This window comes from Labrys sp. LIt4, assembly GCF_017813775.1.
GTDB lineage: Bacteria > Pseudomonadota > Alphaproteobacteria > Rhizobiales > Labraceae > Labrys > Labrys okinawensis_A.
Map to the genome: position 1 here is coordinate 1 of NZ_JAGIPY010000024.1, position 57,154 is coordinate 57,154.

Genomic DNA, 57,154 nt, shown 5'->3' on the forward strand with positions numbered 1-57,154 from the left:
CCCGGCCTCGACATCCGCCAGATGTTCGGCCAGGTCCGGGCCGATGTCGACCAGTCGACCCAGGGCGGCCAGACCCCCTGGGTGAACGAAGCCATCATCGGCTCCTTCGCCATGGCCGGAAAAGTGGAAACGCCGCAGCCGGTCAAGGCAATAGAGGTCGAACCTCAAGCTGCTGCTCAGCCAGCGCCCCAGCCGGTCGTGGAGCCCCAGGCGCAGCCCGAGCTACAGCAGCAGGCGGCGGTCGAGCCGGTAGAACCCACGCCTGCGCCCCGCAACAACCAGGTTGAATTCATTTTGCCGGATTCAGGCACCAGGCGATTGAACTGGAACGATATTTCGGGCCTGTCCGGACAGCAATTGCGCCTGGCCCGCAACGAAATCTATGCGCGCCGCGGCCGCTATATGAAGGACACGCAATTGCGCGCCTATTTTTCCCAATTCTCCTGGTACCGCCCCTGGACCTGGAATGTCGAACTCAGCGCCGTCGAGAAAGCCAATGTCGCTCTGATCCAGCGCGCCGAGGCTGGTCAATGAGAAGTGTCATGCGTGCCGGAATGCTGGCCTTCGGGCTGTCGACAACGCTCGTGTCGACGGCGATGGCCGACCCGGCCTTGGATGTCCTCGTGGCGGCCTATCCCGACTTCATTGCGGGCTACGACGCCAAGGATCTCATCCTTAAGAATGGCCAGCACATCGCGCTTTCCGACGGCGCCGCCGACAAGACGCCGCAACAGCGCATCGAGAAGGCGGATATCCGGGACATGTTCGTCATGCCCTATACGCTCGGGGCCGGTTACAAGCGGCCGGCCACGCCGGCAGACGATCCCGGCCGCGCGCGCAACCAGGCGCTGTTCGATGCCATGTACGGGGATTGCACGAAAGGCCAGGTCAAGCTCAAGACCATCCAGTGGCTTCCCCGCTTGGGCGGCGGTTCGCTGCGGGTAACCACCGCCAACGGCGTTGCCGATCGGCTGGAAGCCGTCTCGCGCGACCTCGAAGCCCTGCCGGCCAAATTTCATGTCTATCTCAAGCCTTCGGCTGGTACTTTCAACTGCCGCGTGATCGCCGGCACGTCACGCATGAGCATGCATGCCTATGCTGCGGCGATCGACATCAATGTGAAGTTCACCGATTATTGGCGCTGGGGCGGGGCCAAGAAAGAGACGGACAAGGTTTCCTACAAGAACCGCATCCCGATGGAGATTGTCGAGGTTTTCGAAAAGCACGGTTTCATCTGGGGTGGGAAATGGTACCACTACGACACCATGCATTTCGAATACAGGCCTGAAATCATATCGTTGGCAAAGAATTCCAAGTGATTGATTGATGAAGCGTCTGATGTTGTTGCGGCACGCTAAGTCGGACTATCCCGCCGGCGTTTCCGATCACGAGCGCCCCCTTGCGCCGCGGGGGCAGCGTGACGCCCCACGCATGGGACGGGAGATCGCACGCCGCGGCCTGTTGCCCGATCATGTGGTCGTCTCGACTGCTCGCCGCACACGCGAGACGCTAGCCTTGATCGAAGGTAGCCTGCGGCCGCATACGCTGCATTTCGAACGGGCGATCTACGAGGCGCCGCCGGAAACGATATTGCGCGTGATCCGGGCGGTGACGCCCGACGTGCAGACGCTACTGGTCGTCGGGCATAATCCCGGCTTGGAACAGATCGCGGCCTTCCTCACGCGGGGCGCGGGGACGGCAGCCGACCCGCTCAGCGGCAAATTTCCTACGGCCGCGCTTGCCGTTCTCGACTTCGAGCTCGATGATTGGGCCGGGATTGCCGGCCACCAGGCCACGCTGGCCTTGTTCCTTTCGCCGAAGATGCTGGATCGCTAGAGCGGTTGCGATTTGACGGAACATAGAGTTGGAGAAAGTGCGGTCTGGAGAAGCTGCGCTTTGCTCTAGAGCAAATTCTCGCCTGATTTTCTTGCAAATGCAGGAGATTGGAAGGAGAAGCTTATGCGATTGATCGGGAACCTGATCTGGTTCGTCTTCGGGGGCGTCGTTCTTGGCATCGCCTGGTTTCTGCTCGGCCTGCTTGCCTTCATCACCATCGTCGGCATTCCGTGGGGACGGGCTTGCCTAACGATCTCGAATTTCTGCTTCTTTCCGTTCGGGCGCGAGGCGATCAGCCGGCGCGAACTCTATCAGAGGGACGATATCGGTACCGGCGGCCTCGGCCTGATCGGCAATGTGATCTGGTTCGTCTTCGCCGGCCTTTGGCTGGCGATCGGCCATGTCTGCTCGGCGCTTTTCTGCTTCATCACCATCATTGGCATTCCCTTCGGCATCCAGCATCTCAAGCTTGCCGGCATCGCCATTGCCCCGATCGGGCAGACCATCGTCTCCAGGGAGGTGGCCGAGGCAGCTCGGCAAAACAGCGCGCAAGCGCGCGTCGAGACACTGAGACGCCGATAAACAGGCAATGCCGATAATGCGCTGGATGACAGCGTGTTAGTCGAACTCTTTCAGGAATTGGCTCACGCGTGCCAAGCCCTCGCGCAGGACGGTGCTGGCATTGGCATAGCCGATGCGCAGATATCCCTCCATGTCCATGGCGCTGCCAGGCGTGAACAGCACGCCGGTGCGCTCCAGCAGGCGGATGCAGAAGGCTTCCGAAGCGATGGGGAGGTCGTATTTCAGGAGGGCCGTGGTGCCTGAGCGAGGCTTGATATAGCTGATCCGCGGCTCGTCCCTGATCCAGGCATCGAGAATGGCGAGATTGCCGCGCACGATCGAGCGGCTGCGTGCCAGGACCTTGTCGCGATTTTCCAGCGCCATGGTGGCGAAATGATCGTCGATCATGCCGACGCTGATGGTGTTGTAGTCGCGATGGACGGAAACGGCGTGGATCAGATCCATGGGCCCTGCGATCCAGCCCAGGCGCAGGCCCGCGAGCGAATAAGCCTTGGACATGCTGGCGGTGCTGATGCCCTTTTCGTAGAGATCGGCCATGGAGGCGGTGAAGCCCTCGCCCTCCTGGTCGATGCCGCGATAGACCTCGTCGCACAGCACATAGGCGCCGCAGGCGCGGGCGATGGCGGCGATCTCTCTCAAAAAGGCTTCGTCCATCAGAGCGCCGGTGGGATTGTTGGGGTTGTTGATGGCGATCAGCTTGGTGCCGGGGAGGGCGAGGCGGCGCAATTCTTCGAGATCGGGAAGGAAGCCGTTCTCCTCGCGCAGTTTCAGGATCTGTACGTCGGCGCCGTAACTGGCGGGGATCGAGTAATGCTGCTGATAGGTCGGCAGCACCGAAATTACGCGGTCGCCCGGGTCGACCAGGGTCTCATGCACCAGGGCATTGGCCCCAATGGCGCCATGGGCCACCACGATGTTCTCGATCTTCTGCCTGGCATAGGTCGCCGCGATGGCGGCACGCAGCCGATCGCTCCCCTCGATGGCACCATAGGTCATCTTCATCGCGAGCAGGTCTTCGAGGGCGCTGCGGGGCTTGCCTGCGATCTCGAGCAATTGCGCGATTGTCAGCGACTCGACGCAGGTCTCCGCCAGATTGTGTGAACAATGGTTCTCATACCCGTTCATCCAAATCTCGACGCCGAAATTGCGAATTTTCATGCCGATTGCCGTCCTGCCTGTTGCGCATTATATTGCTCATTCATATGTGCATTATATTGCGCAGTCAAGGAACGAGATGAAATGGCGGATGTGCTCGTCCATGTCGGGGCCAATGTCAGACGCCTGCGCGCGGCGGCAGGATTGAGCCAGGCGGCTCTCGCGGAAGCCAGCGGCCTCAGCCGGCGGCTGATCGTGGCTGTGGAGGCCGGGGACGCCAATATCTCCCTGGCCAATCTCGACCGGCTGGCCGGTGTCCTCGGCGTGGATTTTGGAACCATTGTCCGCGATCCGGGCCAGGCCGGCAATCAGCGCGTCGACCAGCTCGGCTGGCGTGGGATGCATCCCGACAGCCGCGCCGCTTTCCTGGGGGCTGCTCCGGCGCGAAACACTGCGGAGCTCTGGATCTGGAGCCTCGGCGCCGGCGATCGCTATGACGCGCTACCGGACGCCGAAGGCTGGCGCGAAATACTCTACGTCGTCGAAGGCGTGCTGATCGTCGAGACGGCCGGCGGCGGCAAGGTCGTCACGACAGGCGATTTCCTGATCTTCGACAGTTCGCAATCCTACAGCTACGTCAATGCGGGGCAGGGCGTCGTGCGCTTCGTGCGTAATGTGGTGTCGTGACGGAAGCGAAGAGGCGGACGAGACGTCGGCGGTCCCAGCCGCGGAGGTTCCTGCGCAAACCTTGTTCGGTTCACGAGGGTAGCGCCGAGACGGGGACCGCGGACGTCTCGTCGGCCTCTTCGCCTCTGACGGTTGTCGTCGCGGGTTTCAGGACGAGTGCTGGAATTTTGCCGCGCTTGCCCTTAAGTGATGCGGACCATGCCGCCACAAGCCTCCTCCTGGATGTCCGTGTTCGACGAAGCGCTGATCGCGGCCAAGAGCCTGGCGGGCTTCGCGGCGTCGAGCTTCAATCCGACCGTCCGGCTTGGCGTCACCGGCCTTTCGCGCGCCGGCAAGACCGTGTTCATCACCGCTCTGGTGCAGGCCCTGGTCGAGGGAGGCCGCCTGCCGGTGTTCCGTGCGCAGGCCGAGGGACGCATTGCCGGCTCCTCCCTGTCGCCGCAGCCGGACGACACCGTGCCGCGTTTCGACTACGAAGCCCATCTGGCGGATCTGGCTGGCCCGGCGCGGCGCTGGCCCGATTCGACGCGCCAGATCTCGGAACTGCGTCTGGTCATCGATTTCCAGTCCAACCGGCGCTTTGCCGCCGGCATGTCGCGTCTCACCCTCGACATCGTCGACTATCCCGGCGAATGGCTGCTCGATCTGCCGTTGCTCAATATGAGCTATGCCGAATGGTCGGCGCAGACGATTGCCGCCAGCCGCGAGGGATCGCGCCTGGCCATTGCCGGCCCTTGGCACGAAATACTGGCCAGGCTCGATCCGGCGGCCCCGGAGAACGAGACTTTGGCGCGCGAGGCGGCGGCCTTGTTCACCGCCTATCTCAAAGCCGGGCGCGACGAGCGCTTCGCGCTCTCGACCCTGCCGCCGGGGCGCTTCCTGCTGCCGGGCGATCTAGACGGTTCGCCGGCCCTGACCTTCGCGCCGCTTGATCTCTCCAGGGCCGGGGAGGTCAAGGCCGGCTCTCTCCATGCCATGATGGAGCGACGTTTCGAGGCCTATAAGCACAAGATCGTGCGCCCCTTCTTCACGCATCATTTCGCCCGGCTCGACCGCCAGATCGTGCTGGTCGACGCGTTGTCCGCCCTCAATGCCGGCCCCCAGGCCGTGCATGATCTCGAGACTGCCCTGACGTCGGTGCTGTCGGCCTTCCGGGTGGGCGCGAACAACTGGTGGTCGGCGATCTTCCGGCCGCGCATCCAGAAGATCCTGTTCGCCGCGACCAAGGCCGACCATCTCCATCACACCAGCCATGACCGGCTCGAGGCGATCCTGCGCAAGATGGCGGATGGCGCCATCGGCCGGGCCGCCTTTTCGGGGGCCAGCGTGGATGTGGTGGCACTCGCCTCCATTCGCGCCACCAGGGAGGCCAGCGTCAAGCAGGGGCGCGAGAACCTGCCCTGCATCATCGGTACGCCCATGGCCGGCGAGCGCTCGGCCGACGAGGTTTTCGATGGCGAGGCCGAGATCGCCGTGTTCCCGGGCGAACTGCCCGAAGACCCCAATGCCGTGTTCTCGGGGGGCGGCTTCAACGGTCTCGAAAACCTCCGGGAAGGCGGGGTCGACTACCGTTTCATCCGCTTCCGGCCGCCGAGGCTGGAAGACGGCCAGATCTTTCCCCATATTCGCCTGGACCGGGCACTCGAATTCCTGATCGGTGACAAACTGGCGTGAGTGAATAATGACGGAACCCCGCAAGCCGCGCGCCTTCCGCCTCGACGACCCCAATGTGGTGATGGCCGACACGCCGGTTGCGGCTGCGATGCGGCGCGGCCATGTCGTGGTGACGCCCGAACCGGAAATTTTCGAGGAGGTGGCTGCCGAACCCGTCCCGCAACGGCCGCACCGTTCGCGCTGGGGCACCTTGTTCTGGTCGGCGGTGGGCGGGCTCGTGTCCCTGACTATCGGCCTTTCTCTTACCAAGCTGATCGACGACCTCTTTTCCTATGCCGGCTGGCTCGGCTGGCTCGGCGCTGGCCTCGCCGGGCTGGCGGCGTTGGCTTTCGCGGTCATCGCCATCCGCGAGATCACCGGCTTGATGCGGCTGTCGCGCATCGAGCATCTGCACGACAGGGCGCTGCTGGCCATTGCCAAGGATGACCGCGACGCGGCACGCGGGCTGTCGCGCGATCTCGTCAAGCTCTATGCCGCCAATCCGCGCATGGCCAGGGCCCGCGCGGCAGTGGAGGCGGCGGCCGGCGATATCGTCGACGGTGCGGACCTGATCAGGGTCACAGAGCGCGAACTGATGGGACCGCTCGATGCGGAGGCCCAGCGGATCATTGCCGATGCGGCCAAGCGGGTGTCGCTGGTCACCGCTGTCAGCCCGCGCGCCGTGGTCGACATGTTTTTCGTGGGGGCGGAGACGCTACGCGTGATCCGGCGGCTCGCGACCCTCTATGGGGGGCGGCCGGGCGGGCTGGGCATGATGCGCCTCCTGCGCCATGCCCTCGGCAATCTTGCCGTCACCGGCGGGATGGCCGCCGGCGATTCCCTGATCAGCCAAGCTCTCGGCCATGGCCTGGCCTCGCGCATATCGGCCAAGCTTGGGGAAGGCGTCCTGAACGGCATCCTGACGGCACGCCTCGGGCTTGCGGCCATGATGGCCTCCCGGCCGATGCCCTTCGATGCCTTGCCGAGGCCGGGTGTGACGGACGTCGCCGGAGGCCTCATTCTAAAGAGCAAGGAGGACGCGGCCGGCTAAGCCATGTGCACAACTTTATCGTTTTCAACGAATCGGTGACAACGAAGAGCATTGTCGTAACGCGTCACTGCGACTATAGACCTCTCGCCCAGTAGCGGAGTGTTGGGATTCTTACATGACTTCATTGAGTGTAGATACCAATTATCGGCCGACTGACGACGAGCCTTTCATGAACGAGCGTCAGCGGGACTATTTCCGGCGCAAGCTCAATGCCTGGAAGCTCGACATCCTGCGCGAAGCGCAGGATACCATCGCCAATCTGCAGGCCGAGAACGAGAACCACCCCGATCTAGCCGATCGTGCCTCTTCGGAAACGGATCGTGCCATCGAACTGCGAGCCCGGGATCGCCAGCGCAAGCTGATCTCGAAGATCGATGCGGCTCTTGCCCGTATCGATGACGGCTCCTACGGTTATTGCGAAGAAACGGGCGAACCGATCTCGCTCAAACGTCTTGACGCCAGGCCGATCGCGACCTTGTCCCTGGAGGCCCAGGAACGGCATGAGCGCCGCGAGCGTGTCTATCGCGACGACTAGAGCGCCCGACGATCGCCGGGTCATTCCGGAATCGCGTGGACGCATCGAAACAGGCGAGTGAGGCAAGCGCGCGTTCAGGCATGAATGCGTTGAGCTCAAGAGATTTGTCGACTGCCGGTCTTCTCAGCTTCATCGGGCGATGGAGCTGAGAAGACCGGCATTTTTGTTTTCGGGGATGCCTGATGGCCCGCCTTGGCCCGGGCTGTTCATGCGCCATGGCGCCGCCTTGACTTTCGGCGATGGCTTAGCTGCATATGCGGCCATGGTTCTGTCCCGCCACCTCCCATTGCTGCGGCAATGCCTGGCCGCCTTGCTTGCCCTTGGGCTGCTGCTCAATGGCATGGGTGGTTCGCTGGCAAGCGAGGAGAACCGGGGAGGCACCGCGACCGTCGTCATCGCCGGCACGATCGTGACGGTCTGCCAGTTGGGTGATGCAGACGCTGGCGGCAAGGTCCATGGCGGCCACTCCTGTGACCAATGCGCACTCCGTCTGGCGCCGGTGCTGCCGCAGGCCCTTGCGGTCGCCAGCATCATCCGCTTCCCGCAGATCGTCAGGCGCCGCCCCCCACAGGGCTTTTTCGCGGCAATCCGGCAGGACCACAGGCCTGTCTGGCCACGCGGACCGCCGATAGGCTGAACGGTTCATCGCTTTCGCCCGCCCTTCTCTGCAGCCTGTGCAGGGCTGCTCGATTCCGTTCAGGTATTCCCCATGAAACTCGCTCCATTTTTCGGCGCTCTCGCGCTTTCCTCCGCGCTCGCTTTTCCCGCGCTCGCCCATGACTACAAGGCCGGCACGCTCCAGATCGCCCATCCCTGGACCCGGGCCACGCCGCAGGGGGCTCCGGTGGCAGGCGGCTACACCATCATCGAGAATACGGGCGATCAGCCCGACAAGCTGATCGGCGGCAGTTTCTCGGTATCCTCCGGTTTTTCGATCCACCAGATGTCGAACCAGGACGGCGTCATGAAGATGGCGCCCGTCGAAGGTGGACTGGAAATTCCTGCTCACGGCAAGGTTGAACTCAGCCCGTCATCCTTCCATCTGATGTTCACGGGGCTCAAGCAGCAGCTCAAGCCCAACCAGTCCATCGACGGCACGCTCGTATTCGAGAAAGCCGGGGCGGTGCCGGTGAAATTCAAGGTCGAGGCCATCGGCGCCAAGCAGCCTGCGCAGGCTGACCACAGCAACCATTGAGATGGGAGGCGTCCATGGCCCTCAAATCCAATCGTCTGCAACTGGTGGTTCTCGTTGCGTTGCTCGCCGTGCTGGCGGCGGCCGGCGTGCTCGCCCTGCAGAGCATGGGCGGCAAGCCGACGGCCCAGTCCAGCTTTATCGGCGGTGATTTCAGCCTGACCAATCAGGATGGCAAGCCGGTGACCCAGGCCACTTTCCTGGGCAAGCCGACGGCCTATTTCTTCGGCTACACCAATTGTCCGGATGCCTGCCCGACCACGCTGACCGACATGACCGACCGCCTCAAGGCGCTCGGGCCTGACGGAGACAAGTTCAACGTCGTGTTCGTCTCGGTGGACCCGGCACGCGATACGCCGCAACTGCTCAAGACCTATCTGGAAAGCTTCGATCCGCGCATCACCGCCGCCACCGGCACGCCCGAGCAGGTGGCCGACATCATCAAGAAATTCCGCGTCTACGCCAAGAAGGTCGGGGAGGGGGACGGCTACACCTTCGATCATTCCACGGCGGTCTACATGATGAACGCCAAGGGCGAACTGGTGACGCTGATCGACTACCAGGCGCCCCGTGAGGAGGCGCTGGAAAAGATGCGCCGCGCGCTCACCTCGTGAACAGGCTCGTCTGGTTCGGTCTGGCCGCGGCACTCGGTGGTGTTGCGGTCGGGACTTTCATTGCCTTGCGTTCCGTCGGCGAGGTCGCGCCGCCTCCACCGCCTGCGCAAGCCGTTGCCGACATCCGCCCACCGGACGCAACCTTCGACCCGGTGTTCGAACCTTGCGCCCACTGCCACCAGATCGGGCGCGGCGCGCGCTCGGCGACGGGGCCGATCCTGCAGGGGCTTGCAGGCCGCAAGGCCGGCACGCTGCAGGGCTATCCTTTCTCGCCGGCCATGCGGGCGAGCGGGTTGACCTGGGACGCCGCAACGCTCGACCGCTTCATCGCCGCGCCGCAGGCCGTGGTGCCGGGCACCCGCATGATCTATCCCGGAATGGAGGATGCCGACCGGCGCAAGGCCCTGGTCGAGTTCATTCTGAAAGCCGGCTCGGGCTCCTGAGGGCTCGATCCGTAAATCGATTCACCAAATGGTTGCATTCGAACCAGCCCCTTGCGCGATGGGCGTGCAGACGCCATCATCATGGACGGGGCTGGTCGTCCCTCGTCGGGATTCTCCCCCAAGATCAAGACGCTGCAGGCGCACGTTCAGTCTGAGGAGAGTACCCATGACCGTTGCACAGATCCTGAAGGGCAAGGGCCGCGACATCGTCACTCTGTCGCCGGACGCCACCATTGCCGACGCTTCGCGGACGCTCGCCGAAAAGCGCATCGGCGCGGTGTTGATCACCAACAAGAACGGCAGCATCGCCGGCATCCTGTCGGAGCGCGATATCGTTCGCGCGTTGGCCAAGGCTTCGGCCGAAGGGTTCGAACATCCTGTCTCCAAGCATATGACGGCCAAGGTCGAGACCGTTCACGAGCAGGACACCATTCCCCACATCATGGAAAGGATGACTTCCGGCAAGTTCCGCCACATGCCGGTGGTCGAAAATGGCCTGCCGGTCGGCATCGTCTCGATCGGCGACGTGGTGAAGTTCCGCCTGGCCGAAATGGAGGCGGAGGCCAAGGCGATGCGAGAATATATTACGGCCTGACCTTAAAGTATTTTGTGATCCGGCGGAGGTGGCTTGCCCCGGCATCGCTCACGCGACCTTTTTCGGAAGGAGAGGCTGGCTCAGGCTCTCCCTCATGATTTCGCTCAGTCGATCCGTGGCGGCGTTGTGCTGCGCCTGCGTGCGGTGCAGCAGCAGCGGCAGCATCGGCAGCCGCGTCGGCAGCCCGCTTTCCTCGCCGAGCGCGGCAAGATGGCCCGGCAGCCCGATCTCGGTGCGCAGGGTCACGCCCAGCCCACTCGAAATGGCCGCCCATAGACCGGCCAGACTGGTGCTCGTCACCGCGATACGCCAGGCAATGCCGGCACGGTCCAGCGTTTCGGTCGCGACGCTGCGGAAGAGGCATGGGGCTTCGAACATCACCAGCGGCAATGGTTCATCCGGCTGTGGCTGCCGATCGCCGGGGCGCTGCCCGGGCAGGCCGCCGCGGGGGCCGATCCAACGCATGGCGATATCGGCGAGATGCTCGCCGGCCATGGCCGCCGGAGCCTCTCTTGTTTGGTCTCCCCAGGCGATGGCGAGGTCGAGCTCGGCACTGGCGATCCGTTTCAGCAGGTCGGCGTTGCGGGCAAGCCGGGTTTCGATGCGTGTCTTCGGGTGGGCGCGTGCGAAGCGCCCGAGGATTTGCGGCAGCAGCGTTTCTCCCAGATCCTCCTGCACGCCGAAGCGGACATGGCCGGCAAGATCGGCCCCGCTCAGAGCGGATACCGCTTCGTCGTTGAGAGCCAGCAGGCGGCGCGCATAGGTCAGCAGCGTTTCGCCCGCCTCGGTCAGGGCCAGGCCGCGACCGGCCCGGCGGAACAGGGCGGTTCCAGCCTGTTCTTCCAGCTTCTTGAGCTGGGCGCTCACGGCGGAGGTCGAGCGGCCGAGATGGTCCGCGGCGCGGGCATAGCTGCCCAGTTCCATGCCGGTGACGAAGCTGCGCAGGACGTCGATATCGAAATTGACCAGACGCATGAGAATTATCCCGTTTTTCAGGATTATATATCAAATATTTCCTGATTTTCAGGATGAATATGCGGTGACATGATGATCTGGTCAAGGCAGCAGGCCTTGCAGTCGAGGACATCACTCATGCCTTTCGCCCGCATTTCGCTCCGCAAGGGAAAATCTCCCGATTATCTCCGCGCCCTGTCGGACAATCTGCATCGCGCCCTGGTCGAAGCCTTCGAGGTTCCCCCGGCCGACCGTTTCCAGGTCATCGAACAGCTCGATCCGGAGGCGCTGGTCTACGACCGCGGCTATTTCAGCGGCGAGCGTTCCGATGATTTCGTGCTCATCGCCATCACGGCCGGGCGTCCGCGTAGCACGGCGGTGAAGCAGCAATTCTACCGGCGCGTGGTGGAACTGCTCGGGCAGGCGCCGGGCCTTCGCCCCGACGATGTCATGGTCGTCGTCACCACCACCGAACGCGACGGCTGGTCCTTCAGCAATGGCCTCACCCAGATGGCGGTGGAAGAGGTACCGGCATGACCGGGCCGGGCCTTCCCCGCGAGATGGCCGTAATCCGGGCCGGCGGGGCGATAGAGATGGCACCTGAGGGTATCGCATCCGCGCCTTTCCGGGTGGAACATCTGATCGCGGGAGCGCGGGATGGCGAGCCCACGGCGATGCGCGCCATGCTGGATCCGGGCGTGCGCACGCATTGGCACAGCCATCCCCTCGGACAATTGCTGCTGGCGGTGAGCGGCAGCGGCCTGGCGCAGCGGCGCAACGGCCCGCTCGTCGAACTCGATCCGGGCGACGCGGTCTGGTTCGCGCCCGGGGAGTTGCATTGGCACGGAGCTGGCCAGGTCGATGCCTTCGTCTATGTCAGCGTCCAGGCCCTGCAGAACGACCGGGCCGTCGATTGGCACGAGCCGGTATGAGGAGAGCCCCGATGGAAGCGATGCACTATGCCATCACCCTGCCGGCCGATTACGACATGGGGATCATCCGTGCCCGGGTCGCCAGCAAGGGTCCCTTGCTCGACGATTTTCCGGGGCTGGGGCTCAAGGCCTATCTGATCCGGGAAAGGGGCGTGCGCGGCTCCACAGTCAACCTCTATGCCCCCTTCTATCTCTGGGTTTCGCCCGAGGGCATGGGCCGGTTTCTCTGGGAGGGCGGAGGCTTTGCCGGCCTCGTCGCCTCTTTCGGCCGGCCGTCGGTGCGGCGCGGGGCTGGAATTTCCTGCCTGCCCGGCCCGTCATCGCTGTCCCAAGCCCGCTTCGCGACACTGCGGGAGCAGTCGATCGCGGCCGACAGCGATCCGGCGAGTGCCATCGCCGAGGCACGCGAGCAACTGGCCCTTGAAGCTGCCGGGGATGGTAGCTGCCTGTCGGCCTTGGCGGTCGATCCGACCGACTGGAAGCTGACGGTGTTTCGCCTGTGGGATCGCGAGCCGCCCGGCGAGGTGGGGACGGTTTATCAGGTGCTGCATCTGTCGAGGCCCGGCGGCGCCGGTCTGTTCGCCGCCCAATGATGCGGCTGCCGGTCCTCCGCGCCGTTGGAGGCGGGAGGCTTGCGCCGCGTGAACGGAGCTAGGCCAGCGCCGCCATGGTTTCCTTGATGTCGTCGAGGGACTTCAAGGCGGCCTCGGCGCCCATGTCGATCGCCTCGGCGGCACGATGGAAATCGAAGGGCGAGATTCGTCCGAGGCGCGGCCCGATCGAGACATCGGGGGGATCGCCGGCCAGCCGCGAGCGCGAGATGCGATCCTGGGTGATGTTGAAGGCTTCCATCATCACCGTATGGATGCCGGGGGAGTTGCGCCGCTGGCGTGCCTCGCTTGGCCGGGCGAAGCCGAAGCCGCGGCGGACCATCGAAGTGGCGGCGCCGAGGCCATTGCGCTTGCGCACGGGCACCGGCGGATCGTCCATTTCGTTCGAGGTGGCGCCGAACGTATGGATGACGCCTCCGCGGCCGGTCAACTCGCCATTGAGATTGACAGCGATCACCGCCCGGGCGCCGAGGGCGCGCGCGGCCGAGACGGGCACGGGGTTGACCAGTGCGCCGTCCATCAGCCAGCGTCCGCCGATGCGCACGGGCTCGAAAATGCCCGGCAGGGCATAGGAAGCCCGCATGGCGGTGACCAGATTGCCGCGCGTCAGCCAGATTTCATGGCCCGGGCCGATTTCGGTGGCGATCGCCACGAAGGGAATGCGCAAATTCTCGATCTGCATGCCATCGAGCCCGTTCTGCAGGAGGAGGGCCAGCTTGGTGCCGGACATCAGCCCGCTGCCCCCGAAATTGAGATCGAGAAAATTGAGAACACGGCGCTTGGTGAGACTGCGGGCCCACTCCTCGATGTCGTCGAGCCTGCCGGCAATATAGCAGCCGCCGACCACCGCTCCGATCGAGGTGCCCGCGATGACGTCGACGTCGTAGCCTGCTTCGACCAGCACGCGGATCACGCCGATATGGGCAAATCCCCGCGCGGCGCCCCCGCCCAGAGCAAGACCCAGAACTGGGCGCGGCGGCTTGACAACTTCGTCCTGCGGAGGCGGAGGCAATTCCGCCACGTTACCCTGACCTCGCCACGGCAAACTCTGAAACATGATGCATTCCTGACCCGAGAAATACGCCACTGGACCCAATAAGAAAATATGGGCAATCCATCCGGATAGAACAGGGATGGAACCCTCAATGGCGCTACAATAGCACGTGATCGGACGATTTGCCCTGTATCATAAGGTCTACGACTTGCTCCGAATCAGGCACTTTCGGTAAGTCAACCGCATGGATGAGATGGACGATCCGCCGGAAGGCGATGGAGTCAGGACGGTCAATCTGCGCGAGGAGCTCGAGCAGCGCTACCTTGCCTATGCGCTCTCGACGATCACGCAACGAGCCTTGCCGGATGCGCGCGATGGCTTGAAGCCGGTGCATCGGCGCATCCTGCACGCCATGCGCCTGCTGCGCCTGGATCCCGACCAGGCCTTCAAGAAGTGCGCCCGCGTGGTCGGCGACGTCATCGGTAAGTTTCACCCGCATGGCGACCAGGCGGTCTACGACGCGCTGGTGCGCCTGGCGCAGGATTTCGCCCAGCGCTATCCGCTGGTGGATGGGCAGGGCAATTTCGGCAATATCGACGGCGACAATGCCGCGGCCTACCGCTACACCGAGGCGCGGCTGACCGAGGTGGCCACGCTGATCCTGGAAGGGATCAACGAGGACGCTGTCGATTTCCGCCCGACCTATAATGGCGAGGACGAGGAGCCGGTGGTAATGCCCGGCGCCTTCCCGAATCTGCTCGCCAATGGCGTGCAGGGCATCGCAGTCGGCATGGCGACCTCGATTCCCCCGCACAATGCCTATGAGCTCTGCCAGGCAGCCTTGCATCTGATCGAGAACCCCAAGGCCTCGACGTCGGATCTGCTGCAATTCGTCAAAGGCCCCGATTTTCCCACCGGCGGTATCTGCGTGGAGAGCGCCGGCTCGATCGAGGAAAGCTACCGCACCGGCCGCGGCGGTTTCCGGGTGCGGGCGCGCTGGCACAAGGAAGATCTCGGGCGCGGCACCTGGGTGATCGTGATCACCGAGATTCCGTGGGCGGTGCAGAAGGGTCGCCTGATCGAGAAGCTGGCCGAGCTTCTTGAAGAGCGCAAGCTGCCGCTGGTGGGCGACGTCCGCGACGAATCGGCCGAGGACGTGCGCATCGTCATCGAGCCGAAGTCGCGCAATGTCGACGAGGCCGTGCTGATGGAATCGCTGTTCAAGCTCTCGGAGCTCGAAAGCCGCATTCCGCTCAACATGAACGTGCTGGTCGACGGCCAAGTGCCGCGCGTTCTCTCCCTCGGCGAGGCGCTGCAGCAATGGCTTGGGCATCGCCGCGTCGTGCTGGTCCGCCGCTCAAAATACCGCCTCGCGGCCGTCGAGAAGCGCATGGAGGTGCTGGCCGGCTATATCGTCGCCTATCTCAATCTCGACGAGGTCATCCGCATCATCCGCTACGAGGATGAACCGAAGGACGAGTTGATCAAGGCCTTCGATCTGTCGGATGTGCAGGCCGAGGCGATCCTCAACATGCGCCTGCGCAATCTGCGCAAGCTCGAGGAGATGGAGCTTCGGCGCGAGCACGACGATCTCGCCAAGGAGAAGGTCGGCATCGAGAAACTGCTGGCCTCCGAGGCGCTGCAGTGGAAGACGGTGGGCTGGCAGGTCAGCGAAGTCGCCAAGAAGTTCGGCCCGGACACCCCGCTCGGAAAGCGCCGCACCGACATCGATGCGTCCAAGGCGGGCACCATCGATCTGTCGGTGGTGGCCGAGGCGATGGTCGAGCGCGAGCCGATCACCGTGATCGTGTCGGAAAAGGGCTGGATCCGCGCCCAGAAGGGGCATCTCAGCGATCTTTCGGGGCTCAGCTTCAAGGCTGACGACCGGCTCAAGCTCGGCTTCCAGACCGAGACGACGGCCAAGCTTCTCATCCTCGCCACCAATGGCAAGGTCTACACGCTGGAGGCCTCGAAGCTCCCGGGCGGCCGCAGCATGGGCGAGCCGATCCGCCTGATGGTCGATATCGACGAGGGCGCCGACGTCGTCGACGTGTTCGCCTATCAGGGCGGACGCCGGCTGCTGATCGCGGCGACCGACGGACGCGGCTTCCTGGTGCCCGAGGACGATATCCTGGCCAATACCCGCAAGGGCAAGTCGGTCCTGAATGTCGATGCGCCGACGGAAGCCAAGCTGATCGTGCCCGCCATCGGCGACACGGTCGCCGTGATCGGCGAGAACCGCAAAATGCTGATCTTCCCGCTGCACCAGATCACCGAGATGGCGCGGGGCAGGGGCGTAAGGCTGCAGAAATACAAGGATGGAGGCCTCTCCGATGCGCGCGTTTTCGACAAGGCGCAGGGATTGACCTGGAGCGATTCCTCCGACCGGACCTGGACCGTGACCGATCTGGTAGAATGGACCGGAAATCGTGCCGATGCCGGGCGTTTGCCCCCCAAGGGCTTTCCCAAGAACAACAGGTTCACGGGCAAATAAAGCTGCGCGGCTGCTCTCAAGTACTTTGCGGTTTGATTGAAGCCTGTTGGGTCGCAAAGCCTGGCATTGGAGCGCCGGATTGCCTCAGTCCAGCAGAGAGGTCACGCGATCGAGGAAACTCTCGATGTCCTCGAGGCTCGCGTCGATGGACATCGGCCTGCCTGCGGCCGGCCAGAGGCATCCGCGCGTCAGGTAGACCCCTTGCTGCTCGAACGCTTCGCCCAAACGCATCTGGATGGCATTCCAATGCCCGATGCAGCCGATCACGGTTCCCGGCCCGGCAAACACGGAACCATGCAGCGCCGAGCCATATTCGCCGATGAGAGCACAAGCCTGCGACAGCGTTGCGATCTGGTCGACCAGGCTCAGTTCCTCGGGGCGGATGATCTCGAAACCACGCCGCCTGGCTTCCTGCTCGAAGAAATCGCGCTGCGCGAAGGGGCGATTGGCCGAGAGGGCGGGACCGCCGCGTGAAAGGCACAGACGCCGGCGGGCCGCCCCCAAGGCCGGGGCCAGCGACCCGTAGAACTCACGCATATAGGGATGGAAGGTATACTCGCCGGAAAAGCAGAAGGTCGGTATCACCGCGCGCTCGAAGAGCAATCGCTCCTGCCCCGGTGCATAGCGCAGGATGGCGTCCCGGCGGACATTGCAGGCCGCCAGCAGCAACTCTTCGACCCAGACGGGCGTATCATGCGGCAGCGGGATGACCCACTCCTCGCGCAACGGCGGAAGCAACCGGCTGGCGATGGCAACACGCGGCAGGAATTCAACGAGCCAATGGCCCCAGATGGCGTGACCGGGCCCGGCCACGATAAGGGCGGGGCGGTCGACACGCCTTGCCTGAGCCCGCTCCGCGAAGCGCGATGGAAAGCCTGCATCGGCACGGGTCATGGATAAAGCGACATCGGTGGACAGATTGGCGTCGTCGACAACCTGTCCATCCTGGACGAGGATGCCGGGGCGCCAGACCTCGATGTCGCGCAGCAGGAAGCAGCCGATCGGATCGACCGTCGTTCTCGGTTTCTTCCAATGGAGATCGTAAACCCAGCCTGGCTTGCCGCCTTCACCCAGCAGATGGGCGGGGCGGGCCTTCGCTGCCTCCTGGGACGGACGAAATTCGAGAAAACCACGCCACTCCCGCGCCGCTGCTTCGGCGGAAGGCGAGGCGGCCAGGGCGGATATCGGAACCGTTGCAATACTCATGCTGGCTGCCCTCAAGGCATGGAAGGTGCTTTCGATAAGCAACTCGCGGCCAGTGATCAACATCACGTTCCGCAAGGACGAGCGATCCCATGTGAATACACACTGAACAAAGGGTTAAAAAATAGCGACTTTCTGCCGCTGCCATTGCCACAATTACGCCCGCCGTTTCCGAGATTGTCACAGCCATCTTGCCTTGCATTGCCCTGCAGGGCGCAACCCCGGGCGTTCTTCCGGGACGTGTGGTTCTCGACATGACGATTGCAAGAAAAGCACTCTTATCCGTTTTTGCCCTGTTGACGATCGCAGGGACGGCCCAGGCCCAGGAGTGGGGCTATCCTCCGGAGGACGGCTATTATCAGGACGACGGCTTCTCCCGTCCGCGCCAGTGGCGGGAACCTCAGCCAACCTATCGGGCGGATCGCAATTTCGAGGAGCCCTATGACTATCAGGAGGATCCCTATGGCTATTATGGCGACCAAGATGGCGATGTGACGCCGGGCCGGCGTCCGCAGCGCCAGGCCTCGATCGATCCCAACAGCATCTCCCCTAATCTCGACCCCGGTGTTAAGGATGACGAGCAGGCCATGCTGGCGCAGTCTCCGATCCCGCGCACGGTGGTGCCCTTCTCCGGCTACAGCCCCGGTACCATCGTCATCTCGACCAAGGAGAAGCGGCTCTATCTGGTGCAGGACGACGGCACGGCGCTTCGATATGGCATCGGCGTCGGCAAGCAGGGTTTCACCTGGAAGGGCACGGAAACCATCAGCCGCAAGGCCGAATGGCCGAGCTGGACGCCGCCCAAGGAGATGATCGCCCGTCGTCCCGAACTGCCCGATCACATGGAAGGCGGCCTCAACAATCCGCTGGGCGCTCGGGCGCTCTATCTGGGTTCCACGCTCTATCGGATTCACGGCACCAACGAGCCGAACACGATCGGCCGGGCGGTCTCCTCCGGCTGTATTCGCATGGCCAACCCGGATGTGATGGACCTCTACCAGCGGGTCGGGGTCGGCACCAAGGTGGTGGTGCTCTAGAGCAAAGCGCGTTCAAGCGTGAACGCTAATTTGCTCTAACTCATTGTTCTGACGCGTCTTTGCGATTCTAGGTGACTCCGTCTGATCGCAAAACGCTCTAGCACATTGTCTGGACGCGTCGTTTCGGTACCTGACATCACCGTCAAGCCACCGGCGCTCCAGACGGGTACCAAGGATGCTGGTTGGCCCGGGGATGGCAGCCCCTGGACGTGCCTGCGCTCTCGCGGTTTGCTACGATCCGACCATGACGATACCGAATCTGATCACCATCCTGCGCTTTTGCCTGGTACCGCTGGCGGTGCTGTGCATCACCTCGGGGGCGTGGGGCTGGGCTTTCGTCACTTTCCTGGTCGCCGGCATTTCCGACGGCGTCGATGGCTTCATCGCCAAGCGTTTCGACATGCGCAGTGAATTGGGGGCCGTGCTCGATCCCCTGGCGGACAAGGCCCTGCTGGTCTCGATTTTCGTCACGCTGGGGATCGTCGGCGTGGTGCCCGTCTGGCTGGTGATCCTCACCGTCTTCCGCGATTTCATGATCATCGGCGCCGTGTTGGTGTCCTGGGTCATGAGCCAGCCGGTGCAGATCGCTCCACTGATGCTTTCCAAGCTCAACACCGCGGTGCAGATCGCTTTCGTCGCGTTGGTGCTGTTCGCCAGGGGCACGGGCTGGCCCTTTCCATTCCTGATCGAAGTGGGATCCATCCTGGTCACGCTCTTGACCATTGCCTCGGCTGCCGCCTATCTGCGGCAGTGGCTCAACCATATGGCCGGATGACACTCCCGGCATCGGAAAGCCATCCGCCATCCCAGCCGTTTCGGTCGAGGCTTGTTGGGCCGGGGGAGGACGGTGTGGATCGAGCTTCAGGAGCGAATGGATGAGCCTTCAACGGCAGGTATTCTTCTGGCTCGGTGCGCTGGCCTTGCTCATCGCGCTGATCTGGCTGCTACAGGGTATGATATGGCCCTTCGTCGGCGGCTTGGTGATCGCCTATTTCCTCGATCCCGTCGCCGACAGGCTGGAGAAACTGGGATTGCCGCGCTGGGCCGCAGCCTCCCTGATCCTGCTCGGCTTCATCTTTCTCATCGTGCTGGCAATCCTCCTGCTGGTGCCGATGCTGGGTGAGCAGTTCAACGGCTTGCGCGAGAGGCTGCCGAGCATCGTGGCTTCCATGCAGCGCATTCTGGAGGAGCTCAACCAAAGCTGGCTCGGCGGTCTGCTCAGCGAAAGGCTGCGCGACATCCAGAAATCGCTCGGCGACTATGTCGGGCAGGGCGCCCAGGTCCTTGCCACCTTCGTCTCCTCCCTCTGGTCGGGCAGCCAGGCGGTCATCGGGGTGATCAGCATCCTGATCGTCACGCCGGTGGTGGCGTTCTACATCCTGCTCGACTGGGACCATATGGTGGCGCGTGTCGACAGCTGGTTGCCGCGTGACCATGCCGACGCCATCCGCGGCATTTTCCGTGACATCGATGCCGCCATCGCCGGCTTCGTGCGGGGGCAGGCGACGGTCTGCTTCCTGCTCGGCCTGTTCTACGGCTCCTGCCTGACCTTTCTCGGCGTCAGCTTCGGCTTTCTCATCGGCCTGTGCACGGGCCTCGCCTCCTTCATCCCCTATGTCGGGTCCATCCTCGGCTTCGTGGTCAGCGTCAGCGTGGCGCTGGTCCAGGTCTGGCCGGACTGGCACTTGCCGGTCTATGCCGCCCTGGTCTTCGTGGCGGGGCAGATTCTCGAAGGCTATGTGCTCTCGCCGAGGCTGGTTGGCGGCTCGGTCGGGCTGCATCCCGTCTGGCTGATGTTCGCCCTGCTGGCCGCCGGCAGCCTGTTCGGCTTCGTCGGTCTGCTGATTGCCGTGCCGGTGGCGGCGGCGATCGGCGTCCTGGTGCGCTTTGCCCTGTCGCGCTACCTCGCCAGCCGGTATTATACCGGGCATGTCGGCCAGGATCAGGCCGTGGTGCTGCCATCGGACCCATCGTCGTGACGCCGCCTCGCCAATTGGCGCTCGACCTGCCGCTGCAAGCCTCGTTTGCCCGCGAGGACTTCCTGGTCTCGCCCTCCAACGAGGCCGCCTATGCCTTCATCGAGCGCTGGCCCGACTGGCCGTCCCGCCGTGCCCTGCTGATCGGGCCGAGCGGTTCGGGCAAGAGCCATCTGGCGGCGATCTGGTCCGAGACCGCCGGCGCGGTGACGCTGGCCGGCGCGGCGCTCGAGGAGGAAGGCGTTCCCGTGCTGGTCTCGCACAAGGCGGTGGTGATCGAGGATGCCGGGCGCGGCATCGACGAGACGGCGCTTTTTCACCTGCTCAACCTCACCGGCGAGGCGGGCGCCTCGCTGCTGGTCACCGCCCACGAGCCGCCAGAGCGCTGGGGCCTTGCGCTCCCCGACCTCATCTCCCGCCTGCGGGCGATGACAGCCCTGACCATCGCCACGCCGGACGACGATCTCTTCCGCATGCTGCTGGTGAAGCTCTTCCTCGACCGGCAGCTGATCGTCGATACGAGCCTGGTCGATTTTCTCGTCCGGCGCATCGAGCGCTCTTTCGCCGCCGCACGCCAGGTGGTCGCCGTGCTCGACCGCGAAGGCCTGTCTCGCGGCCGCCGGATCACCAGGGCACTCGCCGCCGAGCTTTTGAAGGAAGTGCTGGCCGCCCCGCCCGAGGATGAGTGAGGTCGGTCGCGCCGTCATGGCGCGAGCTCTATCGTAGACGGACACACTGCCCGACAGTGTTCATCTGCAGCTGACCGCCGGCGAAAGAAGCTGCTCCGACGATATGGAGAGGAGAACTTTGCGTTTTCGTGGTGAGGTCGAACACGAACGGGCCGATACCCCGGATCTCTGCGCCCGACCATTCGCCGCTCTCCATGAACATGCCTTGTCCGGGGGCGGCCGGCATCTCGGCGGGTTCTGTGCTGAACGCACCTTGAAAAGCACGGACTTTCACGCCTGCGGCCGGCAGGAGCTGGAGCCGGGCATGGCAGCTCCACACGCCGGGTGCGAGGGAGAGTATTCCGATATCGCGGGCGATCCGGTCGGTCATGTCGACCGGTGGCGGCGATGTCTGCACGAGTTCGCCGGCAAGGCCCTGATAGAGGGCCGATTGAGCATCCGAAGCGGCCCATGAGAATGCATTGGGCGGCGGCGGCCTGGGGTTGAAGAACTCGGTGAAGAGATTTCCGGCGACGACCACCCCGCTGGTGCCGGCGGTCTTGACGATCATGGCCACCGACGTCTTCAAGCCCCGGTACTCGATCTTGTTGTTTCTAATCTGCACATCCGATGCGCCGGTTCCGTTTGGAATGCCGCAGGAATCGGTGGTGACATTGATCAGAGAGCGAACCTCGAGGGGCTGAGCATTGTTGGAAATCCAGGCTCCCTCGAGACGTACAGTGGAAGCCCGGCAAAAATTGAAGAAGTTCTTGCCGGCCGGCGTCCAGGAACCCGTGGCAGGGTGGATCAGCCAGTTGCCGCCCCTGATGGACAGATGCGAGACCTGCCTTGCGTCGACATGGCCCTCATAGGCGTCGCAAGAGAAATTGTCCGCGACATATTGCAGAGGAGAGTAGCCCTTGTAGTCGGAATCGATCTGGATGCAGGTGCCGACACCCCCGGCCGCCGAATTGATCAGGCTCTGGTCCTCGAGCCCCAGCATCTTCGGAGGATTGGTGGACTGGAAGCGATAGCCGATCCTGTAATGCTGCGTCAGCGTGTTCTGGATGTGATTGACGAAAGTGTTCGTCCCGCGAAACCAGATGCCGGTTCCGGTACTGGCGAGGCCTCTTCGAGAGGCGCCGGCGTGGATCATGCCGCCCTCGATCATGGTGCCTGCCGAGTTGACCAGGATCATGCCGGTGTTGAAGTTGTCGAGGGCGAAGTTGGAATAGGTTCCGTTGACGCCAGGCGTGAATCTCGCGTTGATCCCGACCGTGCTGGTGGAAGCGATGTCGCTGGACTGGAGCCTGATGCCTTGGAGTTCCAGCTTATCTGGTTTCGGAGAGCCCATCGGGCAGTGGTCCCAGCCATTGCTGGCACCGAAACGGAATATGGTGAGTTCCGGACCGGCTCCCTCGAAACGGATGCTCTTGCCGCAGGTGGAACTGATCGGTGTGGAGAAACGGGCAGTCAATGGCCCCAGCCGGAATTTCAGCGCGCCCGGATTCATCTGGATCAGAGAGTTGATGACGGCGCCGTCGATCTCGTCGGAAAGGGCGCGTGCCGCCGGGAGCACCGTCTGCCACTGTGCCAATGACCAGCCAGCGGTGCTCCGGCCGTTCAGAGCGGTGACGCTGGACAAGGGATGGCTCTGTCCGTCGCCCCGAAAACCATAGGATCTGAGGACACGCTCATCGATGTCGCCCTGGTTGCGCAGATTGGAAGGCGTTTCGAAGGCGCCCGTCACCGGGTTGATGCAACCGATGAGGGCGCCTCCATTTTCGTTCGGATTGCCGGAAACGCGCGCCGAGACACATCCCGATGCAGCGGACCGGTCGGTTTGAAACGTTGGGGAGGGATCAGTCTGGGCTGTGGCAATCGCCGTCTGGAAGAGCGAGCCGAGCAATATGAGCGTGGGAAAATGTGCGAGCATGCGCATGCCGGTGTTGCTCCTGGAGCGGACGGATCATTGCGCCCGCCGGGCATGAAAGGCACGAGGGCTGCACGGAAGATGCCTCAAGCCGTCAGGCCGGGTCCAGTTCGTTGGGGCGAGCCCGTGGCGGTTCCACAGGCGGGAGTGCGGAGTTTGCGAATTTTCCCCAGTGTGGCCATTTTATGTGACAGCATTGTCATATAGGCGGCCTAAGCAGGCTTCCCCATGACGGGCGGCGATTCCGATCGGCGGGACCTTGGGCGGCCTGGGACATAGCGAGCGGCATTGACGACCATGACCAGCACGGCACAGACGGCGGAGGAGAGCGCGATGCGAGGCGATGAGGCGCGGGAGGCGGCGCGTGACGTGCTTCCCTCCCAGGATCCGATTGCGTTGCGCGTCAGCCCGGACCGGTTCATCAACCGTGAAATCTCCTGGCTGCAATTCAACCGCCGCGTGCTGGAGGAGGCGTCCAACAAGAGCCACCCCCTGCTCGAGCAGTTGCGCTTCCTGTCGATCTCGGCCAGCAATCTCGACGAGTTCTTCATGGTGCGCGTTGCCGGCCTGATCGGGCAGGTGCGCGAAGATGTGACGGCGCGCAGCCCCGATGGTCTGTCGCCGGCCGAGCAGCTCGTCAAGATCGGCGAGGCTGTGTCCAAGCTCGCCAGCGACCAGCAGAAACGCTGGAACGAATTGCGCGACGACCTGCTGCTGGAAGGTATCGTGATCACCGAGCCGCGCGACCTGTCCAAGGCGGAGCGGGCTTGGCTGGACGATTATTTCCTCAGCTACATCTTTCCCATCCTGACGCCGCTCGCCGTCGATCCGGCCCATCCGTTCCCGTTCATTCCCAATCTCGGCTTCACCATCGCCCTGCAGCTCAAGCGCATGAGCGACGGGCGCATGCTGAACGCCCTGATCCGTGCGCCCCACAAGGTCGAGCGCTTCATCCGCCTGCCGGACTTCGCCGAGACCGGGGCGGCCCGCTACATCACGCTCGAAAATCTGGCGGTGCTGTTCATCGCCAAGCTTTTCCCCGGCTATACCGTGAAAGGGCAGGGCTCCTTCCGTGTCATCCGTGACTCGGATCTGGAAGTCGAGGAAGAGGCGGAAGACCTGGTGCTGCTGTTCGAGACGGCGTTGAAGCAGCGTCGACGCGGCGTGGTGATCCGCCTCGAGATCGAAGCGGGCATGCCCGACAGCATCCGCCAGTTCGTCACCGAGGAACTCGATGTCGCCGATGACGCGGTCTTTCGCGTGGAGGGCATGCTCGCCCTCAACGAATTGTCGCAACTCGTCGGGCTCGATCGCCCGGACCTCAAATTCAAGCCCTATTCGCCGCGTTCGCCCGAGCGCATTCGCGATCACGGGGCCGATGCCTTCGCCGCCATTCGGCAGAAGGACATCCTGGTGCACCACCCCTATGAATCCTTCGACGTGGTGGTGCAGTTCCTCAATCAGGCGGCGCGCGATCCGAACGTGGTCGCCATCAAGCAGACGCTGTACCGCACCTCCTCCAACAGTCCGATCGTCAAGGCGCTTGCCGAGGCGGCCGAGGCCGGCAAGTCGGTCACGGCGCTGGTGGAACTGAAGGCGCGCTTCGACGAGGAAGCCAACATACGCTGGGCCCGCGATCTCGAACGCGCCGGCGTGCAGGTGGTATTCGGCTTCATCGAGCTCAAGACCCACGCCAAGCTCTCGCTCGTGGTGCGGCGCGAGATGGGGCAGCTCGTCTCCTATTGCCATGTCGGCACGGGCAATTATCACCCGATCACAGCGCGCATCTATACGGACCTGTCCTTCTTCACCGCCGATCCGGTGATCGCGCGCGACGTCTCGCGCATCTTCAACTTCATCACCGGTTATGCCGAGCCGGCGGCGTTGGAGCGTATGGCGGTCTCGCCCGTCTCGCTGAAGCAGCGCATCCTCGATCACATCAATGCGGAGATCGAGCACGCCAAGGCCGGCAGGCCGGCGGCGATCTGGGCCAAATGCAACTCGCTGGTCGATACCATGATCATCGATGCGCTCTACACGGCCAGCCAGGCGGGCGTGCAGGTCGATCTGGTGGTGCGCGGCATCTGCTGCCTGAGGCCGGGTGTGCCGGGCCTGTCGGAGAACATCCGCGTCAAATCGATCGTCGGACGGTTCCTGGAGCATGGCCGCATCTATGCCTTTGGCAACGGCCATGGCCTGCCGCACCAGAAGGCGGCCGTCTACATCTCTTCGGCCGATCTGATGGAGCGCAATCTCGACCGCCGGGTCGAAGCGCTCTGCCCGATCCTCAATCCGACGGTGCACGAGCAGGTGCTCGATCAGATCATGATCGCCAATCTTATCGACAATCAACAGAGCTGGAGCATCTTGCCCGACGGGACCGCCGAACGCATAGTCCCGCAGCCTGATGAAGAGCCCTTCAACGCCCACAAATATTTCATGACCAATCCCAGCCTATCGGGACGAGGCAAATCTCTTGAACACAACTCTCCCCGAACGCTCCTCAGCCGCCGACGCTGACACGTTTCCCCATGTCCCGACCGCCGACCCGGCGGGACCGAGGCCGGGGCAGCCCGGTTTCGCGCAGGGACGCATCTGCCAGGGGCCGCCGATCGCCACCATCGACATTGGCTCCAACTCGGTTCGCCTCGTCGTCTATGAAGGGCTGACACGCGCTCCGACGGCGGTCTTCAACGAAAAGGTGCTGTGCGGCCTCGGGCGCGGCGTGATGACCACCAAGCGCCTCGATCCCGCCGCCGTGGCCAAGGCCTATGCCGCCCTCATACGGTTCCGGGCCTTGTGCGACACCATGGGCGTGAAGGACCTCTATGTCCTGGCGACGGCCGCGGCGCGCGACGCCGAGGATGGCGAGGAGTTCATCACCCGCGCCCAGGCGATCTGCCGGACCGAAATCGAGGTTCTGTCCGGCAAGCGCGAGGCGCGCCTTTCGGCCTACGGCGTGATTTCGGGCTTCCACATGCCGGACGGTGTCGTCGGCGACATGGGCGGTGGTTCGCTCGAACTGATCGAGGTGCATGGCCATCGCGCCGGCGCGGGCATGACGACGCCGCTCGGCGGGCTCGCTCTGCAGGACACGTCCGGCCAGTCGGTGCGCAAGGCGGCCAAGATCGCGCAGGACAAGCTGACCAGGGCTGACCCTCTCAAACACCTGAAGGATCGTACCTTCTATGCGGTCGGGGGCACTTGGCGCTCGCTCGCCAAGCTGCACATGATGCAACTCGGCTACCCCTTGCATATCATGCATGGCTACAGCGTGCCCGCGCGCGAGATGCTCGATTTCTGCAAGCTGATCATGCGCGTCGACAACACCACACTGATCGGCAAGGACACCGTCTCCGCCGGGCGTCTGCCTCTGCTCGCCTATGGCGCGGCGGTGATGAGCGAGGTCATCAAGGCCGGCAAGCCGCGCGATGTGGTGATCTCGGCCCAGGGCGTGCGTGAGGGACTGCTCTATTCGCTTCTCGACGAGGAGAGCCGCAAGCTCGACCCGCTGATCACGGCGGCCAGCGAGCTCAACATCCTGCGCTCGCGCTCGCCGCAGCATGGCGAAGAGCTGGTGCGCTGGGGCGACCGCTTCATGGCATCGACCCATATCGACGAGACGGCCGACGAAAAACGCCAACGCCATGCCGCCTGCCTGGTGGCCGATATCGGCTGGCGTGCCCACCCCGACTATCGCGGCGAGCAGAGCCTGAACATCATCGCCAACGCCGCCTTTGTCGGCGTCGACCATCGCGGCCGGGCCTATATGGCGGTGGCGAACTATTTCCGCCATGTCGGCCTGAACGAGGAAGAACTCTCCCCGCGCATCCGCGAGATTGCCACGGCGCGCATTCTCGACCGGGCGCGCATCCTCGGAGGACTGATGAGGGTGGGCTATATCCTGTCTGCCTCGATGCCGGGCGTGCTGCCGCGAGCACCGCTCTATGTCAGTCACGGCAAGTTGCTGCTGGACGTTCCTCGTGATCTGGAGGGCCTGGTCGGCGATCGGCTCAACGCCCGCATGAAGGCGCTCGGGCGTCTGATCGGCCGCGAGGCGAGGATCCGCATCGTCGATCGGGAGACCGTCACGGTGGCGGCGGAATAGGCGAGGGGGTATGCGAGGAGGCAGGAACGGCTTTCCTTCGCGGCGCATCCGGCGCAATCATGCGGCGGTGCTGCTCGCTCTCCTCGCCGCCCAGCTTGCCGCGAATCCGGCACAGGCCGGGAGCGCCAATCCCCGGCGCGATTGCAAGCAACCCGGGGGTTCGGTGCAGCAAGCCATCTGCGCCGCTCCGAACCTGATCGCGGCCGAAAGCCGGATCGCCGACCTTTATGCTGAGCTGCGCGCCGCCCTGCCGGCCGAAACGAGGCAGAGCCTCCAGGCCGAGCAACGGGCCTGGGCCGTCGCATTGGATGAATGCGGCAAGGCCGCTGAGGCCGGCACCGGATCCTGCCTGGCGGCACGCATGAATCTTCGCCTCGCCGAACTGCGCCGGATGAAGTCGCAATTGGCTATCGAGACCGCGGTGGCCGGCATTCCCGACGATCCGAAAAAGTCTGCCGAGACATTGCGCGCCTTCGGAGGCGAGCCTCGTGCTGCGGCATGGCTTGCCTATCTCGCCCGCTTCGAGCCTGCCAGCGGTGTGACCGCCGGCGAAGGCGACGCGGCCCGCCTGCGCGCTGTGGCGGAGGCGGGCAAGGGCGGCGGCATGCTGGAGGGAGATGCCGATCCGGGCAAGGATGCGGGATTGCTCCTGCTGCTGCGTCTCACCATGCAAAACGACCAAAACGAACGTCTGTTGGCCTGCCCGCATCTCTTCCTGTTCAAACGGCACGGCGCACTGGCCTATGACGCTTTCGGGCCGATTCACGGCTCCTCGCTCGATGCCGGCGCGCCCTATTGCAAACCCGCGGACGGCCTGTTCACCCAACCGGCCTGGCGTGCCGTCGCCAGGGCCTTCGAGCCCGCCAGGCAGCCTCGCAGCGAAGCGCCGGGCTCGATCCGCTTTGCCTATCTCGCCCGGATTGCGACCGAGGAATTGCGCATGTCCTTGCAGCCGCAGGATTTTGCCGCGGGTGGTCCGGCGCGCCTTGGCAAAGCGATCGGTACGATCCGGCAATGGCCGGACAACAAGGCGTGGCCCCGACAGGACCGCGAGAGATTGATTGCCGCGCTTCCAGCCGCCGAACGGCAGATGGCACAATGGCTGATCGACAAGCGCGGCTTTACGCCAAAGGCGGCCAAGAGGACGGCCACCGGCCTGGTCGCGACCTATCTCGAACAATGGAATGGCTTCGTCGAGAATCCGGATGGCGGTTGAGCCAGACGATCACCCCCCGTAGCGGCTCAATCCCAGATCCGTGACCTCGATCTCCGGTTTCTTGCCGCTGACGATATCCGCCATCACCCGGCCGGAGCCGCAGGCCATGGTCCAGCCCAGCGTGCCGTGGCCGGTGTTGAGCAGCAGGTTCTTGTAGCGGGTGCGGCCGATCACCGGGGTGCCGTCCGGTGTCATCGGGCGCAGGCCCGACCAGAAGCTTGCTGCCGCCAGATTGCCCGAACCCCCGAAGAGGTCGTTGACCGACTGGGCCAGCGTATCGCGGCGGGCCGGCGGCAGGTCCTTGCTGAAGCCGGAAATCTCGGCCATGCCGCCGACGCGGATCCGATCACCGAGCCGGGTGATCGCGATCTTGTAGGTCTCGTCCATGATGGTGGAGACCGGAGCCCGGCTCTCGTCGACGATCGGAATGGTGAGGGAATAGCCCTTGACCGGATAGACCGGCACTTTGAGGCCGAGCGGCGCGACGAAACCGGGCGTGTAGCTGCCGAAGGCCGCGATATAGGCGTCAGCCTTTTCGACGCCGGTGCTGGTCTCGACGCCTTCGATGCTGTCGCCGGCGAATAGCAGCCGCTTGACCTCGACGCCGTAGCGAAAGCGCACGCCGAGTGTTTCGGCGAGCTCCGCCAGCGCGCCGGTGAATTTGTAGCAGTCGCCGGTTTCGTCATTGGGCAGCCTGAGCCCGCCGCGGATCAGGGAACGAACATGGGCGAGAGCCGGTTCTGCGGCGATGCAGCCATCCGGGTCGAGGACCTCGAAGGGGACGCCGTCGCGCTTGAGCACCTCGACATCCTTGCCGATGCCGTCGAGCTGCTTCTGCGTCCGGAAGAGCTGCAGGGTGCCCTGCATGCGTTCGTCATAGCGAATGCCGGTGGCAGCCCTCAGTTCGATCAGCTTGTCGCGGCTATACTCGGCCAGCCGCACCATGCGGCTCTTGTTGACGGCATAGCGCGCCGAGGTGCAGTTGGTGAGCATGCGCAGGACCCAGGCCACCATGGCCGGATCGGGACGGGGGCGCAGAATCAGCGGGGCATGCTTCATCAACAGCCACTTGATTGCCTTTTGCGGAATGCCGGGGGCGGCCCAGGGCGAGGCATAACCGGGTGAAACCTCGCCCGCATTGGCAAAGCTGGTTTCGAGGGCCGGACCGGACTGGCGGTCCAGGACGACGACCTCATGTCCTGCCTTGGCCAGATAATAAGCGGAAGTCACCCCGATCACGCCGCTGCCGAGAACCGCGACCTTCATTTATGCCCACACTCCTGCCTGCACCACGCTGAAAGGCCCGGCGAACCGAGCGATTCGCCCAGCCTTCGCCCGGCTCATAGCGCAAATCAATTACAGGCAGCTATCGGCTAATTGCCGCGACCCTGCCGCGTTCGATCGCCAGTGCCAGCTTGCCGTGCTTGAGTGCGAGGGCCTTCTCGCCGAACAGTTCCCGGCGCCAGCCATGCAGGGCAGGGACATCGGCGGTATCGCTGTCGGCGATCATGTCGAGATCGTCGGTGGTGGCGATCACCTTGGCAGCAACGCCCTGGCTTTCGGCCACCATCTTCAGCAGCACCTTGAGCAGTTCCACCGTGGCCCCGGCGCCATTGCTGGCGATCCGCGGCGGCGCCTGGCGCGGCAGGGTGGCGGGGTCGCGAGCCAGGCCCGCCTTCACAGCCTCGATCAGATCCAGAGCCGGCCTGGAGCGCTCCCATCCCTTGGGAATCATGCGGATGCCCGCCAGCTTCTCCGGCGTGTCCGGGGCCTGCAACGCCACCTCGGTTATGGCGTCGTCCTTGAGCACGCGCGAACGCGGCACGTTCTTCGACTGGGCTTCGCGCTCGCGCCAGGCCGCCACCTCGATCAGCACGGCAAGATCGCGCGGCTTGCGCACGCGCCCGCTGACCCGTCGCCAGGCATCTTCGGGGGCCTGGCGGTAGGTGTCCGGCGATGTCAAAATAGACATTTCATCGCCCACCCAATGGGTTCTCTTTCTTTTCTCGAGCGAAGCCGCAAGCTTGAGATAGACGTCGCGCAGATGAGTGACGTCCGACACGGCATAATTGATCTGCGCGTGGGTGAGGGGGCGCTTCGACCAGTCCGTGAAACGGGACGACTTGTCGATATGGGCGTTGGTGATGCGCTGGACCAACTGGTCATAGGCGATGGAGTCGCCATAGCCCAGCACCATGGCGGCGACCTGCGTGTCGAAGAGCGGCGCGGGAATGAACCCGGCGAGATGCCAGACGATCTCGATATCCTGCCGAGCGGCATGGAAGACCTTCAGCACCTTCTCATTGCGCAGAAGCTCGAACAGGGGGGTCAGATCGAGGCCCTCGGCCAGGGCGTCGATGACCACGGCCTCCTCGGGGCTGGCGACCTGCACGACGCAGAGCTTGGGCCAGAAGGTGGTTTCACGCAGGAACTCCGTGTCGACGGTCACGAAGGCATGAGCGGCGAGGCGGGCGCAGGCGGCTTCCAGATCCGGGGTTGTGGTGATGATGACGGCGGGGTGGGCGGAAGATTGTGGCATGAATATGCTTATCGGGCACGCGGCGTCACATGGCAAGGTTTTAGGCCCTGAATGCCTGTTCGGACCCGTCCGGCACTGCAGAAGGCAAGCTCAACCTTGACGACGACCGTGGCGTTGGGGTCTATGACCTCAAACTCCAGAGAGCAAAGCGCGTTTCGGCGAAAACGCACTTATACTCTGGCACCATGATTTGACGCGTCCTTGCGATTCTCGGTGGTCCCGTCCATTCGCAAACGCTTTGTCCGGAAAGACACGCTTATGCACCGTTACCGCTCTCACACCTGCGCCGATCTTCGCCTCGACCATGTCGGGCAGGACGTGCGGCTTTCCGGCTGGTGCCACCGCATCCGCGACCATGGCGGCCTGCTGTTCATCGACCTGCGTGACCATTACGGCCTGACCCAATGCGTGGTCGACCCGGATTCGCCGGCTTTCAAGGTGGCCGAGACCCTGCGTTCGGAATGGGTCGTGCGTGTGGACGGCAAGCTGCGCAAGCGCCCGGAGGGCACCGAGAACCACGAGATGCCGACGGGCCTCGTCGAGGTCTATGTCACCGAAATCGAGGTGCTCGGCCAGGCTTCCGAACTGCCGCTGCCGGTGTTCGGCGACCAGGACTATCCGGAAGAGACCCGCCTCAAATATCGCTTTCTGGATCTGAGGCGCGAGCGCATCCACAACAACATCATGCTGCGCGGCAAGGTGGTGGACAGCATGCGCACGCGCATGAAGGCCGCGGGCTTCAACGAGTTCCAGACGCCGATCCTGACGGCCTCCTCGCCGGAAGGCGCGCGCGACTTCCTGGTGCCCTCGCGCATCCATCCCGGCAAGTTCTACGCTTTGCCGCAGGCGCCGCAGCAATATAAGCAGCTCTTGATGATGGCGGGCTTCGACCGCTACTTCCAGATCGCGCCCTGCTTCCGCGACGAGGACCCGCGCGCCGACCGCCTGCCCGGCGAATTCTACCAGCTCGACCTCGAAATGAGCTTCGTCACCCAGGAAGACGTCTTCGCCACCATCGAACCGGTGATCACCGGCATTTTCGAGGAATTCGGCAAGGGCAAGAGCGTCACCAAGGGCTGGCCGCGCATTCCCTATGCGGAGGCGCTGCGCAAATATGGCTCGGACAAGCCGGACCTGCGCAACCCGCTGATCATGCAGGAGGTGTCCGAGCATTTCAGGGGCTCGAACTTCAAGGTCTTCGCGCGCATGCTCGAAGACCCGGCCAACCAGGTGTGGGCCATCCCGGGGCCCGGCGGTGGCCAGCGCACCTTCGCCGACCGCATGAACTCCTGGGCCCAGAGCGAAGGTCAGCCGGGGCTCGGCTACATCCTGTTCTTCGACAAGGCGACCGACGAGACCAGCAAGCAAGCGGACCCGAACGCCGAGGGAATCGGCGCGCGCGGGCCGATCGCCAACAATATCGGCCCCGAAAGGGCCGAGGCGATCCGGCTGCAGCTCGGCCTGAAGGCCGGCGACGCCGCCTTCTTCGTCGCGGGCGATCCGAGCAAGTTCTACAAGTTTGCCGGCGCCGCCCGCACCAAGGTCGGCACCGATCTCAAGCTGGTGGACGAGAGCCGTTTCGAGTTCGCCTGGATCGTCGACTTCCCGATGTTCGAGTGGAACGAGGACGAGAAGAAGGTCGATTTCTCGCACAACCCCTTCTCGATGCCGCAGGGGGGGCTCGAGGCGCTCAACACCCAGGATCCGCTGACGCTGAAGGCCTATCAGTACGACATCGCCTGCAACGGCTTCGAGCTCGCCTCCGGCGGTATCCGCAACCACAAGCCGGAAGCGATGGTGAAGGCTTTCGAGATCGCCGGTTATGGCGAGGAGACGGTGATCGAGCGCTTCGGCGGCATGTACCGAGCTTTCCAGTACGGCGCTCCGCCGCATGGCGGCATGGCGGCCGGCGTCGATCGCATCGTCATGCTGCTGGCGGGTGAGCAGAATCTGCGTGAGATCTCGCTGTTCCCCATGAACCAGCGCGCCGAGGACATCCTGATGGGCGCTCCCTCGGAGGCCACGCCCAAGCAACTGCGCGAACTGCATATTCGCCTGAACGTGCAGGAAAAATAACGGGCCCGGGCTGGCGTCCCCTACGTCATGCGCTAAAACCAACAAGGCCAGGGCCGGTTGAAGGCCCGGCCCACACAACAAGACGGGAAACGCAATGTCAGATGTCCAGGCCGGCTCGGCAGCCCCCACGAATTCCTCGACCATGTCCGAGGATTTGCGGACCGGGGCACTGATCTACCATCGCTATCCCAAGCCGGGAAAACTGGAGATCCAGGCGACCAAGCCGCTTGGTAACCAGCGCGACCTCGCCTTGGCCTATTCGCCGGGCGTGGCGGCGGCCTGCGAGGCGATCCACGCCGATCCGCTCGAGGCCGCCAATCTGACGGCCCGTTCCAATCTCGTCGCCGTCGTCTCCAACGGCACCGCCGTGCTCGGCCTGGGCGATATCGGTCCGCTTGCCTCCAAGCCCGTGATGGAAGGCAAGGCCGTCCTCTTCAAGAAGTTCGCCGGCATCGATGTCTTCGACATCGAGATCGCTTCCAGGTCGATCGAGGAGATCGTCACCGTGGTCGCTGCGCTCGAGCCGACCTTCGGCGGCATCAACCTGGAGGACATCAAGGCGCCCGAATGTTTCGAGGTCGAGCGCCTCCTGCGCGAGCGCATGGCGATCCCGGTCTTCCACGACGATCAGCATGGCACGGCCATCATCGTCGGGGCCGCCGTTCGCAACGGCCTGGAACTTGCCGGCAAGGCAATCGGCGAGGTCAAGATCGTGGCCTCCGGCGCCGGCGCCGCGGCGCTCGCCTGTCTCAATCTCCTGGTCTCGCTCGGCGCCAAGCGCGAGAACATCTTCATCTCCGATATCAAGGGCGTGGTCTACAAGGGCCGCACCGAGCTGATGGATCCCTGGAAGGACGTCTACGCCCAGGAGACCGAGGCGCGCACCCTCAACGACATCATCGAAGGGGCCGACGTGTTCCTCGGCCTCTCCGCCGGCGGCGTGCTCAAGCCCGAGATGATCGCGCGCATGGCGCATAACCCGCTGATCATGGCGCTCGCCAATCCATTCCCGGAGATCATGCCGGAACTCGCCAAGGCAACCCGCCCGGACGCGATGATCTGCACCGGACGCTCGGATTTCCCGAACCAGGTCAACAATGTCCTGTGCTTCCCGTATATCTTCCGCGGCGCTCTCGACTGCGGGGCCACCACCATCAATGAGGAGATGAAGCACGCTGCCGTCGAGGCGATCGCGGCTCTCGCCCGCGAGACGCCCTCGGATGTGGTGGCGCGTGCCTATGGCGGCGAGAGCCGCCGCTTCGGCGCCGATTCCCTCATTCCTTCGCCCTTCGATCCGCGCCTGATCCTGCGCATCGCTCCAGCCGTGGCGCGCGCCGCGCAGGAAACCGGCGTTGCGACCCGCCCGATCACCGATCTGGAAGCCTATGCCGAGAGCCTGACGCGTTTCGTCTTCCGCTCCGGCTTTGTGATGAAGCCGCTCTTCGCCGCCGCCAAGGCCGACCCTAAGCGCGTGGTCTATGCCGAAGGCGAGGACGAACGCGTGCTGCGCGCGGCCCAGGTCGTGCTGGAGGAAGGGCTTGCCCGACCGATCCTGATCGGGCGCCCTTCGGTGATCGAGACCCGCATCCAGCGTTTCGGCCTGACGATCCGGCCGGGCCAGGATTTCGAGGTGATCGATCCGGCCGATGATCCGCGCTACAAGGATTACTGGTCGCTCTATCATCATCTGGCCGGGCGTGGAGGCGTGACCCAAGACACCGCGCGTACCATCGTGCGCTCGAATACGTCGGTGATCGCGGCCCTGGCCCTGCATCGCGGCGATGCCGATGCGATGATCTGCGGGCTGGAAGGGGCCTATATGCGCCATCTGCGCTATGTGCGCCAGATCATCGGCCTGGCGCCGGGCGTGCGTGACTATTCGGCCCTGTCCCTGGTCCTGACGGCCAAGGGCGCCTTCTTCATCTGCGATACCCAGGTCAAACCCGACCCTTGCGCGGAGGAGATCGCTGAGATGGCGATCCTGGCGGCCGAGCATGTCCGCCGTTTCGGCATCGACCCCAAGATTGCCCTGCTGTCGCATTCCGATTTCGGCTCCTACGACACTGATGCGGCACGCAAGATGCGCAGGGCCCTAGAGCTCCTGGTCGAGCAGCGCCCCGATCTGGAGGCCGATGGCGAGATGCAGGCGGATACGGCGCTGTCCGAAAGCCTGCGCGACCTCAAGCTGAGCTCGTCGCGACTGAGGGGCGAGGCGAATGTGCTGGTGATGCCCAATCTCGACGCGGCCAACATCGCCTTCCAGCTCACCCGCATGCTGGCGGATGCCTTGCCCGTCGGCCCGATCCTGATCGGTGCCGCCAAGCCGGCTCACATCCTCAACCGGGCCGTGACCGTGCGCGGCGTGGTCAACATGACGGCGGTGGCCGTGGCCGAGGCGCAGGCCGGGCAGGGATAAAGGGTGATCCTCAGCCACGACGTGCGGGACACGTCGTGGCGGGCTGGCGCTGCAGCGCAGGGGACGACATAGCTGGCGCTTCACGCCAGCATCTGGCCGAGGCCGCGTATGGTGTTCCAGTTGCGCGCTGTGCCGATGCCGAGCCGCTTGGTGGAGAGGGCGCCCGCAAGACGGCTCTCACTCGGGGCGCCGGCAAAGGCGATCCATAGATCGCCGCCGACCAGGGCAAGACGCTCACCTCCATCGAGATAGCGTTCCAGCTTGCCCAGCGTCTCTTCGCCCAGCGGGGCACGCATCAGGCGGGCGATGACGAGGCTGCCGTCGCGTTCGGCCTCGGCCGGGAACGGATTGCCGGCCACCGTGCTCCGCCAGCCCTCCGCGCTCCGCACGATGATGTCGACATGTTTGCCGTAATGGCTCCGGAAACCGGCCTCCAGCCGGGTCTCGATGGCGGCAATATCCTGTTCGGGCGCTTCGAAGACGAGATTTCCGGTCGACGCCAGAGTGCGGGGATGGTCATACCCGCACCCGGCGGCGATCGCTCGCAACTCCTCCATCACGACCCGCCGCTGGGGCGTCAGCACGATGCTGTAGAGCAGGGCGACATAGCCGGCCATGGCGAAGGGCTCGTCGGGATGGTCCGGCACGGGCCACGAGAACCCGCCGGCTCGCAGGGAGATCAGGAAACGGCCACGGGCTGGAAGCGCGTTTCGATGGATTCCACATCCGCCCGGGTGGGCAGCTTGGCCTCGTTGCCGAGGAACTGGATCGCGTGGGTGGAAGCGCCGCGCGCGAAGCGGAAATGCTCTTCCCAGCGCGACAGGGGGCGGCTGAGATAGGAATACATGTAGGCGCCATGGAAGATGTCGCCGGCGCCGTTGGTATCGACCACCGAAGCCTTGGGCACGTTGAGGGCCGGCAGGCGCTGCACCTTGCCGCTCTCGTCATACCACAGCATGCCGCGCTCGCCGGCAGTCACCCCGGCGATCTTGCATCCCTTCCCCTTGAGATAATCGAGCATCTCGGTCTCGCTCAGATTCATCTGCTCGCACAGGCGCTCGGCCACCACCGCGACGTCGACATAGTTGAGCAATTCGTCGGTGTTGGAGCGCAGGCCGCCACCATCGAGCGAAACCAGGCGCCCGAGCTTGCGGAATTCCTTGGCGTAATAGAGCGCGGCATCGGCCAGATGGCCGTCGAGATGCAGGGCGCGGCAATTGCCGAGATTGAGATGCGGATAGGGATGCAGATACTCGTCATCGCGCGCACGCACGATGGCGCGCTTGCCATCCTTGGGCATGATGAAGGAGAGCGAGGAGCGCCTTACTTTGCGGGGATGGACGGAGATGCCGTATTTCGCCGCCATGTCCATGAACATGCGACCGAGCCAGTCGTTCGAATTGGTTGTGATGAGATCCGGGATCACACCCAGCTTGGCGCAGCAGAAGGCGGCCGTCGTGGCGTTTCCGCCGAACGCCACGGCATAGTCCTTGGCCACCGACTTCTCATCGCCACGCGGCATGTCATCCGCAACGAAGGTCACGTCGATATAGGCATGGCCGATGAAGAGCGCTTCCATCGCTTGTCGCTCCAAACTATCTAGATTTCCGGACATTCCCGCTTAATCGTCATGACGCGCCGGTGCAAGCGGCCTTTTCGCAGTTGCGAGAGAAGGGGCCTTTCGGGGAAGGGGCGCAGGTCTCTTCGAAAGGGCACCGGTACACGGAAGGGAACTTGTCTTCGCCGCAGAAGTTTGTATGTCGGTGACATGCGTCATTTCGGTTGAGTCGGCAGTGAAATGCTTGGCTTTGGCAGAAAGCGATGGCATCTGAAGCACGAGCTATCCTTACGTAGTCATTCATCTCCGGTTCATGGTGTGCATGATGTAAGAATCGGGCTTTGCTCTCGGTTGTATCTGTATATGATCGATACGGATCGGCATCCACGGAGGATCTCCCCATGAAGAAACTTTTGATCGTAGCAGCTGCCGGGCTTTTGCTCGCGGGTTGCTCGGAATATTCGCGTGGTGACCGCGCGCTCGGTGGCGCAGCCATCGGTGCTGGCGGCGGCGCGCTGATCGGTGGCCTGGCCACGCGTTCGGCTGGCGGCGCGATCGTCGGCGGCGTGCTCGGCGGTGCTGCCGGTGCCATCGTCGGTGCCGAAACCACCCCGCGTGCTTGCACCCGCCGTTACTATGACTACTACGGCAACGTGCGGTATCGCCGCGTGCAGTGCCCGTAAGGGGGGAGATCCCCTAGAGCAAGGCACGTTTTCACGAAAGCGCACTTTGCTCTAGTTCCTCGTTTGGACGCGTCTTTGCGATGCTTGACGATTTCGTCAGATCGAAAAACGCCGTGAGGATCGCCATCTGACGCAAGTCACGCCCACGCAGTTCGCTGCGTGGGTTTTTTTCATGGAAAGGCCCAGCTTGTCCTTCTCCGATCTGACCTTGCCAGGTTTGAGCGTGTTGGCGTGGGCCTATTTCTATTCGGAATGGGCCGTTCGCCTCGTCATGATCGTGGTGGTACCGTTCCGGCGTAATTCGGATGCGGCGCGAAGCTGGCTGCTGCTGGTGATGTTCCTGCCCTGGCCGGCCCTGCTGCTCTACCTCCTGATCGGGCGCGCCACCTATCCGCGCTGGCGGCGTAAGCGGTTCGAGCGCCTTCCGGATATCCTGAGCCTGTCCGCCGACAAGGTACGCGAGCTGACCGACGTCGGGCGCGAGCGGCTGCCCCGGCGCTTCACGCGCGCTGCGGTGCTGATCGAAAGAGTGGGCAGGCTGCCGGTCGTGGATGGGGCGAGGGTGGACTTCCTCGGCGATTATTCACGGATGATCGATCGGCTGGTTTCCGATATCGACGCTGCGCAGCATCATGTCCATCTGCTGTTTTACATCTTCTCCGACGACGAGGTGGGGCAGAAGGTGATGCAGGCCCTCGGCCGCGCCCAGATGCGCGGCGTGAAATGCCGCGTGCTCATCGACGCCATCGGTTCGCGGCCATGGGCGCGCAGCGTGCTGAGGACGCTTGCCGAATATGGCGTGGAGGCCCGTCCCATCCTCCCGGTGACCTTCTTCCGCCGCAAATCTGCCCGGGCAGACCTGCGCAATCATCGCAAGATCGCGGTGATGGACGGGCGGGTGGGCTATGCCGGCTCCCAGAACATCATCGCGGCCCGCTCGGTGCTCGACATCTCGAACCAGGAGCTGATGTTGCGCATGGAAGGGCCGGTGGTGCTGGAATTGCAGGCCGTTTTCATTGCCGACTGGTTCCTGGAAACCGAAGAAGCGCTGCCGCTCGACAGCGTGATGTCGCCGACGCCTGCCTGCGGCACGCTGGCGATGCAGGTCCTGCCGAGCGGGCCGGACTACCGGGTCGGGGGCATAGAGAGCCTGATCGTCACCGCCATTCATTCGGCCCTGCAGCGCGTGGTGATCGTCACGCCCTACTTCATTCCGAGCGAGGCCGTTCACAAGGCGATGCAGATTGCCGTGCTGCGCGGCGTCGCCGTGCATCTGGTCGTACCCAAGATTACGGACCACCGCCTGGTGCGTTTCGCCCAGCAGTCCTACTATGGCGGATTGCTGGCCGCCGGGGTGAGCATCCACCTTTTCCGCGATAAATTCCTGCACGCCAAGAACGTCTCCGTGGACACCGACCTCGCCCTGATCGGTTCGAGCAACATGGATATGCGCTCCTTCGTGCTGAATTCGGAGATCACAGTCGTGATCTATGACCGGGAGGTCACGCAGCAATTGCGACGCATGCAGGATGACTACATCGCCAACAGCGATCGGATGGACCTCGACAGATGGCGCCGGCGCCCCTGGATCCGCAAGGTCGCCGAAAATCTGGCCCGGCTTGTCAGCCCGCTTCTATAGCCGGGCGTCCCGAATTGCCGCGGGGGGCGCAGACGGGTGCCAGCACTGCAATAATCACGGTGAACACCGCCGCCACGTAGAAGATGCCGGCGAGCGAGGACACATGGGCGACGGCCCCCAGCAAAGGCGGGGCTACCAGCAGGCCGGCATAGCCCATGGTCGACACCGTTGCGATCTGCACCTCCGGGCGGGGCATGGCTCCGGCGGTGCTGAACAGGACGGGCACCACATTGGCAAAGCCGATGCCGGTCAAGCCATAGCCGACGATCGCGGCATAGACATTGCCGGAGAGCGGCCCCAACAAGAGTCCGATCACGGCAAGCAGGCAGCCGCCTCGGACCAGATAGACACCATCGACATGACGGCGTATGGGGTCGCCCAGGAAACGCACGCTCGCCATCGCCCCGGCGAAGACGGCATAGCCGAGATTGGCAAGTTCCTGGCCGGCTCCCAATTGCTCGCGCAGGAAGATAGCGGCCCAATCCAGCACGACGCCTTCTCCGCTGAAGGCGAGCGCCGCCATCAGGCCGACCACCACGGCAAGGAAGGCTGGGCGCAAGGAGGGCGATTTACCGGCGCTGGCGGTCGCCGCGACCTTGCCGGGGGCGAGGCCTCTCTGCCCCCACGCAAAGATCGCGACAAGGCCCAACGTCAGGATGAGCGCCTGGACGGCGCCATCGGTCCAGCGAAGCATCAAAGTGGCGATACCGGCCCCGGTCAGGCCGCCCAGACTCCACATGCCATGGAAGGAAGACATATAGGGGCGCCCGACCTGCTTCTCGATCCGGGCGGCATCGGCGTTCATTGCCACGTCCATGCAGCCGCCGCTGGCGCCGAACAGGAAGACGACGACGGAGAGAAGCCAGACATCCGGCATGAGGGGAATGGTGGGCAGCAGGGCTGCGAAAATCGCGCCGCTCAATCGGATGAGCGCCGCCGTGCCGATGCGTTGGATGATCCAGCCGCTGCCGGCCATCGCGAGCACCGCCCCTGCGCCGAGCATCAGCAGGACGATGCTCAGCACGATGGGATCGAGCCCCAGCCGCTCCTTGGCGAGAGGAATCTGGGTGGCCCAAACGCCATAGAGCGCCCCATTGACGTAGAAGGTCGAGGCGGTCGGATGCCAGACCCGCCAGCCGGGCCGATAGGAGGACGTTTCAGACAAGATGGATCTCCACGCCACTTTCGCTGTAGCGCTGCAGGATGGTGTTCGAGCTCGCATTCTCTGTGACCATCCGCTCGAGGCGATTGAAGGGCATGACCTGATAGGTCGAGCGTGTGTCGAGCTTCTCGGCGGTGACCAGGGCCAGTGTCGAGCGGGAGGCCGCGACCATGGCGCGCTTGAGGTGAGCATCGTCATGGTCGACAACTGTCACGCCCTCGATCAGGTCGACGGCGCAGGCCCCCAGGAAGCACAGGTCCGGCTTGAGATAGGCGATCTGTTCCAAGGCACCGGCACCGCTGGCGCTGCGTGACTGGGGATCGACCTGCCCGCCGATCAGCACCAGCTTGCCGATGCCGCGATCGAGCACGGCGACCGCGATGTCGGGCGAGGGCGTAATCACGGTGAGGCCAGCCTCGACCGGAAGCTGGCGCGCCAGCATCAGGTTGCTGGTGCTTTGGTCGAGCAGGACGACCATGCCCGGTTCGACGAAACGGAGAGCATAGGCCGCCAACTGCTTCTTCTGCGCCTCGTTGCTGACCAGGCGCCGATCAAATCGATGTGAAGCGCGGGACTTGCGCAGGGCGCCGCCATGCACGCGCTCGATCAGGCCGGCATCGGCGAGCTCCTTGAGGTCGCGGCGAATAGTGTCCTCCGACACCGCGAAATCCACTGCCGCTTGGACGGAGGCGATGCGGCCATCCTGTTCGATGCGCTGCAGGAGCAGGCGCTGCCGTTCGGCAGGGATGAGGCCGGCATCAAGAAGGGATGAGGTTTCCATGGTGCGCGAAATCCGATGAATGACCTGCTTATGTCGCCTAAGCGGGAGCGACGCAAGTATGAAAGTGCAAAAAGACGCACAAACACGCGAATACATGCATGCGATCGGCTGTCGTACGCGCTACTCACTTACCCTTGAGGATGACTCTGCGGGACGAGCGGCTATAGTCGAGGCGGAGAGTGATTCATGGTTGCACAATCCGGCGGGAAGCCTGCCGACGCGCCGAGCAACGAGCCGGCGGACAAGCCTGGACAGTCTGAGCAGTCGATGGGCGGGCTGCTGCTGCAGCTCAACATGATGGCTCGCGCCTTCGTCTCTTCGCCCCATCGCAACCAATTGCTCCTGCTGCTCGTCGGGGTCGTCCTGGTGATCGCGGTCACCGGCTATTTCCAGATCCTGCTGAATGCCTGGAACCAGCCCTTTTACGATGCCCTGGCCCGCAAGGACCTGGCGCAATTCCTGCAACAGCTTCTGGTCTTCATCGCCATTGCGGGTGGATTGCTGATCCTCAATGTCACCCAGACCTGGCTGAGCTGGATGGTCAAGCTCAAGTTGCGGCAAGGTCTGGTGGAAGATCTCATCGGCCAGTGGATGCGGCCTCGCCGTGCGTTTCGTCTCGCCAATTCCAGCAAGATCGGCGTCAATCCGGACCAGCGCCTGCATGAGGATGCTCGCCACCTGACCGAACTGTCGACCGATCTCGGCATCGGGCTTCTGTCGGCCTCGATCTATCTGGCAAGTTTCATCACGGTGCTGTGGAGCCTGTCGAGCGGTTTCGTCTTCAACATCGAAGGCTACAGCTTTGCCATTCCCGGCTACATGGTCTGGGCCGCCTTGTTTTATGCCGTCACGGCTTCTCTGCTCTCATGGCATGTCGGCGGTACGCTGATCGGATTGAATGCGGATCGCTATGCGCGGGAGGCAGAGTTTCGCTTCTCGCTCGTGCGGGTCAGCGAGCATGTCGATGCCATCACGCTGAACAATGGCGAGAAAGACGAGGAACGCCAGCTCAATCTCGACCTCAAGGCGGTCTTGCAGGCAATGCGGCGGCTGGTGACAGCCACCGCGAGGCTCGCCTGGGTAACCTCCGGCTATGGCTGGTTCACCCAGGTTGCTCCGTTCCTGGTCGCCGCCCCAATCTATTTTGCCGGAAACTTGACGTTCGGCGGCCTCATGGTGGCCGTCGGCGCCTTCAACCAGGTGCAATCGCAATTGCGCTGGTTTGTCGACAACTTCAACACCATCGCCGACTGGCGCGCGACGCTCCTGCGCGTGGCAAATTTCCGTTACGCCGTCACCAACGTCGATACGCAAGAGACGGCAGCCAGCCATATCAAATTCACCGAGACCGAAAATGACGGTATCCGTCTCGATGATCTGGTGATCGAAGCGCCGAACGGACACAGCCGGCTCAATGAGAATCATGTCCAGATCAAGCCGGGCGAGCGGGTTCTGGTGGTCAGCGAGGCGGGAGCGAACAAGACGCTGTTGTTTCGCACCATGGCCGGCCTGTGGCCGTTCGGCTCAGGCCAGGTCAGCATTCCCAAAGGCGGTCAGGTCACCTTCATGCCGCGTCGTCCTTATCTGCCCCAGGGGACGCTCAGGCAGGTCCTGTCCTATCCCCAGCCCGTGGCCCAATTCGAGCAGACCGATTTCGAGCATGCCCTGTCGGCGGTAGGACTTGGTCATCTGGCCGATGATCTCGACCGCAATGTGCGTTGGGACAAGGACCTTGCCGACGAGGAGCAGCAGACGGTGGCTTTTGCCCGCCTGGCTCTGCAGAAGCCGGCCTGGATCGTTATCGATGAGGCTCTTGAAGGCTTGGACGAGGGCACGCGCGACAAGGTTTTCGCCATTTTCGAAAAGGATCTCGGCCAATCCGCCATCATCCATATCGGCCGGCCCGGCTCCAAGGCTAGCTTCTTCCCGCGCACTCTTCGCCTTCTCAATGATCGGACGCAGACGGATCGCGCGGCAGGGCAGACGGCACCGGGTGACGCGGGCGGATCCGGCGGTTCTGTATAGAATATTTATTTTTCAATGATGTAGACGCTTCTGTTGAAGCGTTAGTCTAGAGATCGATCAGGCAGCCTCTTGGCTTGCAACGGGTGAAAGACGGGACGATGGCAAAGGACAAGGCCGGCAAGAAGAAGCCCTCGAAGGGCGACAAGAAGATCGCGGCGGAGAAGGCGGCCAAAGGCATGACCAAGGCCGGGCCGTTCTACAAGGCGGCCGATCTCATCGACCTGCCTGACGAAGAATTGCTGGAAGCCGTGCAGCGCCAGACCTTCCGTTTCTTCTGGGAGGGCGCGGAGCCGGTGAGCGGCATGGCGCGCGACCGCACCACCCGCACCGTGGATACGCCCAACGATCTGGTGGCGATCGGCGGGACGGGTTTCGGTATCATGGCCATGATCGTGGCGATGGAACGGGGTTGGATCAGCCGCGCCGAAGGGTTGGAGCGGTTGACGAGGATCGTCGACGTCATCGAGCCGACCACCTGTTTCCACGGCGCCTATTCGCATTTCATGCATGGCGAGACCGGCAAGGTCTGGCCGTTCAGCCGCAAGGACGATGGCGGCGATCTCATCGAAACCGCCTTCCTGTTCCAGGGCCTGCTCTGCGCCCGGGAATATTTCGATGCCGCCACTCCCGCCGAGACGAGGCTGCGCCAACGTATCACCGGGCTATGGGGCGAGATCGAGTGGAACTGGTACACGCAGGGGCGCCATGCGCTCTATTGGCATTGGAGCCCCAATAACGGCTTCGTGCTCGACCATGACATCCATGGCTGGAACGAGTGCCTGATCGCCTATGTGATGGCGGTATCGGCGCCGCGCTATCCCATCGATCCCGCCGCCTATCATCGCGGCTTCGCGGCCAGCAAGGATTTCGGCGCACCGCGCTGCTATTACGACATCGAATTGCCGCTGGGCCCTGACAGGGGCGGACCGCTGTTCTGGGCGCACTATTCCTTCATGGGGCTCGATCCCCGGGGCCTGAAGGATCGCTACGCCGATTATTGGCAGCAGAACGTCGCCCACACGATGATCAATTATCGCCATTGCGTGCTCAATCCGCATGGCCATAAGGGCTATGGGCCCGACTGCTGGGGGCTGACGGCGAGCGACGATCCGGACGGCTATGCCGCCCATCAGCCGAGCGAGGACAATGGCGTGATCAGCCCGACGGCAGCCCTGTCGAGCTTTCCCTATGCGCCGAAGGAGGCGATGGCGGCCCTGCGCCACTTCCTTGCCAAATATGGCGACAAGGTCTGGGGACGCTTCGGTTTCGTCGACGCCTTCAGCGAGGAGCGGGACTGGTTCGCCGACACCTTCCTGTCGATCGACCAGGGCCCCATCATCGTGATGATCGAGAACTATCGCACGGGCCTGATCTGGAACCTGTTCATGCGCATTCCCGAGATCCAGGCCGGTTTGCGCAAGCTCGGCTTCGAAAGCCCACATCTCGAGGCGGGAGCAGGGGCCTGAGTGAGGGCGTGCCTGTCATCCCGCGTCCAGAACGCACTTCATCCCGCCTGCGATCCCGGATCTGCGCCGCATCACTGCGTGCTGCAGCGCGTCCGGAATGACACTCGCCGTCATTACTCCCGCCCGCGCCCGACATTGCGCACCAGCACTGCAGCCAGAATGATCAGGCCGGTGAGGATGTCCTGCATGTAGTTGGGCACGCCGAGAATGGTGAGGCCATTCGCCACCACGGCGATGATCACCGCGCCCAGCAGGGTGCCGAGCGCGTTGGCGTCGCCGCCGCGGAAAGCCGTCATGCCGAGAAAGGCGGCGGCATAGGCCTGGAGCAGGAAGCCGTTGCCGCCGGTCGGGTGGGCGCTGCCCAGCCTCGCCACCAGCAGCAGGCCGACAAGCCCGGCGAACAGGGTGCAGATCGCAAAGCCGAGTACCGTGCTGCGCACGATCGGCACACCGGTCAGGCGGGCGGCCTCGCGATTGCCGCCGATGGCCGCCATGCGCCGGCCGGACTCGGTGTAGTCCAGCAGGACGACGCAGAGCGCCGTCATGGCGACGGCCCACAGCGTCAGCACCGGCACCCCGGCCAGCGAGCCGCGCCCGAGACCACGGAACGCGGGTGGGATGTTGCCGAACAGCGTGGCGCCGTCGCTGATCCAGAAGGTGAAGCCGCCGACCACGGTGCCGATGGCCAGGGTCGCGATGAAGCTCGGCACCCTCAGGCGTGAAACGAGATAGCCGCTGATGCACCCGACCATCGCCGAGGACAGCAGCGTGGCGAGAACGGTGGCCGGAATGCCCCAGCCTTGAGCGAACAGGCTGACGGCGAGGATGCCGGCCCAGGATACCACCGCGCCGACCGAGAGGTCGAATTCCGACAGCACCATCACACAGGTCGCGCCGAGCGCCACGATGGCCAGCAGCGAAGATTGCTGGGTGATGTTGATCAGATTGGAGGCCTGAGCGAAGGAGCCCGGCGACAGCGCCGCGAAAACCCCGAGGATGACAAAAAGGCCGAAAAGCGTGCCGTAGCGGGCGGTGAAGTTCAAGCTGTCCTCCGGGAATGATCGGCCCGATGCGGTCTTGCCGTGCGGAAGGTTGCCGCGAGCACCTGCTGGCGGGTCAAGCCGGCGGTCGGAGCGTCCAGTACGATCTCGCCCTTGACCATCACCAAGATGCGCCCGGCCAGGGCGAACAGTTCCTCGATGTCGCTGGTGGCAAACAGGATCAGGGTGCCGTCGCCTGCGAGCCGGCGGCAAAGGGCGTGAATCTCGGCCTTGGACCGGACGTCGACACCCCGCGTCGGCTCGTCCAGCAGGAAGAGGCGCAGGCCCGGCCTGAACCAGCGCCCGATCAGCACCTTTTGCTGATTGCCGCCGGACAGGGTGGCGATACGGTCGGCGAGGCGGCTGTAGCGCACGGCGAGCCGCTCCAGCATCGTCCCGGCATTGCGCCGCAGGGCGGGCCAGGACAGGAAGGGCAGGCCGGCCACGGCGCGACCGTCGGAAAGACGCGGCAGGGCAGCATTGTCGAGAATGGATTGGCCGAGCACCAGGCCGCTGCCGCGGCGGTCTTCCGGCGCAAAGGCAACGCCCGAGCGAATGCGGGAGGGAATGCCGCGCGGCGGCAGCGGGCGCCCGGCCAGAGACAGCTTGCCGCTTGCCTGGGGCATCGCGCCCCAGAGCGCTTTCAAAAGGCTGGAGCGTCCGCTGCCGACGATCCCGTAGACGCCGATGATTTCGCCGCCATGGGCGCGCAGATGCAGGGAGCCGTGCCGGGGCGAGGGGGAAAAACCGTCGAGCTCGAGCAGCTTTCCGGCCTGTATTGCCGGAGGCGGAACGGCGTCGCGGAGCTGGGCATCGCCCGCCATCATCGCCACGACGGCGTCGGGCGTGGTTTCGCCGATCAGGCCTTGGCCGACGGTGACGCCGTTGCGCAGCACCGTGTAATCCTGGGCGAGTTCGAAAACTTCCTCCATGCGGTGCGAGACAAAGATTACGGCGCATCCCGCCTGCGCGAGAGTGGCGACCACCTTTCGCAGGATGCCGGCCTCGCTTTCGCTCAGGGAGGCCGTCGGTTCATCCAGCACCAGGATCCGGGCCTCGTCCATCAAGGCTCGCAGGATCTCGACCAGTTGGCATTGGCCCACCGAGAGATGGCGCACCGGCACATTCAGCGGCAGGGCGATGCCGAGCCTGTCGCGTATCGCCGCCAGGCGGCGATGCATGGCCTGCCGGTCGATCAGGCCGAAACGGCGCGGATAAGGCCGGCCGACAAAGGCGTTTTCGGCGGCGGTGAAACCCGGCACCAGATTGAGTTCCTGATGCACGAAGCGCAGGCCTGCCGCCTCGGCTGCCCTGGGATCCGCGGGAGCGTACGAGGCCCCGTCGAGCTGCATCGCGCCGCCATCGGGCCGATAGACACCCGACAGGCATTTGAGCAGGCTGGACTTGCCGGCCCCGTTCTCGCCCAGCAAGGCATGAATCCGGCCCGGCGCGATGCTGAGATCGACGCCATCGAGGGCGCGTACCCCGCCGAAATGCTTTTTCAGGCCGGTGATCTCGAGCCGCGGCACGGGACGGCCGGGAGGCTGGTTCATTGCGGACAAGTCGCGCCCAGGCTTGCCCGGTCGACGACCTTGGCCTCGACCTGGATTTCCTGTTTGCTGACGGGCTTGCCCTCCAGCACGTTGGCGATTTCCGTCACGGCGCTATGCGCGATTCCCGGAAAATCCTGGCGGACGGTGGCGATCAAGTCGGTGCATTGCTTGATCAGGTCCACGGCCTGCGGATTTCCGTCGATACCCGCGATCACCATCTTGGAATCGGGCGCGTCGCTCTGCTGGGCGAGGAGGGCGCCGATCGCCGGCTCGTCCCAAGCGGCCCATACGCCGTCGATCTCGGTGCCGTGCTGGCGAATGAAGGTTTCCATGGCGAGGCGGGAATCGTCGATCGGGCCGGGGACCTTCACATAATGCTCGGCGATCACCTTGATGCCGGGATTGGCCGCCAGCGCCTTGTCGAGCGCGAGTTCGCGCTGATGCACGCCGGGATGGGCCGAATAGTAGAACTTGACGATATTGCCTTTGCCGCCCAACTGCTTGAAGAGCTTGTCCGACAGGATGGTGCCGAGCGCGAAATTGTCGGTGGCGATGCTGGCCGTCACGCCGGGTGCCAGGGCGCCGTCGAGGGCGAAGACGGGAATCTTCTTGGCGGCCGCGGCCGCGACCTGATCGCCGATCTGCTTGGGGTCGACGCTGACCAGGACGATGGCCTTGACGCCGGCATTGGTGACGTCCTCGACCCGGCTCGCCAGCTGCTGAAGGTCGCCGCGGGTATCGACGACATTGACGTTCCAGCCCTTGCCGGCGGCGTCCTTCTTGAAGGTTTCGACGATCTCGTTGGTGGCGACCGAGCTGATATAGGGCGTCAGTACGGCGATATCTTCGGCCTGGGCCGCGTTTGCGACGACGCTGGCCAAGGTCATGGCCAAGATTGAAACACCGATCTTCACGTGGATCCCCCGATACCCTTGTTCCCCGGGCCGATCTCCCGGGCAGTTTCTTTGCGTTGCTATGGCATAGTCCGCGGCAGTTCGCGCGCGAAATCCGACGCGGCGTGGTAGCTGTGATAGCGCCGATCCGCGGCTTCAGCGCGAGAAGGATGAGGCTCGACCGTGACGCTGCCCGCTCGCTCTCGCACGGGCTCGAAGCCGAGCCTGGGGGCGAGCATGCGGTAAATGCCAAGCGCCGGCATCTCCTGGCTGGCGGCCGGCACGATCACGGGCCGGTTCAGTGCATCTGCCAAAAAGCGTTGCTGCAACGGGCTGCGGGCGCCCCCGCCGATCACCGTCAGCGGCTGGCATGGCAGGCCGGCGGCTTCCAGATTGTGGCGGATGGCAAGGGCGATACCCTCCAGCACGGCGCGGCACAATGCGCCGGGGCCGTGACCGCGATCGAGGCCGAGGAAGGCGCCGCGAACCAAGCGATCCTCGAAGGGAGAACGTTCGCCGAAGAGATAGGGCAGGAACAGCGGATGGGGCGCCTCGCCAGCGGCCGCGGCATGGTCAAGCAGCGCCTCCACCGGCAACGACGTGAGGTCGCTCAGCCAGTCGAGCGCCGCGCCGGCGCACAGGAAGGGCGTGATGACGATCGCGCGACCGCCCTCGACGGGATCGGCCAGTGTGTAGCTGTCGCGTGGCGGGCGGGCATCGGCAAGGTCCATGGTGCCTGCAACCCAGCCGGTCGTGCCGATATAGGCATAGGCAGTGTTGGGCGCATCGGCGAAGGCGCCCCAGGTCGCCGCTGCGCCATCGCCCGCACCATTGTAGACGGGAATGTCGCGCGGCAGGCCGAGGACGGCAGCGGCCTCAGCCGTCAGCTGGCCGGCGAGCGCGTCCGCAGCCAGGATTTTCGGCATCTGCGCAGGCCCGACGCCGGCCGCCGCCAACAAGGTCTCGTCCCAGGTACCGCTGGCGATGTTGTAGAGCCCGGTGGTGGTTGCCGTGGTAGGATCGATCACACTGGACCCGGTCAGGCGCCGGATCACCGCGTCCTTGGCCCCGAAGAGAAAGCCCGCGACGGCATCGAGCGGCAGGCCGGGAAGGAAGCGCTCGAGCCGCATCAGCTTGAGGATGGAATGGGCTGGATCGAGGTGATTGCCGGTGCGCCGGCCGTAATCGTCGGGAAGCCGGTCGCCCAATGCCGCCACTTCCTGCTGGTCGAGGCGGCGATCGGAATAGAGTATCGCGGGGCCGGTGGGCTCGCCTGCGGAGGAATGAGCGATGAGATTCTGCATGGAGCCCGCCAGGCCGATCGCGCAGACATCGGCCCGGAACGGCAGCTCGCTCACCGCTGCCTGCGTTGCGGCCCACCATTCCCGCGCATCCTGCTCGACGGAGCCGTCCGAGCGGGTCTGCGTGGTCAGGGGTCGCGTTGCCGAGGCCACGGCCGTAGCGGTGCGGTCATACAGCACCGCCTTGAGGGCGGTGGAGCCCACATCGAGAATGAGAAGCTTGTTGCCCACGTCTTGCTTCCAAGGGCTCCGATGGCCGCGACCAATGGCGGTGCGTTCGCAATGCCGGCTTGTGGAGAAACGCCTTAGGCTTCGCCGATCTGGAGGAAAGCCACGCAGGTCGGCGTGCCGATCTGGACTTCGGTGCCGGTCGGGGTCAGCTCACCGCTCTCCCTGTTGATGGCGAAGACGACGAGCTTGTCGCTGTTCTGGCTGGCTGCCACCAGGAAGTTGCCCGAGGGGTCGATGGCGAAATGGCGGGGAAACTGCCCGCCGCAGGGCACGTTGTGCTCCAGCTCCATCCCGCCTTCGCTGTCGAGGGCGATGATGCCGATGCTGTCGTGGCCGCGATTGCCGACATAGAGATAGGCGCCGTCGCCGGAAATCGCGATTTCCGAACAGAAGCTGCCGGATCCGGCCGATTCAGGCAGTGCGGAAATCGTGCTGATCAAGGTGAGCTTGGCCTGGTCCGCCTCGAAGGCGAAGGAGGACACGGTGGAATCGAGTTCGTTGGCGACGTAGAGCAGATTGCCGCGCGGATGGAAGACGAAGTGGCGCGGGCCGGCGCCGGCCGGGACCGAAGCGGCCCCGGCGCGGGCGATCGCGCCCGTCTGGGCATCGAAACGATAGACCACCAGCAGGTCGAGCCCGAGATCGGCAACCACGATGTAACGATTGTCCGGCGTAACGCGCACGCAATGGGGGTGAGGGCGCTCCTGCCGCTCCGGATCGGGTCCCGTGCCGGCATGGGCGGCGTCGCTGACCGCCGCCTTCAGGCCGCCATCCTCGCGGATCGGCAGCACGGCGATCGCCTTGTTGGGCAATTCACCTTCCGAGGTCAGGCTGTAATTGGCGACGAGCAGGAAGTTGGCGTTGCGGTCGTGGCTGTTGAAGGCTGCGATACTGCCCAGCGTCGGCTGCTTGTTGATGTAGCTCAGCGTGCCGTCTGCGGGGTCGACGGCATAGGCCGACACCGTGCCCTCGTTCCAGCCGAACACTTCGCTGTTGACATGCAGGACCTTGCGCTTGGCATCGACGCCGATCCAGGTGGGATTGTCGATGCCTTCGATCAGGCCGACAGGCGCAATCGCACCGGTAGCCTGGTCGAAGGAGAAAGTGGATATGCCCTTGGCGTTGTGGGTCGGATAGTATGGCGTGGGCCGCGTGGGGCCGCCGACATAGAGATAGGTGCGCTGCTCGGACATAATCCCGCCTTGTCAGACTCAGAAACTCGATGCGGCGCCGACCATATGGGACAGGGATGGCCCGGGCAACCGGGCCAGAGGTAGGTTCATGCCCTTTCGGGATGAGAACCGGAGTGCCGCTCACAACCTGCAACGATTGGCATTTGAATAAATCATACAAATGCAGGTATCAATCGGTCGGTGTATCGGCCTGCCTGAAATTGCACGTCAAGCCCACGCGCCAAGTCGACCGAACCATACGCCAAGTCTATTGAACGATGAACCGGCATTAGCCCGAACTCGACCACGGAGAGTGAAATGTCCCAATCCCTGCAGGGCAAGACAGCCCTCGTCACCGCAGCCGCCCAGGGAATCGGCCGCGCGTCGGCGATTGCATTGGCCCGTGCCGGGGCACGTGTGGTCGCCACCGACATTGCCGAGGACAAGCTGGCGGATCTCGCCGGGATTGAAGGCATCGCCGTCGAGCGGCTGGACGTGCTGTCGCCGGAAGCAATCGCCGCTTTTGCCGAGCGCCATGGCCCCCGGGCGGACATTCTCTTCAATTGCGCCGGCGTGGTGCATGCCGGCACCATTCTCGAATGCAGCGAGAAGGACTGGAACTTCGCCTTCGACCTCAACGTCACCGCGATGTTTCGCATGATCCGGGCCTTCCTGCCCCATATGCTGGAGCGTGGCGACGGCAGCATCATCAACATGTCGTCGGTGGCCTCGTCGGTGAAGGGAATTCCCAATCGTTTCGCCTACCAGGCCTCGAAGGCCGCCGTGGTCGGGATTACCAAATCGGTGGCAGCCGACTATGTCGCCAAGGGCATACGCTGCAACGCCATCGCGCCCGGCACGGTCGAAAGTCCCTCCCTCCGCGAAAGGCTGGAGGCGACGGGCGATTATGAGGCGGCACGCGCCGCTTTCATCGCGCGCCAGCCGATCGGGCGAATCGGTCAGCCCGAGGAGATTGCCGATCTCGTCGTCTATCTTGCCGGTGCCACCTACACGACCGGACAGATCCATATCATCGACGGCGGTTGGACCGGCTGAAGCCGGTGGGCCGAATTTTCGGCGGTTTGCACCCTCGGCCGAGGCTAAATTTAGCCCTGGCCGTTGGTAGTATGTGACAATCCGATCTGCCATAGCTCCGTTCCGTCATGAAACTGTCATCGAGTGGCCCGGTCGGCCTGGAGGTGGCGTCTCTCGGAGTAAGGACGTGGAAACAGGCAGTAGACCCGCACCGGTAGTGCCCGCACAGACATTGCCGGCCCCGGCTGCCAATCGGGAGATCGAGCTCAAGCTGTTGGCGCCCGCCGGCAGCTTCGATTCCCTGGCGTCGGTGCCGGTCATTGCCCAGCATGCGCGCAATCGCGGCGTCTTCCGTAATTTCGAGAATGCCTATTACGACACGCCCGACCGCCAGCTCTATCGCAACAGGATCGCCCTCAGGGTACGCAAGAGCGGCAAGAGCTTCATTCAGACTCTGAAACGTCCGGCCGACGGCACCAATCCTCTGGCTCGCCATGAATGGGAAGTGCCGGTGCCGAGCCTGGAGCCGGATCTGGCCCTGCTGCCGCCCGCGGCGTTGGAAATCGGAATGGATGGCGTCGGCAACGGCGTGCTCGAGCCCGTTTTCGTCACCAAGTTTCGCAGGCGCATCCAGGCGCTCGACCTGCCGGCTGCCAATCTGGAGCTTGCCTTCGATCAGGGCGAGATTCGGGCCGGCGAGCGCCGCGAGGCCATCAGCGAACTCGAGCTCGAACTCAAGGGCGGCGACGCCGGTGCCCTCTACGACGTTGCCCTGGCCCTGCTCGATGTCGCCCCCCTTCGCGTAGGCACGCTGGCCAAGGCCGATCGCGGCTACAGGCTCGCCTATGATCCGCCCGCCGCGGGCGTGCGGGCCAGCAAGGGCAGCATCGGTGCCGCCGACAATGTCGACGAGATCGTGGCCAAGCTGCTCGGCGACTGCCAGCGCCACATGGTGGCCAATCAGGCCGTGGTGGAGGAGGGCAGGACGCCGGAAGGCGTGCACCAGATGCGGGTGGCGCTGCGGCGCATGCGCACGGCGATTTCGATCCTCCAGCGCCAGATCGGCTCACCCACGCTCGCATTGCTGGCGGTCGAGGCTAAGTGGCTGGCGTCCACACTGGGGCCGGTGCGCAACTGGGATGTGCTGGTGGTGGATACCATTCCGGGCATTGAAACACATTGCCCAGACGAGAGGGCCTTTGCCGCCTTGCGGGCCCATGTCGAGCCGCGGCGGCTGCATGGCTATGAGCATCTGCGCGAGTTGTTCGCCGGTGCCCGCTACAATCGTTTCCTGCTGACGCTCGGGCGCACTGTCGAAAGACGCGCCTGGCGCAACGACATCGCCAGCGGTTCGCTCGGCATCCTGGCGCAGACGGCGGATGAGTTCGCTCGCCAGGCGCTCGAGCGGCTGCATCGCAAAGCCCTGAAAGGCGGGAAGCATTTCAGGCGGCTGGAACCGGTGGCCCAGCACGAGTTGCGGCTCGTGCTCAAGAAGCTGCGCTACGGCGCCGAATTCTTCCGCGGCGTCTTCGACACCAAGGAGGAGGCGCAGCGTTATCTTGCCCGGCTCGCGGACCTCCAGGAAGGGCTCGGTCTGGCCAATGACGCGGCGACGACGGGCGGCCTGCTGGCCATGCTCACCGATGACACGCAGGATGCCGCCCTGCATCGGGGTGCCGGCCTGATCACCGGCTGGCAGACCCGCGACAAGGAATTCGCCGCCGGCTCGCTGCACAAGCTCTGGAAGCGGTTTGCCCAGGGCGCGCCTTTCTGGCTGCCGTGATGGCCGATCGCGGGTTGTCACTGACCTGAATCTGCGGCACACCGTCTGAGTTGCCAAATCCTGGCCGGGTCCTGGTGGCGGCCTTTGCCGCCCGGTCCGGTCGATGCTTTCCTGAGGCTGTCATGAGCCGCATCGCCTATGTGAACGGGATCTATGTGCCGCTGCGCGACGCCTGCGTGCATGTCGAGGACCGTGGTTTCCAGTTTGCCGACGGGGTCTATGAGGTTTGCGAGGTTTTCGGCGGCCGGCTCGTCGACCAAACCCGGCATCTTGCCCGCCTCAAGCGCTCGCTTTCCGAACTGGGCATCGGCATGCCGGTCGGGGAGGGGGCGCTCAAAGTGATTCTGCGCGAGACGGTCCGGCGCAACCGCGTGCGCGACGGCCTGGTGTATCTGCAGGTCACGCGCGGCGCCGCCAAGCGCGATTTCGTGTTTCCGGCGCCGGATACGCCGCCCACTCTGGTGGTGACCGCCCGCTCCGTCGACCGCAGCAAGGCCGAGGCCGGCGCCGCCAACGGCATTTCGGTGATCAGCCTGCCGGATAATCGCTGGGAGCGGGTCGACATCAAATCCACCGGCCTTTTGCCCAATGCGCTGGCACGGCAGCGGGCCAAGGAGCGCGGCGCCAAGGAGGCCTGGTTCGTCGACAGGGACGGCTATGTCACCGAAGGAGCGGCCAGCAATGCCTGGATCATCACCCGCGAAAATACTTTGCTGACGCGCCCCGCCGAGAGCGGCATTCTGCGTGGCGTGACCCGCACCACACTGCTGGACCTTGCGCGGCGCGACAATCTGCTGGTCAGCGAACGGCCCTTCACGCTGGCGGAAGCCAAGGCAGCCAAGGAAGCCTTCGTGACGGCGGCAACGGCGCTGATCATGCCGGTGGTACGCATCGACGACACGGTGATCGGCGATGGCAAGCCGGGGGCTCTCACCGCGCGGTTGCGGGCGCGTTTTCACGAGGTGGCCGAGCGTTCACTTTAGCGTTTGACATACCATTGCTGCTTGACAGATGATGGCTTGACCTCCATCTGCGATCATTCCGACAGATTGCGCGGAATGACGTGTTGCGATTGCAAACTTTTGCTTGCGCGACGCGGCATCCCCGTCGACTATGTAGGATAATTGCATGAAAGGCAGGCGCGTCAGCGTTGGCTGATTTTGCTTGTGCATGTCCGCGGATCAACCGCGGTCAAGGAGTTTCGGGGGTATTATGGCGGCGGAGCGCACCCAAAATCTACAGGACACGTTTCTCAACAATGTCCGCAAGAACAAGATCCCGCTCACGATCTTCCTGGTGAATGGTGTGAAGTTGCAAGGCGTTGTGACCTGGTTTGACAATTTTTGCGTGCTTTTGCGTCGCGATGGTCATTCCCAGCTGGTCTATAAGCATGCGATTTCGACGATCATGCCGGGCCATCCCGTCCAGCTCTTCGAAGGCGGTGAGATCGAAGGCGCGGACAAGCTTTGATTCTTGCCGTATCGGCGGTGGCGGGAGCGCTCCCGCCCGAAAGTTGACGTTTGACAGCAAATACTCTCAAGGATCCGGCGCATCGCATCGATGCGCATGAGCTGGAAGTTGCTTCCGGCACAAGGACCTTCGTCGTCGCTCCGGTGCTTTCTCGCCGGAGCGAGAGCGACCTCGTACGATCACCGGAAGCCAAGCTCGACGAAGCCGTCGGTCTTGCCGGCGCCATCGATCTCAATGTGGTGGGCGCCGTCGTGGTCACGCTCGGCGAAATCCGCCCTTCGACCTATATCGGCAAGGGCAAGGTCGATGAGATCAAGGCCGTCGTCGAGGCCGAGGACATCACCCTCGTGCTGATGGATTGCGCCCTGTCGCCTGTGCAGCAGCGCAATCTCGAAAAGGCCTGGGGCGCCAAGGTGATCGACCGAACCGGCCTGATTCTCGAAATCTTCGGCCGGCGCGCGCGCACCAAGGAAGGCACTCTGCAGGTCGAACTCGCCCATCTCAACTATCAAAAGGGGCGTCTGGTCCGCTCCTGGACCCATCTCGAACGCCAGCGCGGCGGCGGAGGCTTCCTCGGCGGTCCGGGCGAAACCCAGATCGAATCGGACCGGCGCCTCCTGCAGGACCGTATCGTCAAGCTGGAGCGCGAACTGGAACAGGTGAAGCGCACGCGCGCTCTGCATCGCGTCAGCCGGCGCAAGGTGCCTTATCCGATCGTGGCGCTGGTCGGCTATACCAATGCCGGCAAATCGACCCTGTTCAACCGCCTGACCCGAGCCGAGGTGCTGGCGGAGGACATGCTGTTCGCCACGCTCGATCCGACGTTGCGCGCGCTCAAGCTGCCGCATGGCACCAAGGCCATCCTGTCGGATACGGTGGGCTTCATCTCCGAATTGCCGACCATGCTGGTCGCCGCCTTCCGGGCCACGCTGGAAGAAGTGCTGGAGGCCAATGTCATCCTGCATGTGCGCGATATTTCCCATGGCGATACCGAAGCCCAGGCCAGCGATGTTCGCTCCATCCTCAACAGCCTCGGCATCGAGGAAGGCACCGGGCAGGCGGTGATCGAGGTCTGGAACAAGGTCGATTTGCTCGAGGCTCCCGCGCGCGAGGCGCTGCTGACGGCGTCGCGCCGCGATGGCGAAAATCGTCCGATCGTGGTCTCCGCCGTGACTGGCGAAGGGGTGCCGGCATTGCTCGATCGGGTCGAGGCGGTCGTTGCCGCCGGGCGGCTGACGCTTTCCGTCGACATCCCACCGGCGGACGGAGCAGGCCTTGCCTGGCTCCATGCCAATACGGATGTGCTGGCCCGCGAGACCGACGAGGACGGCGTCACCCATGTCTCGATTCGCGTTGCGCCGGAGCGGGCGGAACAGGTAAGGCGGCGGTTCGGGATCTCGGCCGTTGAGTGAGCTGAGCGCTCACAATGGTTCGACAGCCTTTGATTCTCGATAACTCCGCCCGGCCAATGGCCTGAGGCTGCCGTCAACACGGGCCCGGGCGGATCGTCTGGGGCCCGGTGATGGTGCAGTGGCAGTCGGATCCGTCCCAATGCACGCTGTGCGATACCCAGGAAGGGCGCCGGCCGCAGGCATGGACCGGCGGCGAGCAGGTCGGGCAGACGAAGGCCCCCGCATTGTTCAGGGTGATTTCGCCCGCTCCGTCCGCGGGGCTGGCCGCGATGCCGAAATCTCCGGTGCGGTAGAGGAAGACCTTCATCTGTCCGCGACCGTCCAGTCCCTTCCAACCGTAGATCGCGCGCGGCGTCTCCGGATCGGCTTCGACGGCAAGAAGCCTGCCGCCGGAGCCGGCCGCCTTCTGGAGCCCGGCGAAGTCGTGGATCTCCCGCAGGGAAGTAATCCACTCCTTTGTAATGGCTATGCTCGCTTCGGGCTGGCCGGGATCATGTGGCGGCCACGGCG

At 64.1% G+C, this 57,154-nt stretch carries 52 protein-coding genes (1 of these 52 cut by a window edge); 35 read left to right on the forward strand and 17 right to left on the reverse strand.

The features are described 5' to 3' along the window. The 4 genes from J8I29_RS27455 to J8I29_RS27470 all read left to right on the forward strand — a co-directional run. On the forward strand, positions 1-534 hold a 534-nt coding region (locus tag J8I29_RS27455), incomplete at its 5' end, for a YARHG domain-containing protein (protein WP_209434094.1). 8 nt (positions 535-542) lie between these two features. Continuing rightward, positions 543-1,319, forward strand: coding sequence for a M15 family metallopeptidase (locus J8I29_RS27460; protein ID WP_245197429.1), 777 nt, complete (start codon positions 543-545; stop codon positions 1,317-1,319). 7 nt (positions 1,320-1,326) lie between these two features. Next, positions 1,327-1,836, forward strand: coding sequence for a histidine phosphatase family protein (locus J8I29_RS27465; RefSeq protein WP_209434095.1), 510 nt, complete (start codon positions 1,327-1,329; stop codon positions 1,834-1,836). A gap of 123 nt (positions 1,837-1,959) precedes the next feature. After that, positions 1,960-2,418 carry a YccF domain-containing protein gene (locus J8I29_RS27470; protein WP_209434096.1) on the forward strand — a complete coding sequence of 153 codons (459 nt, stop codon included), beginning with the start codon at positions 1,960-1,962 and terminating at the stop codon, positions 2,416-2,418. A 36-nt stretch (positions 2,419-2,454) separates the two neighbouring features. Here the strand turns inward: J8I29_RS27470 and J8I29_RS27475 are convergent, their stop codons facing one another. Next, a complete protein-coding gene (locus J8I29_RS27475; protein WP_105862878.1) occupies positions 2,455-3,576 on the reverse strand; it encodes an aminotransferase in 1,122 nt (373 codons plus the stop codon). Positions 3,577-3,657: 81 nt separating this feature from the next. Here J8I29_RS27475 and J8I29_RS27480 point away from each other — a divergent pair, with 81 nt between their 5' ends. The 9 genes from J8I29_RS27480 to J8I29_RS27520 all read left to right on the forward strand — a co-directional run bounded on the left by J8I29_RS27480 (position 3,658) and on the right by J8I29_RS27520 (position 10,283). Then, positions 3,658-4,200, forward strand: coding sequence for an XRE family transcriptional regulator (locus tag J8I29_RS27480; RefSeq protein WP_209434097.1), 543 nt, complete (start codon positions 3,658-3,660; stop codon positions 4,198-4,200). 198 nt (positions 4,201-4,398) lie between these two features. After that, positions 4,399-5,874 (forward strand): YcjX family protein, encoded by a 1,476-nt coding sequence (locus J8I29_RS27485; RefSeq protein ID WP_209434098.1) that lies wholly within the window; start codon positions 4,399-4,401, stop codon positions 5,872-5,874. 7 nt (positions 5,875-5,881) lie between these two features. After that, the gene (locus J8I29_RS27490) at positions 5,882-6,904 is read left to right on the forward strand and encodes a TIGR01620 family protein (RefSeq protein ID WP_209434099.1); all 1,023 of its coding nucleotides are present in this window, start codon (positions 5,882-5,884) and stop codon (positions 6,902-6,904) included. Positions 6,905-7,019: 115 nt separating this feature from the next. Continuing rightward, positions 7,020-7,439: an RNA polymerase-binding protein DksA gene (gene dksA / locus J8I29_RS27495; RefSeq protein WP_105862881.1), complete on the forward strand. Its 420-nt coding sequence runs from the start codon at positions 7,020-7,022 to the stop codon at positions 7,437-7,439. A gap of 262 nt (positions 7,440-7,701) precedes the next feature. Further along, on the forward strand, positions 7,702-8,076 hold the full coding sequence (locus J8I29_RS27500) for a hypothetical protein (protein ID WP_209434100.1): 375 nt from the start codon (positions 7,702-7,704) through the stop codon (positions 8,074-8,076). A gap of 72 nt (positions 8,077-8,148) precedes the next feature. After that, positions 8,149-8,634 carry a copper chaperone PCu(A)C gene (locus tag J8I29_RS27505; protein ID WP_209434101.1) on the forward strand — a complete coding sequence of 162 codons (486 nt, stop codon included), beginning with the start codon at positions 8,149-8,151 and terminating at the stop codon, positions 8,632-8,634. Positions 8,635-8,648: 14 nt separating this feature from the next. Beyond that, positions 8,649-9,245 (forward strand): SCO family protein, encoded by a 597-nt coding sequence (locus J8I29_RS27510; RefSeq protein ID WP_209434102.1) that lies wholly within the window; start codon positions 8,649-8,651, stop codon positions 9,243-9,245. Then, a complete protein-coding gene (locus J8I29_RS27515) occupies positions 9,242-9,688 on the forward strand; it encodes a c-type cytochrome (RefSeq protein ID WP_209434103.1) in 447 nt (148 codons plus the stop codon). Before J8I29_RS27510 ends, J8I29_RS27515 begins: the two co-directional genes overlap by 4 nt. Before the next feature lie 166 nt (positions 9,689-9,854). After that, positions 9,855-10,283 (forward strand): CBS domain-containing protein, encoded by a 429-nt coding sequence (locus J8I29_RS27520; RefSeq protein WP_105862885.1) that lies wholly within the window; start codon positions 9,855-9,857, stop codon positions 10,281-10,283. Positions 10,284-10,331: 48 nt separating this feature from the next. Here the strand turns inward: J8I29_RS27520 and J8I29_RS27525 are convergent, their stop codons facing one another. Continuing rightward, positions 10,332-11,258 (reverse strand): LysR substrate-binding domain-containing protein, encoded by a 927-nt coding sequence (locus J8I29_RS27525; protein ID WP_209434104.1) that lies wholly within the window; start codon positions 11,256-11,258, stop codon positions 10,332-10,334. A gap of 117 nt (positions 11,259-11,375) precedes the next feature. Between J8I29_RS27525 and J8I29_RS27530 the strand changes: the two genes are divergently transcribed. The 3 genes from J8I29_RS27530 to J8I29_RS27540 are packed head-to-tail and all read left to right on the forward strand — an operon-like array spanning position 11,376 to position 12,762. After that, positions 11,376-11,774, forward strand: a complete 399-nt coding sequence (locus J8I29_RS27530; RefSeq protein ID WP_209434105.1) for a tautomerase family protein — start codon at positions 11,376-11,378, stop codon at positions 11,772-11,774. Further along, positions 11,771-12,169 carry a cupin domain-containing protein gene (locus J8I29_RS27535; protein WP_209434106.1) on the forward strand — a complete coding sequence of 133 codons (399 nt, stop codon included), beginning with the start codon at positions 11,771-11,773 and terminating at the stop codon, positions 12,167-12,169. Before J8I29_RS27530 ends, J8I29_RS27535 begins: the two co-directional genes overlap by 4 nt. A gap of 11 nt (positions 12,170-12,180) precedes the next feature. Further along, entirely contained in the window at positions 12,181-12,762 is a 582-nt protein-coding gene (locus J8I29_RS27540) for a DUF4865 family protein (RefSeq protein WP_209434107.1), read from the forward strand. 58 nt (positions 12,763-12,820) lie between these two features. Here the strand turns inward: J8I29_RS27540 and J8I29_RS27545 are convergent, their stop codons facing one another. Beyond that, on the reverse strand, positions 12,821-13,837 hold the full coding sequence (locus tag J8I29_RS27545) for a patatin-like phospholipase family protein (protein ID WP_209434108.1): 1,017 nt from the start codon (positions 13,835-13,837) through the stop codon (positions 12,821-12,823). Between the two features lie 181 nt (positions 13,838-14,018). Between J8I29_RS27545 and parC the strand changes: the two genes are divergently transcribed. Then, complete coding sequence (gene parC, locus J8I29_RS27550) at positions 14,019-16,268, forward strand: DNA topoisomerase IV subunit A (RefSeq protein WP_209434109.1); 2,250 nt, start codon at positions 14,019-14,021, stop codon at positions 16,266-16,268. A gap of 84 nt (positions 16,269-16,352) precedes the next feature. Here the strand turns inward: parC and J8I29_RS27555 are convergent, their stop codons facing one another. Continuing rightward, positions 16,353-17,474 carry a glycosyltransferase family 61 protein gene (locus J8I29_RS27555; protein WP_209434110.1) on the reverse strand — a complete coding sequence of 374 codons (1,122 nt, stop codon included), beginning with the start codon at positions 17,472-17,474 and terminating at the stop codon, positions 16,353-16,355. A 251-nt stretch (positions 17,475-17,725) separates the two neighbouring features. Between J8I29_RS27555 and J8I29_RS27560 the strand changes: the two genes are divergently transcribed. The 4 genes from J8I29_RS27560 to J8I29_RS27575 all read left to right on the forward strand — a co-directional run bounded on the left by J8I29_RS27560 (position 17,726) and on the right by J8I29_RS27575 (position 21,173). Then, positions 17,726-18,508 carry a L,D-transpeptidase gene (locus J8I29_RS27560; RefSeq protein ID WP_209434111.1) on the forward strand — a complete coding sequence of 261 codons (783 nt, stop codon included), beginning with the start codon at positions 17,726-17,728 and terminating at the stop codon, positions 18,506-18,508. Between the two features lie 244 nt (positions 18,509-18,752). Continuing rightward, positions 18,753-19,283: a CDP-alcohol phosphatidyltransferase family protein gene (locus tag J8I29_RS27565; protein ID WP_105862892.1), complete on the forward strand. Its 531-nt coding sequence runs from the start codon at positions 18,753-18,755 to the stop codon at positions 19,281-19,283. Between the two features lie 100 nt (positions 19,284-19,383). Then, on the forward strand, positions 19,384-20,487 hold the full coding sequence (locus J8I29_RS27570) for an AI-2E family transporter (protein ID WP_105862893.1): 1,104 nt from the start codon (positions 19,384-19,386) through the stop codon (positions 20,485-20,487). Continuing rightward, the gene (locus J8I29_RS27575; protein ID WP_348536187.1) at positions 20,484-21,173 is read left to right on the forward strand and encodes a hypothetical protein; all 690 of its coding nucleotides are present in this window, start codon (positions 20,484-20,486) and stop codon (positions 21,171-21,173) included. Before J8I29_RS27570 ends, J8I29_RS27575 begins: the two co-directional genes overlap by 4 nt. Positions 21,174-21,201: 28 nt before the next feature. Here the strand turns inward: J8I29_RS27575 and J8I29_RS27580 are convergent, their stop codons facing one another. Beyond that, a complete protein-coding gene (locus tag J8I29_RS27580) occupies positions 21,202-23,094 on the reverse strand; it encodes a hypothetical protein (protein ID WP_209434112.1) in 1,893 nt (630 codons plus the stop codon). A gap of 324 nt (positions 23,095-23,418) precedes the next feature. Between J8I29_RS27580 and J8I29_RS27585 the strand changes: the two genes are divergently transcribed. From J8I29_RS27585 to J8I29_RS27595, 3 genes are read left to right on the forward strand one after another with little or no spacing between them, the layout of a single operon-like run. Next, positions 23,419-25,605 (forward strand): RNA degradosome polyphosphate kinase, encoded by a 2,187-nt coding sequence (locus J8I29_RS27585; RefSeq protein ID WP_245197438.1) that lies wholly within the window; start codon positions 23,419-23,421, stop codon positions 25,603-25,605. Then, positions 25,562-27,193, forward strand: a complete 1,632-nt coding sequence (locus J8I29_RS27590; protein WP_245197430.1) for a Ppx/GppA phosphatase family protein — start codon at positions 25,562-25,564, stop codon at positions 27,191-27,193. Before J8I29_RS27585 ends, J8I29_RS27590 begins: the two co-directional genes overlap by 44 nt. Before the next feature lie 10 nt (positions 27,194-27,203). Next, positions 27,204-28,409: a lysozyme inhibitor LprI family protein gene (locus J8I29_RS27595; RefSeq protein WP_209434113.1), complete on the forward strand. Its 1,206-nt coding sequence runs from the start codon at positions 27,204-27,206 to the stop codon at positions 28,407-28,409. 9 nt (positions 28,410-28,418) lie between these two features. Here J8I29_RS27595 and J8I29_RS27600 read toward each other — a convergent pair whose 3' ends face one another. Further along, the gene (locus tag J8I29_RS27600; protein ID WP_105862897.1) at positions 28,419-29,675 is read right to left on the reverse strand and encodes a D-amino acid dehydrogenase; all 1,257 of its coding nucleotides are present in this window, start codon (positions 29,673-29,675) and stop codon (positions 28,419-28,421) included. 100 nt (positions 29,676-29,775) lie between these two features. Next, positions 29,776-30,948, reverse strand: a complete 1,173-nt coding sequence (gene rnd / locus J8I29_RS27605; protein ID WP_209434114.1) for a ribonuclease D — start codon at positions 30,946-30,948, stop codon at positions 29,776-29,778. A gap of 258 nt (positions 30,949-31,206) precedes the next feature. Between rnd and aspS the strand changes: the two genes are divergently transcribed. Then, positions 31,207-33,024 (forward strand): aspartate--tRNA ligase, encoded by a 1,818-nt coding sequence (aspS, locus tag J8I29_RS27610; RefSeq protein ID WP_105862899.1) that lies wholly within the window; start codon positions 31,207-31,209, stop codon positions 33,022-33,024. A 94-nt stretch (positions 33,025-33,118) separates the two neighbouring features. Further along, a complete protein-coding gene (locus J8I29_RS27615; RefSeq protein WP_280871284.1) occupies positions 33,119-35,440 on the forward strand; it encodes an NADP-dependent malic enzyme in 2,322 nt (773 codons plus the stop codon). Positions 35,441-35,520: 80 nt separating this feature from the next. Here J8I29_RS27615 and J8I29_RS27620 read toward each other — a convergent pair whose 3' ends face one another. Both J8I29_RS27620 and J8I29_RS27625 read right to left on the reverse strand, forming a co-directional pair. Next, the gene (locus J8I29_RS27620) at positions 35,521-36,057 is read right to left on the reverse strand and encodes a DUF1697 domain-containing protein (protein WP_209434141.1); all 537 of its coding nucleotides are present in this window, start codon (positions 36,055-36,057) and stop codon (positions 35,521-35,523) included. Between the two features lie 62 nt (positions 36,058-36,119). Beyond that, on the reverse strand, positions 36,120-37,019 hold the full coding sequence (locus J8I29_RS27625) for a sugar kinase (RefSeq protein WP_105862900.1): 900 nt from the start codon (positions 37,017-37,019) through the stop codon (positions 36,120-36,122). Between the two features lie 380 nt (positions 37,020-37,399). Here J8I29_RS27625 and J8I29_RS27630 point away from each other — a divergent pair, with 380 nt between their 5' ends. Next, on the forward strand, positions 37,400-37,681 hold the full coding sequence (locus tag J8I29_RS27630) for a bacteriocin (RefSeq protein ID WP_105862901.1): 282 nt from the start codon (positions 37,400-37,402) through the stop codon (positions 37,679-37,681). A gap of 187 nt (positions 37,682-37,868) precedes the next feature. Next, on the forward strand, positions 37,869-39,320 hold the full coding sequence (gene cls, locus J8I29_RS27635; protein WP_245197432.1) for a cardiolipin synthase: 1,452 nt from the start codon (positions 37,869-37,871) through the stop codon (positions 39,318-39,320). On the opposite strand, the gene J8I29_RS27640 is transcribed toward cls, so the two are convergent. Beyond that, positions 39,304-40,485, reverse strand: coding sequence for an MFS transporter (locus J8I29_RS27640; RefSeq protein WP_181161187.1), 1,182 nt, complete (start codon positions 40,483-40,485; stop codon positions 39,304-39,306). The two genes, cls and J8I29_RS27640, sit on opposite strands and share 17 nt — an antisense overlap. Beyond that, a complete protein-coding gene (locus J8I29_RS27645; RefSeq protein WP_209434115.1) occupies positions 40,478-41,263 on the reverse strand; it encodes a DeoR/GlpR family DNA-binding transcription regulator in 786 nt (261 codons plus the stop codon). Before J8I29_RS27645 ends, J8I29_RS27640 begins: the two co-directional genes overlap by 8 nt. A 186-nt stretch (positions 41,264-41,449) precedes the next feature. Between J8I29_RS27645 and J8I29_RS27650 the strand changes: the two genes are divergently transcribed. Next, a complete protein-coding gene (locus J8I29_RS27650; RefSeq protein WP_209434116.1) occupies positions 41,450-43,288 on the forward strand; it encodes an ABC transporter ATP-binding protein/permease in 1,839 nt (612 codons plus the stop codon). Between the two features lie 98 nt (positions 43,289-43,386). Then, the gene (locus tag J8I29_RS27655) at positions 43,387-44,754 is read left to right on the forward strand and encodes a glucoamylase family protein (RefSeq protein ID WP_245197434.1); all 1,368 of its coding nucleotides are present in this window, start codon (positions 43,387-43,389) and stop codon (positions 44,752-44,754) included. A gap of 113 nt (positions 44,755-44,867) precedes the next feature. Here the strand turns inward: J8I29_RS27655 and J8I29_RS27660 are convergent, their stop codons facing one another. The 5 genes from J8I29_RS27660 to J8I29_RS27680 form a co-directional block, all read right to left on the reverse strand. Next, positions 44,868-45,797 (reverse strand): ABC transporter permease, encoded by a 930-nt coding sequence (locus J8I29_RS27660; protein WP_209434117.1) that lies wholly within the window; start codon positions 45,795-45,797, stop codon positions 44,868-44,870. Next, on the reverse strand, positions 45,794-47,347 hold the full coding sequence (locus tag J8I29_RS27665) for a sugar ABC transporter ATP-binding protein (protein ID WP_209434118.1): 1,554 nt from the start codon (positions 47,345-47,347) through the stop codon (positions 45,794-45,796). The genes J8I29_RS27660 and J8I29_RS27665 overlap by 4 nt, the downstream gene beginning before the upstream one ends. After that, on the reverse strand, positions 47,344-48,234 hold the full coding sequence (locus J8I29_RS27670) for a sugar ABC transporter substrate-binding protein (RefSeq protein WP_209434119.1): 891 nt from the start codon (positions 48,232-48,234) through the stop codon (positions 47,344-47,346). The genes J8I29_RS27665 and J8I29_RS27670 overlap by 4 nt, the downstream gene beginning before the upstream one ends. An 86-nt stretch (positions 48,235-48,320) precedes the next feature. After that, positions 48,321-49,772, reverse strand: coding sequence for an FGGY family carbohydrate kinase (locus J8I29_RS27675; protein ID WP_209434120.1), 1,452 nt, complete (start codon positions 49,770-49,772; stop codon positions 48,321-48,323). A 74-nt stretch (positions 49,773-49,846) separates the two neighbouring features. Continuing rightward, positions 49,847-50,965 (reverse strand): lactonase family protein, encoded by a 1,119-nt coding sequence (locus J8I29_RS27680; protein WP_209434121.1) that lies wholly within the window; start codon positions 50,963-50,965, stop codon positions 49,847-49,849. A 297-nt stretch (positions 50,966-51,262) separates the two neighbouring features. Here J8I29_RS27680 and J8I29_RS27685 point away from each other — a divergent pair, with 297 nt between their 5' ends. The 5 genes from J8I29_RS27685 to hflX all read left to right on the forward strand — a co-directional run bounded on the left by J8I29_RS27685 (position 51,263) and on the right by hflX (position 56,644). After that, positions 51,263-52,000: an SDR family oxidoreductase gene (locus tag J8I29_RS27685; RefSeq protein WP_209434122.1), complete on the forward strand. Its 738-nt coding sequence runs from the start codon at positions 51,263-51,265 to the stop codon at positions 51,998-52,000. Positions 52,001-52,166: 166 nt separating this feature from the next. Further along, positions 52,167-53,762, forward strand: a complete 1,596-nt coding sequence (locus J8I29_RS27690) for a CYTH and CHAD domain-containing protein (protein WP_209434123.1) — start codon at positions 52,167-52,169, stop codon at positions 53,760-53,762. 122 nt (positions 53,763-53,884) lie between these two features. Then, positions 53,885-54,745, forward strand: coding sequence for a D-amino-acid transaminase (locus J8I29_RS27695; RefSeq protein ID WP_105862912.1), 861 nt, complete (start codon positions 53,885-53,887; stop codon positions 54,743-54,745). A gap of 229 nt (positions 54,746-54,974) precedes the next feature. Continuing rightward, positions 54,975-55,232, forward strand: a complete 258-nt coding sequence (hfq, locus tag J8I29_RS27700; RefSeq protein ID WP_068290859.1) for an RNA chaperone Hfq — start codon at positions 54,975-54,977, stop codon at positions 55,230-55,232. Between the two features lie 86 nt (positions 55,233-55,318). Then, the gene (gene hflX / locus J8I29_RS27705) at positions 55,319-56,644 is read left to right on the forward strand and encodes a GTPase HflX (RefSeq protein ID WP_181161214.1); all 1,326 of its coding nucleotides are present in this window, start codon (positions 55,319-55,321) and stop codon (positions 56,642-56,644) included. 73 nt (positions 56,645-56,717) lie between these two features. Here hflX and J8I29_RS27710 read toward each other — a convergent pair whose 3' ends face one another. After that, positions 56,718-57,154 carry the 3' portion of a hypothetical protein gene (locus J8I29_RS27710; protein ID WP_209434124.1) on the reverse strand. The gene runs 82 nt beyond the window's last position, so the window shows 437 of its 519 coding nt (coding positions 83-519); its start codon lies beyond the right edge, outside the window; its stop codon occupies positions 56,718-56,720.

Excerpts from the sequence above, each read along its gene's own strand:
- J8I29_RS27570 (WP_105862893.1), top strand. The coding sequence starts at position 19,384 with ATGAGCCTTCAACGGCAGGTATTCTTCTGGCTCGGTGCGCTGGCCTTG.
- J8I29_RS27480 (WP_209434097.1), top strand. The coding sequence starts at position 3,658 with ATGGCGGATGTGCTCGTCCATGTCGGGGCCAATGTCAGACGCCTGCGC.
- J8I29_RS27650 (WP_209434116.1), top strand. The coding sequence starts at position 41,450 with ATGGTTGCACAATCCGGCGGGAAGCCTGCCGACGCGCCGAGCAACGAG.
- J8I29_RS27685 (WP_209434122.1), top strand. The coding sequence starts at position 51,263 with ATGTCCCAATCCCTGCAGGGCAAGACAGCCCTCGTCACCGCAGCCGCC.
- J8I29_RS27655 (WP_245197434.1), top strand. The coding sequence starts at position 43,387 with ATGGCAAAGGACAAGGCCGGCAAGAAGAAGCCCTCGAAGGGCGACAAG.
- J8I29_RS27510 (WP_209434102.1), top strand. The coding sequence starts at position 8,649 with ATGGCCCTCAAATCCAATCGTCTGCAACTGGTGGTTCTCGTTGCGTTG.
- parC (WP_209434109.1), top strand. The coding sequence starts at position 14,019 with ATGGATGAGATGGACGATCCGCCGGAAGGCGATGGAGTCAGGACGGTC.
- J8I29_RS27585 (WP_245197438.1), top strand. The coding sequence starts at position 23,419 with ATGCGAGGCGATGAGGCGCGGGAGGCGGCGCGTGACGTGCTTCCCTCC.
- J8I29_RS27595 (WP_209434113.1), top strand. The coding sequence starts at position 27,204 with ATGCGAGGAGGCAGGAACGGCTTTCCTTCGCGGCGCATCCGGCGCAAT.
- J8I29_RS27485 (WP_209434098.1), top strand. The coding sequence starts at position 4,399 with ATGCCGCCACAAGCCTCCTCCTGGATGTCCGTGTTCGACGAAGCGCTG.
- J8I29_RS27680 (WP_209434121.1), bottom strand. The coding sequence starts at position 50,965 with ATGTCCGAGCAGCGCACCTATCTCTATGTCGGCGGCCCCACGCGGCCC.
- J8I29_RS27530 (WP_209434105.1), top strand. The coding sequence starts at position 11,376 with ATGCCTTTCGCCCGCATTTCGCTCCGCAAGGGAAAATCTCCCGATTAT.
- J8I29_RS27560 (WP_209434111.1), top strand. The coding sequence starts at position 17,726 with ATGACGATTGCAAGAAAAGCACTCTTATCCGTTTTTGCCCTGTTGACG.
- J8I29_RS27475 (WP_105862878.1), bottom strand. The coding sequence starts at position 3,576 with ATGAAAATTCGCAATTTCGGCGTCGAGATTTGGATGAACGGGTATGAG.
- J8I29_RS27580 (WP_209434112.1), bottom strand. The coding sequence starts at position 23,094 with ATGCGCATGCTCGCACATTTTCCCACGCTCATATTGCTCGGCTCGCTC.
- J8I29_RS27500 (WP_209434100.1), top strand. The coding sequence starts at position 7,702 with ATGGTTCTGTCCCGCCACCTCCCATTGCTGCGGCAATGCCTGGCCGCC.
- J8I29_RS27535 (WP_209434106.1), top strand. The coding sequence starts at position 11,771 with ATGACCGGGCCGGGCCTTCCCCGCGAGATGGCCGTAATCCGGGCCGGC.
- hfq (WP_068290859.1), top strand. The coding sequence starts at position 54,975 with ATGGCGGCGGAGCGCACCCAAAATCTACAGGACACGTTTCTCAACAAT.
- J8I29_RS27465 (WP_209434095.1), top strand. The coding sequence starts at position 1,327 with ATGAAGCGTCTGATGTTGTTGCGGCACGCTAAGTCGGACTATCCCGCC.
- J8I29_RS27520 (WP_105862885.1), top strand. The coding sequence starts at position 9,855 with ATGACCGTTGCACAGATCCTGAAGGGCAAGGGCCGCGACATCGTCACT.
- J8I29_RS27540 (WP_209434107.1), top strand. The coding sequence starts at position 12,181 with ATGGAAGCGATGCACTATGCCATCACCCTGCCGGCCGATTACGACATG.
- J8I29_RS27545 (WP_209434108.1), bottom strand. The coding sequence starts at position 13,837 with ATGTTTCAGAGTTTGCCGTGGCGAGGTCAGGGTAACGTGGCGGAATTG.
- J8I29_RS27490 (WP_209434099.1), top strand. The coding sequence starts at position 5,882 with ATGACGGAACCCCGCAAGCCGCGCGCCTTCCGCCTCGACGACCCCAAT.
- J8I29_RS27460 (WP_245197429.1), top strand. The coding sequence starts at position 543 with ATGCGTGCCGGAATGCTGGCCTTCGGGCTGTCGACAACGCTCGTGTCG.
- J8I29_RS27625 (WP_105862900.1), bottom strand. The coding sequence starts at position 37,019 with ATGGAAGCGCTCTTCATCGGCCATGCCTATATCGACGTGACCTTCGTT.
- rnd (WP_209434114.1), bottom strand. The coding sequence starts at position 30,948 with ATGCCACAATCTTCCGCCCACCCCGCCGTCATCATCACCACAACCCCG.
- J8I29_RS27555 (WP_209434110.1), bottom strand. The coding sequence starts at position 17,474 with ATGAGTATTGCAACGGTTCCGATATCCGCCCTGGCCGCCTCGCCTTCC.
- aspS (WP_105862899.1), top strand. The coding sequence starts at position 31,207 with ATGCACCGTTACCGCTCTCACACCTGCGCCGATCTTCGCCTCGACCAT.
- J8I29_RS27620 (WP_209434141.1), bottom strand. The coding sequence starts at position 36,057 with ATGGCCGGCTATGTCGCCCTGCTCTACAGCATCGTGCTGACGCCCCAG.
- J8I29_RS27645 (WP_209434115.1), bottom strand. The coding sequence starts at position 41,263 with ATGGAAACCTCATCCCTTCTTGATGCCGGCCTCATCCCTGCCGAACGG.
- dksA (WP_105862881.1), top strand. The coding sequence starts at position 7,020 with ATGACTTCATTGAGTGTAGATACCAATTATCGGCCGACTGACGACGAG.
- J8I29_RS27470 (WP_209434096.1), top strand. The coding sequence starts at position 1,960 with ATGCGATTGATCGGGAACCTGATCTGGTTCGTCTTCGGGGGCGTCGTT.
- J8I29_RS27525 (WP_209434104.1), bottom strand. The coding sequence starts at position 11,258 with ATGCGTCTGGTCAATTTCGATATCGACGTCCTGCGCAGCTTCGTCACC.
- J8I29_RS27565 (WP_105862892.1), top strand. The coding sequence starts at position 18,753 with ATGACGATACCGAATCTGATCACCATCCTGCGCTTTTGCCTGGTACCG.
- J8I29_RS27630 (WP_105862901.1), top strand. The coding sequence starts at position 37,400 with ATGAAGAAACTTTTGATCGTAGCAGCTGCCGGGCTTTTGCTCGCGGGT.
- J8I29_RS27600 (WP_105862897.1), bottom strand. The coding sequence starts at position 29,675 with ATGAAGGTCGCGGTTCTCGGCAGCGGCGTGATCGGGGTGACTTCCGCT.
- J8I29_RS27665 (WP_209434118.1), bottom strand. The coding sequence starts at position 47,347 with ATGAACCAGCCTCCCGGCCGTCCCGTGCCGCGGCTCGAGATCACCGGC.
- J8I29_RS27670 (WP_209434119.1), bottom strand. The coding sequence starts at position 48,234 with ATGACCTTGGCCAGCGTCGTCGCAAACGCGGCCCAGGCCGAAGATATC.
- J8I29_RS27695 (WP_105862912.1), top strand. The coding sequence starts at position 53,885 with ATGAGCCGCATCGCCTATGTGAACGGGATCTATGTGCCGCTGCGCGAC.
- J8I29_RS27615 (WP_280871284.1), top strand. The coding sequence starts at position 33,119 with ATGTCAGATGTCCAGGCCGGCTCGGCAGCCCCCACGAATTCCTCGACC.
- J8I29_RS27505 (WP_209434101.1), top strand. The coding sequence starts at position 8,149 with ATGAAACTCGCTCCATTTTTCGGCGCTCTCGCGCTTTCCTCCGCGCTC.